Source organism: Bacteroides sp. 41_26, from assembly GCF_949740115.1.
GTDB classification, from domain to species: domain Bacteria; phylum Bacteroidota; class Bacteroidia; order Bacteroidales; family Bacteroidaceae; genus Bacteroides; species Bacteroides nordii.
On sequence record NZ_CATJGZ010000100.1, the window covers coordinates 1 to 43703 of the forward strand.

The window sequence follows — 43703 nt, forward strand, 5'->3', positions numbered from 1 at the left end:
AAAAAACGGTACCCCGATTCACATCGCAGCACCGTCACAACACAAACACAAAATAAAACACGACAAAACTACTATGCAATCTTACCTGTCTATGCCGGGGAGGCATGCGAATGCTGCGATATGGATATTCACATATGCATAAAGAGCTTCAGGCTGATTTGCATAATATAAACGCAAAGGGATTTTTTTTGTTCAATAGGAAGTATAAAAAAAGTGATTTTATAGGAGTAATTATTGTTGTACCTCATAAAAACGTTACTTTTGTTTCTTTAAAAGACAGAAATGCGTATGGAACCCAGAGAACTTATCAACTTTATGGCTGTTGCCGAGAGACTAAAGTGTAATACACGCCATTCGTGGACATCAACCTATCGCCATGAGAGCGTAGCTGAGCATAGCTGGCGACTTACTTTACTGGCATATTTTGTACAGGATGAATTTCCTGAGGCTGATATGAATAAAGTGATTCAGATGTGTATTCTTCATGATTTGGGCGAGGCTATTACAGGAGATATTCCTGCTTTCTATAAAACGCAAAAAGACGAAGAAGTTGAAGACCGTAAGATTGAGGAGTTGTTTGATACGCTACCTCCTTTTTATCGGGATAAACTATTACCGTTGTTTCGGGAGATGGGGGAACTTGCAACGCTGGAAGCAAAGATATATAAGGCCTTGGATAAAATGGAAGCTATCCTTCAACACAATGAAGCGGATATCTCTACCTGGATTCCTTTGGAATATACTGCCAATCTGGAGTATGGAGCAGAGAATGTAGCGTTTTCTCCTTATTTGAGACGGTTGAAGCAGGAACTCTATAATGATTCGGTTCGGAAGATTGAAAATGTACCTGAACAGGGGGAAGGTAACAATAGTAGATTGGTTGATTTGACACTGAAGGTCACTCCGAAGATGATAAAAGATGCACAGGGTAATGAGAACAAGGCTTTCACAGGACATTTAGGCACTCATTTTGATGTGATGAATAAAGAATTCCCTTTGAACTATACGGAACGAAAAGCTATCGTTTTTGATGTGAGTTCCATATCCGGCAGGGATATAGAGGTGCAGGATATTGATCTTTCTAAAGCGAGGCCCGATATGTTTGTTTCTTTTTATAGCGGATATATTGAAAGGGAAAGTTATGGTAGTAAAGCCTATTTCTCAGAACATCCGCAATTGTCGGATGAACTGATAGAGAGATTGTTGGACAGACATATTTCTATAATAGGAATTGATTTTGCCGGTGTGAGAAGAGGGAAAGAGCATACACCTAAAGACCAGTATTGTGCTGATAAAGGAGTTTTTATCATAGAAAATCTCTGCCGTTTGGGACAGTTATTGGTTGGCGATGAGAAGTCTGCTGAATTTATAGCCAATACATATCCTATGAATTTTGCAGAGATGAGCGGTTTGCCTTGTAGAGTTATAGCTAAAAGAAAGTGATTAAAATTTAGTCAGACGCTTGGGAGAACCGTGCCAGGAACATCCCAGGCAATATATTTCTGTCATATCAAATCCTTCTGTTGAAGCTTCTGCATCTTTGGGAAACACTGTTCCTTCTTGGGTAATATATACTAACAGGCGTTCGCCTTGTTCATTTTTAACATACATGCCAGCGATTTTACACTGGGGACAAAGTAATTTTCTCATTTTGTTATCTTATGGTTTACGCCTGCAAAGATAGGTTATTAATCTTTGCAGGATTGCTTCATTAATTTTCTTTAAGTAGGTTCCTGTCGTTGAGGTTAACTTTAACTCTTTCAAAAAGAATATCCGTTAGAAACTAACTGAAAACAACATTTCAGCCTGGAAGTTTCCATAATCAATCGGTTTAATTAATCGTACTCCGGTAGTAAGTGGATAGCTCATGCGTAATACATTCCAGTCGAATATAAGATCGGCACCGTAAGAGCTTTGTGTAGTCCATGCGCTCTTACGGCTGGCTTGATTGCGTGACAGATCGTAGAAGAGGTTAGCACGTAATCGGCGGATGTAAATCAATGGTCCGATACTTAGATCCGGTGACAGGAGAGGAAGAGCATAATCAGCTTTGAAAGCCCATTGTTGCTGGGTTTGATATTGAAAATTATATCCGCGTGGCTTTTCCAATAAGTGTTTGGGAAGATACAATGCTTTGTTGTCCAGGTCTTGATACTGATAGCCGAAGCGGAGCATTAAGCCATGGTTGCGTACAATGCCGGGCCAGTAAGTAGTAAGCCGGGCAGCATACAGACTTCCATAATTTTCTGTATTGAAGGGTGTCATCAGGTACTGTAACCGAAGCTGGTAACCGTTCCGGGGAAGAATATCCCGCTGGGCCTTTCGTCTGTAATTATAGAACAGGACTTCCGGCAGGATGTATTGAAAGTTACGAAACTTCTGCGTACTGTATTCCTGGTACTTATTATTGGTAAAATAGTAAGTGAATGCTGGTTGTATACCTCTGATCCGTTGATTTCGTGTCAGATTAAAGGGGAGATAGACACGAGCTTCAGCTTCCAGCAGATTGCGGTTGGTATAATATCCTTGGGTCACAGCCTGTCCCTTTTCATTCTTTTTCCAGGCCATATTAAAAGCCTTGTCGCCATAATCGGCAGCAAGGTCGATGACCGGGAACCATCCTTGATAGGTAAAAGATAATTTTCCGTGATGATACCCTTTGTGATAATACCAGCCTGCCTGCATGATGGCAGTATTCAGCGTATTCTGAGACATGATTGTAGCCCCGGGCTTAACAATTGTGCTGAGATCCGAAGCACTGGTATTCATAGCTTCTGCCACATCATAATAGAATGGGGCCCAGCTGTGGATTTTGAATGTATGTACTCCTTTCCGATAACGCTCCGGTTGGAAATCGACTGCCTCCAGACGCGCAGAGTCAAGGTTGAATTGTTCTTGTGCAGCCAATGTCTCTGTGAAAGGCATAGAGACGGGTTTCCCGAAATCGGTCCTTTCAAACAACAGGCTGTCTGCAGGTAATGAAGCAATCCGGTATCCATTTGCCTGATAGTCGGCAAAGAATAAGCGATTGTCCGATCTGGAAAATGAGGGATCGAATGCCCCGAATCGTGCATTAGTCAGGCGATATACCTGATTATTTGCCGGGTTTAAGCAATATATATTGTTAGTACCGTTGGCGCCCGATTCAAAATAGATTTTTCCGTCCTTCCAGATTGGTGAAGTGACATTGACAGAGGTGGTTTGTAGTAGTTCTTTCCATATACCGGAGGAAGGATCAAATTGAAATAGAGTGATTCCTGCATCCGTAACGGTTATTGCAGTAATCTTGTCATCCGCTCCGAATGTCAGTTCCTTGATGAACGCATTCTCCGGAACGTCAAAAGACCGGAGTTCTTTTCCATCTTCCAGGTCGACTAATACAAGCTGATTCTTTCCGGCAATTGTGCTTCGCGAAACTGCGGCTATCTGTCCGTTTTTATCAATAGAAGGAGCGAGGTAACGTTGGCGGGGAGCAACCGTTTTTATCCGGTCTTTATCCAGATCGTAGTATTTCAGTACGGAATAGTTTTCATGGGTCCAGCGGATACCCGGAACTATTTCTGTCCAGTAGATACGATTGTTGTGGAAATCTAACCGGCTGTTGATACTGCCTATATAGCTCAACCGTTTTTCTTTTCCATTGCTGATGGCTACTAAAGAATTAATATCTTTCAGTCCCGATTTGACAGCTATCACAACAGAGTCATTGATAGCCAAAGGATACCTGTAAGATGTGTAGGTTTTATTGTCGGGTGATAGATATGCCGGAACAATGACAGCCGTATCCTGTTTTTCCCATCCCTCCCTCAAAAAGTCGAATGTGTCGTGATAGAGTCGTTTGAAACTACTTCCCGTGTAGTGTTTAAATGATCCTTCAAAAAGTATATTACCGGTATACCGGGTTGTACTTTTATCCCAAATGTCACTTCCATAACGCTGACGGGCATAGGAAGTCATATCATATCCCAGTGCATAATATGTACCGGTATAGTTTTTGTATGAACCTAACAGCCATTTATCAAAAGAGTAGAATTTGTTTCCTCCCAGCATTTGTGCCCGGTAAGCCATATTGAATTCAGGCAATCGTCCTCTGCCTCCGTTGGACATGGCTGTTTCTGTACCTACGGCATCACCTTCGAGAAACCACACTGGTAGGAAGAATGCAGCAACTCCCGCAGCCTGTTCGCCTATCAGATAATAGAATGGCTTGAAAATGCCACGCATTACTTTTCCTGTCTGGAATACGTGCCGGGATTCGTGTAATACCAGATGTTTATCCCACCTTTGAATACCTAAATCAGAAGATGGAGTAGTGATGAGCTCCATACGGCGGGGAGCCCACGATACCATGCCGTTGGATATCATATTGGCAGGGTGCAGGATAACGGGAAACTTAGCCTTTATGGGTTTTCCGATTGTTTTTTGTATGTGCGGATAAGCATTTTCCAGGTAGAGGGCATAGCGGTAGGCCATGGAGTCTGTTCCTTGCGGATAAACCAGGTTATAATGAGGCAATCGGACTATATTCCATTTGAACCGGGCGGGGTCTGAACCATAGTCCATGAATTGGGCATGCAAACCGGATGAGGCCAGCAGGCAGACAAAGAGAAGAGGCAGGTATTTTAATTTTGACATTTAAAGTCTTTATTGGATTATCAGGACACAAAACTATAAAAAATAAGTTTTTTAGTTCTTTAGTTTATGAGTTTTTTAGTTGTATACTCTCATATTGTGACTCACAAACTCGCAAACTTACAAACTCTTATACATCACAAAATTAGTCATTTTAATATCGCCTATAGATACTATCTGCTCTTTTTCTGTTATATATCCTTGTTTTTCAAAAAAAAGGTGAGCGGTAATACTGACTTCTGAGTGGATAGACACTGCCTGATGGAGACGAGCATACTCTTCTGCTTGACGTAAAAGGAGAGAAGCTATGTCCTGATGCTGGAATTGCGGGTGAACAAACATACTGTGCAGATAGCCGTTGGCATTGATAGAGGTGAAACCAACTGTCTGGAAGTGTTTCGTCTCTTCGGCGAGTATGAAATACAAATCACTTTGAAGTAGTTCCCTCCAACGTTCCGGGGTTGCTCTTTCAAGCCATGCACGGATTTGTGGAGCGGTGTAGTGCAGCGAACAGGTGTTGAGAACACTTTGTTCAAACGTAGCATGCATGGCACAAATGTCTTCAGGCTCTGCTTTTCTTAACCGGATGTTTTTCAGTTGCATATGCAGAATTGGGAATGGTTTTCCCGTACTGTCCAGATCGTCCCGACTGATGATTTCAAACCCTCTGTTCTGATAGAATCGGAGTGCCTGCCCGTTCTGCTCGTTCACATCTACTTTATGTATCTGTTTTTGGCGTATTGCAAATTCTATTAATTGTTTGCCATATCCATGTCCCTGTTCATCAGGATCTACAAACAACATTTCGATGAGGCTGTCACTCAATCCCATGAAAGCGGTTATCTGTCCGGAATGATTACGGATCGTGTAGAGTTGTACCGCCGGAAAATATTCATGGCGTACTAAGGGCTTATAAAACCGTATATCTTCTTCGGATAGAAAGTGGTGAGAACTTCGGACTGCTCTTTCCCATATTTGGAGGAGGATATCGTATTCTTGTGTATTAGCTTGATTTACCATAATTGTCTTCGTTTATAAATACGTGGCGTAAATATAGAGGTTTCCTGCCAGATCAGAAAATGTTAGAAATCCGCTTTTCTTTCAATACGAATGATCTCTCCGGAAACCGGATGTACAAACTCCAGGTATTCGGCATGCAGATAAAGCCGGTCTGCTTGCTTTCCATAGAGCTCGTCTCCCGTAATAGGGCAGTTAAGACCAAGCGGGTGGGCGGCATGAACACGTAATTGATGCGTCCGTCCGGTGAGTGGATAGAAAGCTATACGTGTTTGAGATTCATTGCGTTCGAGAACCTGATATTTGGTGATGGCGGTTTTACCATACTCTTTATTTACTATCTGCCGGGGTCTGTCGAGAGGATCCGGACAGAGTGGAAGATTCAGAATGCCTTCATCCGGTGCGATGATTCCGTCCAGTAAAGCAATATAACGCTTCTTTACTGTACGATTTTTGAACTGTGCCTGCAGATTCTGATGTGTCTCTTTGGTTTTGGCAACAAGCAGCACTCCCGAAGTAGCCATATCCAGACGGTGTACAATCATTGGGCCTGTAGCATCAGGATATTGGGTTCTCAGGTGTTGATAGACAGAATTTATTTCTCCTTTTCCGGGCACGGAAAGCATGCCGGCGGGTTTGTTGACAACAAGCAACTGCTCATCTTCAAAAAGAACTTCGAGTGTTGTCTTCTTGTGAAGATCGTTCGATAATGGATTGGGCTCTACATTCAGCCCTTGTAACATATGCTTCAGAATAGGTTCACACTTTCCTTTGCAGGCTGGATAGTAGTAACCATGGTGGCGTATCTCTGCTTTTGGAGAGTTGCCCCACCAGAATTCGGCCATGGCAATGGGTTTGAGTTGGTGCAGATAGGCATATTGTAATAGTTTGGGAGCAGCACATTCGCCGGCACCGGCAGGAGGCGTCTTCTGTATGGTCTGTTTGAAGATAGTACATAGATCTTTTATTTCTCCGTTGGCATTCAGCATTTTGAATTGTTCAAAAAGCTTTTGTTGCAGGGCTGCCGACCGCATTTTGCGTTCGTTTTTGAGAGCTTCTATTTTTGCTGTATAATCATCTGTTTCCTTTTGCAGGGCAGTAATGCGAACTTTCCAATGCTTTTCCAGTCGTTTGAACTCTGCTTTCTGATGCTGGCTTTCGCGTATCATAGCTGCTTGTTCTGCCTCATCGGGATTGTTTATACGTCGAAGTTCACGTGCTTCTTTGGCTGCTTTCAAAGCTGCCTTAGCCTGAGTTATAGCTTGTCGGTTCAGAATGTTTTCTTCGCTCAGTTTCTGTTTGAGTGCCAGATAATAATTATCTTCCTGCAACTGTCTGATCTGAATGTTGATGGCAGAGATTTTTTCTTCTTCTATTCTGAAAAATCCGTCGGGTTGGAGTAAATCATATACAGGAGGTACGAAGTAGGAGTGTAGGTTTTTGCCGGCAAGGTTTCCGGAGAAAGCTGCCAGATAGCCTATCTCACCATCAGGGGTTTGTACCACTAATACTCCGAACATTTTTCCTTGCTGCAATTCCTGTTCCCATTGTTTCTGGGTTTTGATATAGTACTGTACTTCTTCTGTGGCTATCAGGCAGAGCGGATGTGGCGTATAATGAAACGGATATGTAAATTGCTCCGGCAGGGGCAAGTGGGTAACTTTGTGAATGAAAGGATGCAGCATATGGTTTCTTGTTTCCGGGTTGTTATAACGCTTTGCAAAATAAATTCTATTTAAGCAGTATTGCAAGTATCATCGAATAAAATACGGTAAACTTTGCATATTAGTTTGGATTGGTGTTTATTATTAATAAAATGTATATTGTATAGTGCTTTTGTTGGAAGAATATTGCATCGTTCATTTCTTTTTTGATAATTTTGTCGCTGCATAAGCTGACAAACTGATATATTAATTTTTTATGATACTTATTTCTTGCATTAAATCTTTTCCTGTGGTCGTAATCAAACGATGCCTTCTTCTTTTTTTATGCCTGCTATCTGTAAATTTAATAATTGCCCAGAACGATACAGCCTACAAGAAAGGTTATATTCTTGTTATCAATGCATACACAGAAGCAACCTCCTGGAGTAGTCGTATGATTTCGGCAACTACTCGGTTTGTGGCAGAAGATCCTCAGTTGGCTGTTTATACCGAGCATATGAATATGATGCTGATAGATGATGATGCGACCGATCTGGAAGAATTCAAATCGGCTCTTTTTGAAAGATACGGTGCTTATCCTCCACGTCTGCTACTGTTACTGGGGGATCCTGCTCTATTGTTAAAAGAAGATTTTAAAAGAGTATGGGGAGATATCCCGATGGTGCTTTGTGCCGAAAAAGATTATACAGGCCCCGACAAATATTATTTGCATAAGAAAGTAATTCCACAAGCAGAACGTATTCCCATTACTCAGTTGGCAGACCCGTATAATTTGGTTCTTTTGTATTCGGATTTGTATATAGAGAAAAATGTGGAGTTGATATCTCAAATGATTCCTGATATGAAAAAGTTTATTTTTATAGGAGATGAACGTTTTATTAATGTAATCAATGAGGTCGAAGTCAGAGAGGTTATAAAAGAGAAATATCCTTCTGTTGAATATGAATATTTATCTCCTCAGATACTACCTATAAATCTGTTGGTTGATTCGTTGTATCGTGTTAATGCAAAGACTACTGGAATATTATTTTCTTCATGGTATTATAAGCGTACATTTGCAGGTAATACTTCGCTTGTTACAAATGCTCATAAAGTGATCACTACAGTGGCTGCCCCTTTGTTTGTTCTTAATACAATTGGCGTTACTGCCGACGGTGGAATGGTTGGTGGCTATGTGCACGACTGGGAACGTTATGATAAAGAGCTTATACGTATTTTGTCAGAAGTGCTTGAAGGCAGACAACCGCGTAATATTCCTTTTTATCGTTCTGTGGATGGCGTGCCGGTTATTAATTACAAAGCCTTACTGCGAAAGGATATATCGCCTTCTTTGTGTCCTGAAAATACGCACTTTCTCAATAAACCTCTTACTTTTTGGGAACAATATCATTACTTCATTCTGGGGGCTTCATTTTGTATTCTTGTACTCATTTTATTTTTTACATTCCGTATTCGTACATTAAAAAGACTCAGAGAAATTCAGCAAAAAGAAATAGATACGATGGCCGATTATAAGAATCTGGTAAATAATATGCCTATACTCTATATGCAGGAGGAATTGGTGCTGAATAAGGCCGGAGTTCCGGTTGATATGATATACCGGAATGTAAATTCTCATTTTGAGAATAACTTCTTTCGTCGGGAAGATGCGGTCGGTAAGAAGGCAAGCGAATTGTTTCCCGAATCTCTTCCTGAGTTTTTACATTTTACTCAGAAGGCACTGACTGAGAACAGGGCAATCACATTCCCTTATTATTTTAAGAAGATTGATACATTTTATGATGTGGTGCTGAAAGGAACTCGTAATTCTGGGATAATCGATGTATTTTGTATGGATAGTACGGATTTGCATAAAGCACAGCAGAAGCTGAGCACTACAAACAATAAGTTGGCGATGGCACTTGATGTGGCGAATATTGTTCCCTGGAAGTGGGATTTGATAAGCAAAACTATTTTATGTGATATCAACAGGCCGATAGAATTGAGTACAGTGGAAAGTGATGTGCCCGAAGAGCAGTTGGCAGTACCCGATTCACAATACTTCTCGAAGATATACAAAAAGGACCGTAAGAGGGTAGAACAGGCATATCACGATCTGATAGAAGGTAAATCGGATAAAGTGAAAGAGGAGTATAGGGTGGTAAATGTAGAAAACCATGTGCACAAGATAGATTGGGTGGAAGCACAGGCAGCCGTGCAAGAACGTGATGAAGAAGGAAACCCGGTCACACTGATCGGTTCGTCACAGGTCATAACCAATCGTAAGAAGATGGAGTTGGAACTGACTACTGCAAAGAACCGTGCAGAAGAATCCAATCGCCTGAAATCTGCTTTCCTTGCCAATATGAGCCATGAAATCCGTACTCCGCTGAATGCAATTGTCGGCTTTTCGGGAATACTGGCCTCTACGGAAGAAGAACAGGAAAAGCAGGAGTATGTCAGCATTATTGAGAATAATAATGAGTTATTGCTACAGCTAATCAGTGATATTCTGGATTTGTCGAAGATAGAAGCAGGAACATTAGAGTTTCATTATTCTAATGTAGAACTGAATAGTGTGATGAAGGAGCTGGAGAGTGTATTGCAGTTGAGGTTAAAATCGGATACTGTTTGTCTGGAGTTTGTGCCGTCATTGGATATATGCCCTGTTCATATAGAGAAAAACAGGCTTTCACAATTGTTGATTAATCTGATAACAAATGCGATAAAATTCACATCGGAAGGGAGCGTTCGCTTTGGCTATGAATTGCAGGGAAAAGAGTTATACTTCTATGTGTCCGATACCGGATGCGGTATTCCGAGAGATAAGCAGGAGAGTATTTTCGGGCGTTTTGTGAAGCTGAATAATTTTGCACAGGGAACAGGACTGGGGTTGTCTATCTGTCAGACATTGGTAAATCATATGGGAGGTTGTATTGGCGTTGAATCTGAAGAAGGTAACGGGTCAACTTTTTGGTTTACATTGCCCTATAAGCCTGCGGGACAGGAGGAAATAAGCGAAAAGAAGGAATATCAGCCTATATCTGTGGAAAAGGATAAACTGACTATCCTGATTGCCGAAGATAATGATAGTAATTACAAGCTTTTTGAATCGATTCTGAAGAATGATTATCAGTTGATTCATGCCTGGGATGGACAAGAGGCGGTAGATATGTTTAGAAAAGAAGATCCGCAAATCATCCTGATGGATATCAATATGCCTGTGATGGATGGCTATGAAGCTGCACAGGAAATTCGTAAATATTCGGCCAAAGTACCTATCATCGCTATTACTGCATTTGCATATGCTTCGGATGAACAACGTGTGATGGAAAGTGGTTTCGACGGATATATGCCCAAACCGATTAATGCCCGCCAGTTACGGGCACAGATAAAAGACATAATGCAGAAAAGAATTGTACTATTGTAGCTGAAACTCTTTTCTGCCTAGGTTTAATATCGTTCAGTGGAGAATAAAAGTTGTGGAATGTTTTTATTCCGTATAAATCATCTTTTTGGTCATTCCTCCGTCGATAGTAATGTTTTCACCATTGATGAAGTCATTCTCTTCCTGGCTTAAGAACAGGCACATCCGGGCAATATCTTCTGGTTTTCCTACGCGTCCCGAAGGATGTTGTGCATGATCTTCCGGGCGAAGTTGTTCGTAATTATGATTCTGTATCCAACCCGGAGCAATGGAATTGACGGTTATATGCCATTCAGAGAGTGAGAGTGCCAGTGCGTGGGTAAGTGAATAGATGCCACCTTTGGATGCTGCATAAGCTTCACTGCCTGGTTCGCTCATTAAATAACGGGTGGAACAAATATTAATGATTCGTCCGAATGGATTCGAGGAGGTTTGAGCTTTACGGTGGATAGCCAGCAGGCGAGATGTGATAAATGCCGGACGCAGGTTGACAGAGAGTATCTTGTCGAAATCTTCTATGTTTGTTTCGGTAATGGGAGAAAATTCGCTGATACCTGCATTATTGATAATAATATCAATATCGCCCCAGAGCATAAAAATGCGTTGCATGCAATGTTCGAGTGCTTCTTTTTCACTTATATCCACCTGATAAAATGTCGCTCCGGTCTCTTTTGCAGTTTGTTGCCCTGCTGTCTCATTTTTATCGCAGAACGCCACCTGGTAGCTTTCTGCAGTACAAAATGCCATTACAATAACTTTACCAATCCCTGTGGCACCTCCGGTCACGAATACTCGTTTTTTCTTCTTCTCCATGACTGGCTTAACCTGTTTATTCCGGTTCATTGTACTTGTTGGCTTGCCATATTTCCGGGCTCTCTCCCAAGCTGCTTTTCTTGCTTCGTATTGTTCGTACTGCTTTTCTATATAATTATCTGCCATATCTGTTCTTTCTTCCAATGAGTAAATATAGTAAAGGGGCTTTTAAAGTGTTTCATTCTATTTCAATACGTTGAGAAACTAGTTTCAACCTATTGAGAATTTATTCTCAACATATTGAGAAACTTTTCTCAATATGTTGAAACAGTTGTTTCATATAGGTTGAGAATAAATTTCGTTTTACCATTCATATTGTTCTACGTATTCATCATATACAGGTTCATCCATTATCCCTTTTTTGCGGAATAACTGTCGGATGTATTTTTGTTCAGAGGGAGTGATAAGTTGTTCTTTACGTCTGAAGCGGTAATAAGCATTTCGTCCGAAGTGTTCAAGCATCTGTTGTTTGATGACGACTGCATCACTATGCGGAACTTTATCCAGTAAATGTATGATACCTGATGCATAACGCAATAACTGGTCCACCTTAAAAAAAGAACAGTTTTCTCCACCGTTAACAGTTGCGTATGCCGGATTCACTATGTTGATAGTATCCCGTTTAGATGGGATATGGAGCGCTACCTGATGGCGCAGACAGTCTGCTGCATGTGAGCATTGCTTATTGAGGCAATGAGTGAAGTTACCGGGTACTGAGTTATAATCAAAATTGGTTTTCATATATATTCTTGATAAGTAAATTTATTTGAGTGACTTTCTTAACAAAGGTACTCAAAAGTTCTATAACTACAAAGAACTGACAGAGAATCATTATGAATAAAACGATAGGACTGTGTTATGAAGAACAAAGAGGATACTTAAAAATAAATATCCTCTTTGTTCTTATTATAAAATCAATAATGCCGGAATAATCACTCGCCAAGTTCGGAAAGCAAATCGTATGAGGGAGCGAAAAAGAGTGTCCCTGTTACCGGTGTACTGAAATCCAGCAGGCGGTCGGTATTACCAACAGGACTGCCTATAAACATATTCTCCAGCATTTTCCGGGTAGTACTGAACGTACTGGCGTAACCAATAAAGTAGGTTCCGTATTCTCCTTTTGAGGTATTGGCAAATGGCATATTGGCTCGTACTATTTTCAAATCGTCTCCAATGTTAGTAACTGCATTGTGGGCATTCTCCGGTTTTTCCTCGTCCGACAATTCAACATCATTGAACTTGTGACGGCCGATAACCTTTTCCTGTGCTTCTACCGGGAGTGCATTCCAGGCAATCATGTCATGAATGTACTTTTGTACAAACACGTAACTACCTCCTGCAAAATCTGGATCTTCATTACCAATGGCTGCAAAATAGTAGGGATTTTCGTCTACGGCGGGAGATTCTGTACCATCTACAAAACCGATAATTGCTTTTCCGTCCATGTATCTGAACCCATGAGTTTCGTCAACAGATTCGACAACTCCTTTCAACTTTTCATCAATAATAGAGGCAAATTCAAAGCATAACCCCATTTGTCTGGCTCGGATGTGTAGTAAGATATCTCCTGGAGTAGATACTGCTGTATATTTATCCCCTTTTATTTCTTTGAAGGTACTTAATTCTTTAGGTTTGGCTTTTTCTGGAAATAATTGGCTCCATGCATCAGCTCCGAAACCTATCGTACAACTGAATTGCATATCAGGGAAACGATTACGCATGCTGCGTATCATTGCAGAAAAGTTGGCACATACATCTTTTACTTTTTCGATTGTATCTGCCGAGTGTTTTAGACTGTAGACAATGAATATAGCGTTCTCTCCCGGTCTTGCAGTTACATCTTGCGGGATATTTCCATCAAATGAATTTTGATATGTGTTCATACTTCTTTTTAATTAGTTATTATTATTGTAGTTGATTTTGATACAGTTGTTTTATTAATATAACTCCATAGTTACAAGTTTGTTCTACTTATTGGGTAACTTATAAATCTATAGAACTGTATTTATAATCTTAAAAAATACTATTTTGCTTCACTTATATTGGGTTTTGTAACATAGGTTACTACTTTTAAACTGTGTATCCTGTTATCTTTGCCCAAAAATAAATTAGTTATGGAACAGTTACATGCTCATGAAGTCCTCCATATGATGGAAGGCAACAGTTATTCGGAAATCACTTTAAAAGAAGCCATTATTAATAAGTTTGGCAAAGACCAACATTTTTACGCTTGTTCTGCTGACGATATGAATATTGACGAATTGATAGAATTTCTTAAAAGAAAAGGCAAATTTATGCCTTCTGAAGATGGTTTCACTGTCGATATAAGTAAGGTCTGCGATCATAAATAGTCTTTATTAAAGTAATATTCCAAATATACTTTATATACTTTCGCAATCTTTGAGTCACTGAACTCATGTAATGCAAATATCGGGAAAATTTTGAAATGTACATTGTTTTCCCGGTATTTCTGTATCTATAATTTCATCTTTCGTCTTTTTTTAGTAGTTTTGTCCAATCAAGTCAATAATATATTAATGATGAATGAATTGGACAACGGGCAGCAAGAACAATATTCTGAACCCGAAAAGAAAAAGAGCACGCAAAAAATCGTAAAAAGAACTTTAGTTACGGTAGGATTGGCATTGGTAGTATATATTGTATATTCTATAGTCCATCTATTTGTCTCGCCCGATCATAATATTCAGCAAATCTATCTTGTTCCGGAGGACGCTGCGTTTATCATTCAATCATCAGCTCCGGTAAACGACTGGGAAAAATTCAGCGGAAGCGAAACATGGAAATGTCTGAAGAAAGCAAAATCTTTTGAAGAGGTCACAAAGAGTGTCGAAATGCTTGATTCAATAGTTAAAAGTAACAAAGTATTGCTGTCACTTGTGGGTAAACGGGATATGCTTATTTCACTCCATAAAGTTCGTGCAACCGACTGGGATTTTCTGATCATATTGGATATGCAGAAAGCATCTAAGATGGATTTATTAAAGGATCAGATTGAAACGGTGCTGGCAATGACGGGTAATACGGTTACTAACCGGCAATATAGTGGCATTAACATTCTCGAAATGCGTGATCCGGATACACGTGATATTTTTTATTGTGCTTTTGTAGATAATCATTTTGTGGCTTCTTATACGTCCGGACTTGTTGAATCGGCCATTGACTCACGTAGTAAACCTAAAATAGGACTCGATCATGCTTTTATTGAAGCAGAAAAGCTGGTTTCCGGTAAAGGACTTATCCGAGTTTTTGTAAACTATGCACATCTGCCACAATTTATGAATATTTATCTGGGAGCCAAAAATGAGTATGTTGATATGTTCAGTAACTCTATGAATTTTGCAGGACTCTTTTTTAATACGGATAAAGACCGGATGGAGGTAAAAGGGTATACATTCCGGAAAGACACAGCCGATCCTTATGTAACTGCTTTACTGAATTCGGGAAAGCACAAAATGAAAGCGCATGAGATTCTGTCTGGGCGAACGGCTCTTTATACTAATATTGGTTTCAATAACCCTGTAACCTTTGTCAAGGAGTTAGAAAACGCCCTTTCTCTCCATGATAAGCAGCTGTATAGTTCTTATGAAAGCTCCCGTAAAAAGATCGAAGGATTATTTGGTATCTCTTTGGAAGAGAATTTTCTGAGTTGGATGTCCGGAGAGTTTGCCATTACCCAATCCGAGCCAGGCTTGCTGGGGCACGAACCGGAATTAATTTTGGCTATCAGGGCTAAAAACATGAAAGATGCCCGTAAGAACATGGAGTTTATTGAAAAGAAGATTAAGCGACGTACTCCGGTTAAGATTAAAACGGTTAATTATAAGGATTTTGAAATTAACTATGTGGAAATGAAAGGTTTCTTCCGATTGTTCTTTGGAGGATTATTTGATAAATTTGAAAAGCCATATTATACGTATGTAGATGATTATGTTGTTTTCAGTAACAAGGCTTCATCTTTGCTCTCCTTTGTAGAGGATTACGAACAAAAGAATCTACTGAAAAATAATCCGGGATTTAGAAATGCGTTTTCGTATTTGAGTTCAAATTCTACCATTTTCCTATATACGGATATGCATAAATTCTATTCTCAGTTGAAACCGATGATGAATGCTACTACGTGGAATGAGATACAGGCTAATAAAGATGTTTTGTTTTCGTTTCCTTGCTGGTCTATGCAGATTGTAGGGAATAGCCAATCGGCCTCTTTGCAATATGTGATGGATTATAAACCGTATCAACCCGAAGAAGTTGTTGCAGTTGTCACCGATGAAGAAGATGAAGAAATGAATGAAGATGCTGACACTGAGAAAGAACAGATGAGCGAACTAAAACGTTTTTATGTCGAGAAGTTTGAAGGAAATATCTTGCGGGAATTTTATCCCGACGGTGCATTGAAAAGTGAAGCGGAAGTCAAGGAAGGAAAACGGCATGGGCGTTACCGTGAATATTATGAAAATGGTAAGCTGAAATTCCGGGGGAAATATGCAAATAATCAACCCAAAGGTACATGGAAATATTATACCGAAGAAGGTGAGTTTGAACGTAAAGAGAAATATTGAATGATTTCACCACAAAGTAATACAGAGTTTTAAATTTTTATCGAAACGCAGATGAACGCAGATTTTCGCAAAGGGAAACAAACCAAAGATAAAGAACTACAGTCTTTTAATCTGCGTTCATTTGTGTTAATCCGCGTTTCATCAGATAAATAGTACTTTGTGAATTCTATGAAACTCTGTGGTGAGTTTAGTTCATTTTTGATCAGTTAGAGACGGCCTTAAATAACGTTAGATTATCTCTTTTCGCCGTCATATCCCCACTTAACATAAATGGCTCCCCAGGCAAAGCCTGCTCCGAATGCTGTAAAAATCAGATTATCACCTTTTTTGAGTTTATTTTCATAATCCCATATGCAAAGAGGAAGTGTAGCGGCACTTGTATTACCGTAGCGTTCTATATTTACCATAACTTTCTCTTCCGGCATATCCAGGCGTTGTGTAACAGCATTTATTATGCGCTGATTGGCTTGATGTGGGATCACCCAATCGATTTCACCTTTATTCAGGTTGTTTCTTGTAATAATAGCTTCACAGGCATCCGACATATTTGCTACGGCATATTTGAATACCGTACGTCCTTCCTGATAGATATAATGCATATGGTTATCCAGCGTATAGTAGGAGGAGGCACATACGGACCCACCTGCTTTAATATGTAGAAAAGGCAACCCTTTGCCATCTGTTCTCAAAACAGAATCTATAACACCCAGCTCCTCAGTGGTTGGCTCAAGCATAAAGGCGGCTGCACCGTCGGCAAAGATCGGGCAGGTTGCACGATCCGTATAATCTACTATCGACGACATTTTATCAGCTCCTACTATAATAACCTTTTTGTATATTCCTGAACGTATAAAATTCGCTCCGGTTTCCAATGCATAAAGGAATCCGCTGCAAACAGCCTGTACATCAAAGGCAAAAGCATTTTTTAATTCCAGTTTATCACATAATATGGAGGCGGTTGAAGGTAAACGATAATCAGGAGTGGTAGTGGCCACAATCACCAGATCAATATCATCCGGGTGAGATTGGGTACGTTGCATCAATTGTTTTGCAGCTTTGCGAGCCATATATGAAGTTCCAAGTCCTTCTTCTCTTAATATATGCCTTTCTTTTATACCAATACGTCCCATAATCCATTCGTCGGTAGTATCTACCATCTTAGAAATTTCATCATTAGTTAAGATATAATCAGGCACATATCCTCCGACTCCTGTGATTACTGCGTTTATTTTCTGCATCGGTTTTATTGTTTAGTAGGTTTTGAATAGTTTTGCTCATTTTGAGAACTAAAAATAAGGGCGTAAATATACAGAAAAGAGGAGGATTTCCAATAGTAGTCCAATAAACGCTTTGTTCTTTTATCATTGCGAAGGAAACTTTGGGCAAATTTTAACTAAATAGCTGAGGCTGCTTACTTTTGTTTCGTTGCATCCTATTTGTATCGCTATAATTGCCGGATATAGTTTCTTTCCGGTTCATCTTCCTTGGTTGTATGATGATGGATATAGAATCATATTCGGTGAGATTGTAATCTTTTACTAAATGTTATCTGATTGGAAATAGTGGTGGTATGATAGTTGAAAGTGAGTGATCTATTTGATGTTATTGACTGTGATATAAGGTCGGTGTTTTACTGTGAAATCACTATCTTTGCAATGGAATGGAACAATTAATTAATGAAAAGGATATTATGCTTACCTACACATACGTTGAACATGGAAAATTTGAATTGCGGGAGAAGCCAAAACCGGAAATAATAAATTCACGGGATGCAATCATACGAGTGACTCTTGGCAGTATTTGTACCAGTGACCTCCATATCAAACATGGTAGTGTGCCGCGTGCCATCCCCGGGACAACAATTGGGCACGAGATGGTGGGTGTCGTAGAAGAGGTGGGAACTGATGTCACTTTAGTCAAGCCCGGAGATAGAGTAACTGTGAATGTCGAGACTTTCTGCGGAGAATGCTTCTTTTGCAAGCGGGGATATGTTAACAATTGCACCGACTCCAATGGTGGTTGGGCTTTAGGTTGCCGCATTGACGGCGGTCAGGCAGAATATGTCAGAATTCCTTATGCAGACCAGGGGCTGAACCGTATTCCTGATACAGTCAGTGACGAGCAGGCCTTGTTTGTTGGCGATGTGCTTGCAACAGGTTTTTGGGCAACCCGTATTTCGGAGATTTCCGGGGATGATACTGTTCTTATCATTGGCGCCGGTCCTACCGGAATCTGTACGTTATTGTGTGTGATGTTGAAGAAGCCGCGGCGTATTATTGTCTGCGAAAAGTCTCCGGAAAGAATCCGGTTCGTACGTGAACATTACCCTGATGTATTGGTGGTGGAATCTGAAAACTGCAAGGACTTTGTGATTCAAAACAGTGACCATGGTGGGGCTGATGTTGTATTAGAGGTGGCTGGTAGTGAAGATACTTTCCGCTTGGCGTGGGAGTGTGCCCGTCCCAATGCCATTGTCACTATCGTAGCTCTTTATGATAAACCTCAACTTCTTCCTTTGCCCGATATATATGGCAAGAACTTGATTATTAAAACAGGTGGAGTGGATGGCTGCGACTGTGCCGAGATTCTTAATCTGATTGAGGAAGGTAAGATAGATACAACCCCTCTTATTACGCACAGATTTCCGTTGAAGGAGATTGAGGAAGCCTATCGTATATTTGAAAATAAGTTGGACGGAGTTATTAAGGTAGCCATTTATAAATGAATCGTTTTGTGAATGAAGCGATTGCATGTTTAATTCAAAATTATAAGCAATAGTATGCCTGTTATCGAAATATCATCTTTATCTCATCCGGGAGTTGAGGTATTCAGCACTCTTACTGAAACTCAGTTACGCAATCGTACCGAGCCTGATAAGGGGATTTTTATAGTTGAAAGTCCGAAGGTTATCAAGCGAGCTTTGGATACCGGCTATGAACCTTTAGCCATTTTGTGTGAACACAAACATATTGTCGGTGATGCTGCTGAAATTATTGAGCGTTGTGATAATGTGCCTGTCTATACCGGTAGCAGAGAATTGCTTGCTACGCTGACCGGTTATGTCCTGACACGTGGTGTTCTCTGTGCCATGCGCCGCCCTGCTCCACGTAGCATGGAAGAGGTATGCCGGGAAGCCCGGCGTATTGTTGTAATTGACAGTGTTGTTGATGCAGCTAACATTGGTGTTATCTTCCGTTCGGCGGCCGCTCTTGGAATTGATGCTGTATTATTAACGCGTAATTCCTGCGACCCGTTGAACCGCCGTGTGGTCAGGGTGTCTATGGGAGCCGTCTTCTTTGTACCATGGACTTGGATGGATGGTCCTCTCAGTGACTTGGGAAAATGGGGTTTCCGTACGGCTGCTATGGCGCTCACGGATAACTCTATCTCCATTGATAACCCTGCTTTGATGAGTGAATCCAAATTGGCTATCGTGATGGGTAACGAAGGGGAGGGGCTTTCGAGTGAAACGATTGCTGAGGCTGACTACGTAGTTCGTATCCCCATGGCGCGTGGTGTTGATTCGCTCAATGTAGCCGCTGCGGCTGCTGTAGCTTTCTGGCAGCTTCGTGCTCCACAATTTTGAGATTAGTACATTCCAAAGTTATCTCTGATTATTTGCTGATGATACAAATTATTACTATTGCAAATAGGATAGTAATCAAATAGCTATACTTTGCTGATTGCCTTTCTTATAAGAGGGGAATAGATTATTTTACGGTGAAATTAGTCACCTGAATATAGCTGTCGAATAACTCATTGGTAGTGATTATTGCTATATACTAATAGGTTACATTACAAAAATGTGACCACATATAAAGTGATCGTATTTTTATGACCACTGATCTAATTTCTATGCTGATATTTTGTTTGGATTTAATAGTATTTATCAATTCCTCCGAAGCCTGTGATTCTTTTATTATCTTTCGTCTTGTCGATGAAGTTGTGTAATCGCCTTTCAAATTCTTCCGGTCGTTTTCTTGCGGCTTCAATGTATGCAATACGGATACGTTTGTATGCATCGGAAAAGCGTTGATAATTTTGCCATAATCCTTTATCTTCTCTCAGCTTGTCCATTATATCATTGGGAAATATAAATGGTTCGGATAATGCCTTTCGTATCTTATCCTCAAATTTGGGATGTATCATCCTGTTTTCCATCAACCACCTGAGTCTCTCTTTGTTGGCTTGTGAGTATGTACTTTTAGGATTTCGAGGCGTGAAATGCTGAATTTTATGCTCTTTGTCAAGCGACTTTATTGTACTGTCAATCCACTCGAAACAAAGGGCTTCTTCAACAGCATCATTGTATGTAACACTTTTTTTGCCTGAAGATTTACTGGGAAATACAAACCATATTTCATTGGCAGTTTCAAAATTTTCAGCAAGCCATATTCGCCAATCTTCTCGATTCTCAAAATACTTTATTTTATTCTCTGCTGTCATAACAAGGAATATGTGATAATGTAGTCGGTTTCTTAGCTGTCATATAATCAATAGTAGTCTATATACTAATTGTTGGTAATCACTACCTATTTCCGACGCAGCATATTGTATCGCATTTTTTAGCCCCTATTTGTACAATCGTAGCAATTAATTTCAGAAGACTGATTTACTGCTCTTTACCGCACTTGGGTACAAATGGTTTGTAAGGGTAAATATAGTGAATTATTGGTTTGTTTTATTTAGCAATGCTACATATTCGTCGAAAGAACTGTAGTTTTTATGACCTTTTCCTTTTGTCTTTGCCAGAGTTGTTCCGTTTATTCTCTTCTGAATTAATAAAATTAGCTCATCAAATGACTCAATCGGCAGATTGTAAATTGTCCTAGTGGCTCCTATCTTGAAGTGTTTCTTGAGTGAAGCTGGAAATACTCCATATTTCATGTTTTCTTTTCCAACCTCCCATTCTTTATATTCATGATAACGATTAATTAGATGACTTACGTAGTTAGCCTTTGCCACATCGAAACCAATACAACCTTCAGGATACTTCTGTTTTACAGTTTTCTTTGGAGTAGATACCTTTACAATATTATTATTACCAATAATACTGTGTTTTACATCTCCGTTTACTTGAAGTGTATTTTTAGGTGTACTAAGCCCTCCTGTTATGAGTTCTATCTTTTTTTTGAATACCTCTGCTTGGGAAATATCGCTTTTAGTTATCTTAGAATGACATATAGGACAAAGTAAAATTAAATTGCCATTGTCGTTGTTAGATGGATTCTCATCAATGTGGTGAATCTCAAAATGTCCTACGTCAGTATTGTCACAAAAAGGGCATTTTGATCCTATTTCTTTTTGTAACTCAGCTCTGATTTTATTAATCTGAGGTATTCTAACCCTATTTTTTGGATTATTTGTCATATTGCTATTGTCTAATATTAATCTTCTTATAGATTTATCCTAATCATAGTTCTTGTTTCAAGTATATCATATCTTTCAGCAACACCCCATCTTCAAGTATCTGATAATCGTAGTTGTCTGTGAAGAAGTTTTCTATTCGATGTGAATATTCATAGCCACAACTTTTGTAGAAGCCAACTGTACTTGCTACATCACCTGTGCCAACTATCATTCGGGTGTACTTTCCAGCATAGTGTTTAACTAAATAATTTATCAGTCTCTCATCCTTATTTGTTAATAGCTTTAATAAAGGCTCTCCTAATGTTATTATGGGACATGAAGGATAGGCATTCAATTCTTCACGTAACAATTCCAGATTGGGTTGTATATGATTATATAACACATTCATTGTAGATGCAGGAGGGTTTGTATAGAAATACTTAAAAAGATTTGTTGCATAAACATTGGATAGAGATAACCCAAGTCCATTACAAATGCGACTTATGTATGAGGCAAGAGCATTCTTTTTATCAAGATTTAGAGTTGTCTCTATTTTTTTTCTACTATTGATATTTTTCACCGTTGGATCCTGCCCTATGATAATCAATCGAATATCATCGCTGCCGATATAAGGCTGAATGATGTTGGAATTCAATAATACATCTATTCGGTTTTCAGCATAATCTGTCAACTCGGATATAATCAGGCTTACTCGATCCGTAATATTATCTTGATTCATATCGACGATTTTATATATTAACCAATAACTTCCCAACGCCCCGATTTATTAGAGCCGACACGCATAATTAAACCTTTCTCTTTTAATGTTGCCATAATACGCTCACCCTGTCGTAAGGATACCGAGAGCGATTCGGCAACCTCTTTTGCAGTTATCCGATTATTAATTCGGATAAGTTCTAATGTACGTTGTTCGTTTATACCGACATTTATACCGACATTTATACCGACATCAACGCGAGGTTCTAAACCTTCATCTTCTATGGAAGCTTGATAATTATGGATTACCTGTTCTAAGTTACGGATATGCTCATCAAACATAAAGTTGCGAAATAGCTCTATATCCTCGTTTTCACGAGTAGCGATAAGAGTCTCTATGTATTTGGCTTTACGGTCTTTGTTGATATTGGAAGGGATAATCCCGTATTCAAACTGCAACTGATTCATCAGCAATCGACACATTCTACCGTTTCCATCAGCCCAAGGGTGGATAGTTACTAAATGGAAGTGAGCATCGAAGCTTAGTTTGTAGCATTCAATAACATTTGCCTTTGAAAGAGTTTTTCGCCTTTGATTGATACTTTCGCAAAGTTCTGCCAGTTTTGCCGGTACCTTAGAATAATTCATATAAGAACGTCCTCCGGTGCCAGCTGTGACATTCAGTAAACGTAGATCTCCATTCGCAGACGAAAATTCACCCAATGGAGTATTGTATATTGTGCCTGTATTCTTCAGAACGATAGAAGATAGCTTTTTCAGCATATTAACAGAAATATCGCTATGGCTCTTTGCAAAGACGATCGATTGTTCGTATGCCGCTTTCAAGTCTAAGTTCATGAGCTGCTCAGTCATCGAGCGACCTTTGGCACTGATGCCTTCATCAAACAGCAGTTGATTCTCAATTTCAGTGACAGTTGAACCCTCAATGGCTGTTGAATGAGTAATAAGAGAGTATAGATAGAACTTGTTATAATCTATCTGCTGGTCTATACCCAGTTCTTTAAACTGAGCCAACAAGGATAATATTTTCTGTTCTCTAGTCATGAATCATTATCGTTTTGTTATATTGTGTATGAACTGCATATAGTCTCTTTTATAAACTATAATAGTACACTTTTATCTTCTGCGCCATTAATTTACGTCGCTCATTCAAAAAAGCGTCATAGTTTGATTTCTCCATCTCCACTATATCTTCCGGGATACAATTTTCTCGCAAATTCTTACGAAGCACATCTAAGTCCACAATATTGCCATAAATTAGTTGTTTGGTTTCACATTGTTCGAATGCTTTGCGGAAATAAATACTGGGTGCATCATCGGATACCGCTTTATTAACTTGTGTATCAAGGTAGGTGTAGTTTGCTATTTGATTGTATTTCGATTTATCCGTCCAGCCATTTCTAATCAGATACTTTTTGGGGAATATGTGATGAACATCCCCAATAACGGTAATCAAGTCACTAACCTTACCTCCATTTGTAAATAGAGCATTGTCTCCATTATAAATTTGTGCAGCTAGATACGTATTAAAATATGGGCTGTTGATAGCAGATGTTTCTAGGTTTTGGACTAATCCTACATTCCAAAATGTTTCAGATAAGTTAGCGGCTTCAACTTCCTCGAAGTATGCTACAAACCCTCTTTCTTTAATTCTACGGATATCTGTATCCATAACACTCTCAGGAGAGGTGATATATCTGCTGGTTAAAGTTGTCATGACATACCATTTAGCAACGTAGTGCTTAATTTTTGCATTGTCAATATTAGGATCAGCATGGAGTAAGAGATAAAGTGTATAGGCGAAATCAAGTGTCATTTGTGAGTTTATCAATTTATTACTGATAAATCCGGCTGACTTAATTGTTAATACAAAGTTCGAAAAGGCATACTCGTTCATGAAATCCATAACCCCTTCTGTGAGTTTTTGGAATGAAGCTTCTGCAATTTCTTCTTTGTATTCACGTGTCTCGAAATAGCGTCCTCCTAACAAACTTACCAAGTCCTTCATTTTGGCACGATTGAACTTATACATGAAAGCTATTCGAAGGATGTCATTATAATCAGGATCAAATATATCTTCACGATCATCTTTCAGCCACTTTAATTTGTTAGCAAATGGAGTCGCCATAAATTCTGTATCTTTACACATATCACCATACCAATCAGGCTGAATAGCTAGATGAGAGAAATAGTCGATAGCTTTTCTTAGTACGTTGCCACCATAGTTCGTATTGGCTGCAATCTTTGACATGGCAAAGTCTGCTTGGTTCAGTTTTGCCCCTTGGCTGTTGATGCGAATGAAGATCTCTGTAACTTCGTCAATGGTGAGCTCTCTGTTTAATGTAATTACACCTATTTGACGGTTCTTGATATCCATTAATTGCATGAGAATTTTATTCAGTTCGCTTCCTCTAATCTCAGTATTTGCAGTACAATATTGATTTACGAACTGCCATAGATCAAAAGTCGGTTTAAAAACTTCTGCAATATCTGCAATCCAGCGTTTATCTCTCAAAATGGCATTATCTTGTACTTTGAATATTTCTTCCTCGTTTTCAGGATTAGCCAGAGGATTAAATGCTATTTTTATTCTTTTCCTCTCGAAGTTGGCATTGATAACTTCCATTCCCATAATGGCAGTCATCAGTGCAGTTACCCGTTGCTGTCCATCTATCATTATCTTTTTTCCCTCAGAAAGAGTGCCGTCCTTCAATTTCATATTGGGACTTTGAGAGATAATAAGATATCCGGTTGGATAGCCTGTATATAATGAGTCTATCAAATCGCGTACCTGTCGAGGTTTCCAGACAAAAGGGCGTTGAATTTCAGGGATAGCAATTTCACCGGACTTAATGAAGTTCAGGATTTGCTCTAATGCTATATTGGATGCGTTATATTTTTCAGCCATAACCACTTAGTATTTTCTATTTTTAGAATTAGGTGTTTTATTTATTTGAGTTGGATTTGATATCAACTTCCAAAACCTTCCCCAGCAAATACTCCACCTGTCTGGAATCCGGATTATATTGAGTATCTATAACTTCGACCAACATTCTGTCTCCTCCGCCGGCTGTATTTCCAACAAATAGACGCAATGCATCAAACTTGCGTAAATATCTAGTGCCTGTATCTTGTTCTACCCATGTGTATTTGCCTATTTGGCTTTGTTTCATATCTCTGTATTCAACCGTTTTTTCTCCTTTTAGGATCAAGTCAAAATAAATCTGTTTGATTCGCAGTGTTAGGATAGACCAGCCAGTTGTATCTACTTTTTCACTTGCTGTTCTTTTTTCTTTTTCAACTTTTTCGAGTACTTGCATGGTTGGATTATATCTATAGTCAACAACGGAACCATCAATAATCATTTCTACCACTCGTTCAATAATCCCTAATGGCACAACGAACCATTCTTGAGGTATAGTTTCGTTCCCCGATATATCTCTAACCTTAATTTTGAATTGTACGGATTTAAAAAACTGATGGATAATGTTTTCGAATACGTTTGTCTTCATATTAAAGGTTTTCCATACCGAAACTATTTTCACTTTATCCATTAGATAAGTTGGCTCATATTCACAATTCTTTATCCGTTCTTCAACTGTTGTTGTTGAGAAACCGATTTTATATAAGTCTTTTTTTCCTTGTATTTGTGAATCAGTAGATAAGGAAGATAGTACATATATATATCCATCCGGAATATCAGAACTTTCTATATTATTGAAACGTACTTCTAAAGCAGCTTCATCAGTATCTGTACTCTCTGTAATAATGAATCCATCTATTTGTATGCTCTTCCCTAAGGTTCTGAATTTTATATCAGATTCAGTTCCGTTTTCATATATAAGGCGCGTCCGTCCATCAAGGTGTCCGCCTGTTCTGTTCTCTTTTCTCATTTTTATCAGCTGATCCAGATAAACCACTACCCCGTTTAATACATAATAATGTCCGGCTTGAATAGCAGATTCGCCTGTATATCTTTTCAGCATTCGTTTGCCTTCACGTAGATCTTTATGGATTTGCTTAAATCCAGATTCATAATCAGCAAAATTTTCACAAATAACCCGCTGAGCTACATAATCAGCTTCTTTACGCTCTTTCTTTGCCTTTAGGACTTCCGGAAAAGTAAAAAGGGCTTTCTCCTCATCTGTTATCTTTAATATGGGGTCTTTAAATAGCTCCTCCAATTCTTTATTGATGTCATCTATTTCCATAAGCTACTCTATATTTAACAAGTTGAATTCATCATATTCCTTTAATGAAGACACTGAAGGATGATTCTGTATGGCCTCCAGACTTCGACAAAGTTTCTTTTCTTCAAAACCTCCTTCAGGCAAGGGCCAATGCCCTGTTCGCTTTATATACTCATTAATGCACAAGAGTTTCTCAGCCAAACGGTCATCTGCTGTCAGTGGCTTAGGAGCAGGTCTGACATCTGCCAAGAGAGGATCATTAAATAATTCTTCAAGCTCTTTGGGATATTCCATGGGACACTCTTTTATTTATAAATTAATTACTCTTTGGATCGTATTCCAATCCCATTTCTTTTCTGATTTTCTGATTCTTAATCTTTAGATAGGCTTGTGCCAGCCTTTGTACTTTCAGATTAGGATGATTGATATCAGGAAGTTGCCCATTGTTGGCAACTACATATTGCTTCAATGGACCTTTGAAAAGAAGGATAGCCTCTTCAATGCTCATGTCGTATTTTTGTTCAGCAATCGTATTTTGAATCACTTTCAGCATTCTGGCATTCACCTGTTTCGAAAGAATTTCATAGGCTCTTTGGAAAGGATTGATTGTATCAATAATATTGATAGACAATTTATCAATGTTGATAAACTTATTGGTCAGTCGTAACAGGCGTTGTCCGTCTGGTTGTACCTCTACGTTGTTCCCTTTTACGATGGTGTCTAAGATAGTGCGTTGACGAACTTCTTCTACTTCATCAGCTGTTAAATCCGGATATTTCTCCTTGATAATTTTAGGAATAAGTACTTTGTTGATAGTTTCTGCGTAGGTATCAGATGCCATTGCTTTTACAATCATATCATCTTGTAGGATAGTTGCTTTCAAGTCGTCTAATTGTTCGGCGACTATCGTTTTTGTTTTTTCTGAGGATAACGGTTTCAATCCTTCTACAATAAGTGTACGTTTATCACCCTCGCCGCCTTCTGCCCCTTCTTTTGCCTCTTTGGCTGTCCTAAACTTCCAAGATGGTGCCATTACTTGTTCCATCAGAAGTGAAGCCGTTATTGCTTTTAGTAAATCATTGACAGCTACGGTTACATCTTCTTGTTTAGCATTGGGCATTGCAATCAGATTTGTAAATTGAGCAGTCTCTTTTCCTTCACAGTCGCGGGTACATCGACCTATAATCTGCACAATTTCTGTCAATGACCCTCGAACTCCAATCGTGAGGCAATGTTCACACCATTTCCAGTCGAATCCTTCCTTTGCTGTTCCAAGTGCTATGATAATATCTACATCTTCTTTCTTTTTTATGTTACGGAGATAACGTTGAAGTGTTTCACGTTCAGAGGTAGTTTCCTCTACGAGGTTTGCTATTTTTAATTCTCTGCCATCTGGAGTAACAACATATTTAATCGTGGTATTATAGTCTGTATATCTAACAGTACCAATCTTTTGTATGATTTCATCTACTTCTGTATGCTTGCCTAGTCCAGTAGCTGCACGCGAATTGACTGAAGGAATGTGAATAATAGTTTTCTTGGTAGTATCTAGCACTTCTGATATGGCATCTAAATAGTTGCCTTGATAGAATTTATATCCAATAGCCAGATTCTTTAGATATTGATAGCCATTCAGTTGCTGATAGTAGTTGTAGGTTACCGGGTGAAATCTCGCTTCATCTTCTGCACGTAGCACTGGAACTCCATCTCCGCGAAAATACGAACCAGTCATGGCTAGTATGTGAGCATTGGTATTGACTATGAGTCGGCGTACGATGTCTCCCAATCCGCTGTCAGCGTCTGCTGAAGTATGATGGAATTCATCGATACCAATTAATGTATCATTGAAACATTCGTCGTCCAAATCCTTGAAAGCATAGCGTAGTGTAGAGTGTGTACACACAAGTGTTTTGGCCGCTTTGTCTTGGAGAAACTCTTTGAACCGTCCCACTTTATTGCTTTCATCGTCTCCGCCACATAAATTATAATAAGGTGCGACAGTCCAATCGGCAAAGAAGCCAAACTCTTTTAAATTTGTATTTTTAAAGGAGCCGCCAATGGTTTTTTCAGGTACTGATACAATGGCCTTTTGAATGCCTTGATATTGCATTTTATAGAGTGCAACAAACATCATAGCTCGACTTTTACCGGATGCGGGTGGTGCTTTGACAAGTAAGTATTGCTTGTCTTTGCATTCATATACTTTATCTTGCATCTCACGCATACCCAGTTTATTGGTATTGGTGGATTGTCCGGTTTGTTCGTATGTAATGTCTACTATATTTTCGGCTTTCATAATCTATTTTTCTTTTTTAGTCATTTTCTCATATAACTTGAACAGGCACTCCAATCGTTCTTCATCATTCTCGAATGGTTTGTCTTGATAGCAACTCTCTACAATCAAGTCTAACGCATGATGTGCTTGGCGAAGATTGTCCGGCATTTTATCCGGATCATAAAGATCTGCTAACGTTTTATCAGGATAGTCTTCACGGCATAAAAGGACTTCCTCTGCGGCAGATTCGATTTGCTTTTCTTTCTCTTTGGATATTTTGGGGAAAGGGAAGGTGTTGTAGCAAAGTTGAGCAGAATAGCGGTAATCTGTTTTTAGTCTTCCTCCAACGGTTTTAACCCAAGCCATGTGCATTTTGCTGGTGAGAATGCCAAAAAGCCATAATGTAGCACCATAAACAACATTTGCAGAATTTGAGACAACAACATTGGAATTCAATATCCCCATCGGAATATATGCTCTATTTTCTGATGATGTGGCTGGAATTATAATTGACTTTTCTTTCCTGTACGAGGAAAAAAAGAAACTATAAGGTCTTTCTGAAGTTATTCGGGTTGCATTTTCTGTACTTTTTAGTCTAAAACTCCTTATATGTTCAAAACGGTTGTGTAATTCAGGGATTTTATCAGCTTCTTTGAATTCTTCATTTGAAATCATCAAGCAATATCTTAATTCTCCACGAATAAATTCTTTTGAACCAGTGAATTGATAAATATATTTACTGACAGTATTCCCGTATTTTTTGATCAATTCATTTTTTTCATCAACATTCAATATTAGTTTTCCGTCATCAGTTGCTTTGTTTCCAGATACGGATTGTATTGATATTGATGGATTTGAGCTTCTTTTTACAACAATAGTATTATTCCCTTCCAACAAATAGCAATTAATATTCTTCACAAATCTACATTGTTCATTGTTGAATAGGAGTTTCTTTGAGGTTGATATAGATGTAACTCCCACAATAATAACTATGACTTGAGCTTTTCCTTTAGCATTATTATCCCATTTAAATGAAGTATAAGCAAAGTTGATTTCTAAGTTTAAGCCCAAAATAGGCTTCCATAACATAGCAACTTGTTCACCCTGACATATGCTGTTTGTACTTACAAAAGCATATTTAGCAGTTGTCTTATGTATATATACAGCACCTAAATAGAACCAGCAAGCAATGTAGTCTAGGTCTTTGTAACTATTCAAATTTCCAAGGACATACTCTTTATCCCCTTTTTGCTCTGAGCTCTGCATACTACTACCTAAATAAGGTGGGTTTCCAAAGACAAATACCTCTTCATCCCCTGTATGTGGGCAAACCTCATTCCAATCCACCCGGCAAGCATTCCCTTGAACAATATTCCCATTTGTGCGCAAAGGAAGTGCTGGAATCTGCACATTTGTAAATTCACGTGTAAACATACAGTTCATTTGGTGCTCTGCCAGCCAAAGAGAAAGCATGGCCACTTCGTGAGCAAAATCGTCAATCTCTATTCCATAAAATTGATTTAACTGGATGTTGACAAAGGGAATTTCGTATTGTCCTTTTAGGGATGATATTTGTTTCCAGATTAAGATTTCAAGTTTACGTAACTCTTTATAAGCGATGATTAAGAAATTACCACTTCCGCAGGCAGGGTCAAAGAATTTCATCTTAGAGATGCGAACTAGTAGTTGGCGCAAACCTTTTACACTGTCTTTAACCTTTGTAAACTCCTCGTAAAGATCGTCAAGAAACAACGGCTGGATAACTTTCATGATGTTGGGGACACTTGTATAGTGCATTCCCAACGAACCTCGTTGACTGGGGGAGACTACAGCCTGAATCATAGAACCGAAAATATCCGGATTAATATCTTTCCAGTTCAGTCCACCGCATTCAAGGATCAGCTTTCGGGCTCTATATCCCATCTTGGGAATAGATATTTGTTTATGAAATAATCCTCCATTGACATAAGGAAATTGGGTGATAACAGAAGGAACCCCTACTCTCAAATCCTTATCCATTATATTGAAACAAGCACTCAAATATTCAGAAAGATCGGAGCCGTCTTCTTGGGTATAGCGACTGATGGAAGCAGTAAACAGATTCTCTTCGAATATTCCGGTATCTTCAGCAAAGAAGCAGAAAAGCAAGCGAGTCATAAAGATATTCAGATCGTGTAAATCGTCGCCTGATGAGAATTCATTGTATCGGCGAATTTCATCATGAAGCTTGGCCATCTTCTCGGCAGCTTTTACATCGGCCGGATTCTCGTCAACACCTCGGTAACGTTCTACTCCTGCCAATGGATAAAAGAATTGAAAGTCCAGCCATAGAGCTTTTAGTTTATTGTCGTACGACTCTTTTTCCTTAGGATCATAAGCCTGAATAGAGCTTCCATCGGAGGTAATCAATAAGCGTGGTTTTGCACGTAGCACAACCGGATCATTTTTCATGATCTCCAGTTCGGAAATAAGAGCTTCTGTCGCCACTTGACGGTATGCAAGCAAACCTTTAATCAATACACCATTGAAACCGGAAATAATACCTTTACCATCTTTGTATCTTTTGATATATGCATCTGTAGTGCCAAAGGCTTTTAATAAGATATAAGGTATTTCTTCAATAGGAAAAGATTCTTTGAATGATGTGAGCCTTTTTTCTATATCTTGATAACTGATTGTCGTTGCCATATTATATTATTCGTTAGATGACTTATCATGTTCTGCTAACAAGTCTTTGGGATTTACGTTTAATAGTTCTGCTATCTGAAACAATACCTCCAAGCTAGGTTGACGGCGATTACAGACATAAGCATTCGTTTGACTAAAACTTTTGCCAATCTTTTCCGCAAGCCATGTTTGCTTGATGCCCTTTTCTTCGAGGACTTCTTTTATTCGATTCATATCAATTAAATATTGATGTTTTCTTTTATTTGGCTATAAAGATATGAAATATCCCGCTATATAATAGCGAAAAGATGAAGACTTTTTATTTTCTCCATCTTTTCAACTTATTGACTAACTACTTCTTTTGTTTAATTTTATCTGCTTCCTGTCGCAGTTGTTCGGCTTGTGTCTCCTTGAGCCGGGCTTGTTCAAGTTCTCGGGCTCGCTGTTCTACACGTTGTTCATGCTCTTCAACCATCCGACGTATGGAGTGTTGCTTCTGTTTCTCACGCTTGTACTCAAAGATGGTTTCGAGTTTCAGCAGGTTTTCGCTGGTGATTTCACCAAATATTTTGATGTAGCGGAACTTAATATCATTATCACTCAAACGGCTGTTTGCTGAGAACTGATAGAGGTTGTAGCATACCGAGCTGAGCAATGCAACAGTGAGCGAGACCAATGCAATGACCACCTTTGAAGATTTCAACTCTATGGAATGAAGGCTTCGAAATTCTTTGAAAGCCCGTTCTTTCATCCCTTGACAGGCTACTACTTCTATGCCTTGCGCAGTGGTGAAAAGTTCCGGGAGTTGAAATAGAATGGATTGCTGTTGAACCGTAAGAGCCGTTTCGTTCATTAGGTTTTGTACTCTGGTAGCAGTTTGTTTGAAATATTCAGTTAGCAGAATCGCTCGTTGAACGGTTTCCGTGTCTACCTGATCTTTGCCGCATTCTCCGTAGAGCCAACGGATTATCTGTATCACCAAGCAAAAGCGAATGATATAGATTTCCAGTTTACAATATATTCCTAAAAGCATTTCATTGCTGAGATTATCGCATAGGTCTGTGTGGTTATGCTGCCATTTATACAATAGTCTGCGAGCCTCTTCGCTAAAGGTTACGATTAAAGGTTGAATCTCATTGTTCTCATTAAATGAGCACTCAATGTTGATAAGACCATTTAGTAGTGTATGCCATTGGGATTCCAAATCGGGAGAAATATCTTTCTCGTTCCATCGGGCTTTTTGCTGAATGGCGGGCATGATGAATAGGATACGGTAATCCGTTGCTTGAACGGTCGCCATGAGCTAAATCGCTGAGAATCTTTTTCTGGATGGTGCCGATCACCGGAATGAATGGGCGGGTGATGAAAATGGAGCTTTTAGCATTCTTTCTATCGGAAATAACAGTCTTAGCACTGAATATCGACAGCCAGAACTGTTCTTTCGAACCATTATTATAAGGGTTGAAGTTTTTAAACCATGCCGAAAGTTCGTCCGACCAGAGGCAAAGCCCACGTTTATTCTGTGCATGGATATAACTCAACCCTTCGGGTGTAATGTCCGAAACCAGAAAGCGTTTACGGATTGGTTCTTGTGGAGATTCCTCAGCGCCGGCATCCTGACGTTCTTTTTTACTCATAGATATATCTTGCTCATACTTAGCATACAGTTTCCCAAATTCCAGATTTTGCTGATAGTCGAAGTTAATAAAGGGCTTCATGGCAAAGCTGAGGGGGATGGCTTTTGTTTGCACCTGGCCGGCCGATCAATGCTACAAACAGAATGGTACTTTCTACCCAACCTTGTTTCATTTGGATAAGGTGGGTATTGCCTATTCCTGCTGCAATGGCGGTCAGGATAGAAGCGGCCGTATAATCAATAGGATAACTTTGACACTCATATACCTCATGTATAATTTGTTGAATCTTGGATGGAAATATCTCAACCGGAAATTCTGTGCCTGCAAAAGACATATTCATTCTTCCGGATTAGCAGTAGCTTTCTTCGAGAAATAGTAATCAATGTGTTTTTTGCTCCAATAGGTTTGCCACGATTAAAGGTTCGAGCAATGTTGTGCTTCTTGGCAACAACAAAGATCCATGAATCGACTACATTGTATTTCTCTTTGACTTCGGCTGTAGTGTAGAACTCGGTGATAGGAGCACGTTCCTTTGATTGGATACGAAATTCTGTCGGACGGTTGAATAGCTCGTCAATATCGTTTTTTCGCAGTAAATATTTACATCCCAATCGAGTAGCTTTCAACTCACCATTTTTTAGATAGCTGTATAAAGTAGGACGGGTGACTCCTAAATAAACGGCAGCTTCTGTGATTGTGATAAACGGTTTGTCCTTTATCTTTTCAATGGGCTTTTCGAGTATGATTTTCTCTGTAAACTGATTGTTTGCCTTGATTACTTCATCTCGCTTTTTCTTTTTGTACAATGCATTTACACACCTGTGCGAACAGCATGTAGTCGTAGTCTTATGGGCGATAAATTCTGCACTGCACCAGTTACAAATCTTTTTGATGTCAATGTTACTACTCATTTTTAATTCGTATTAGTTCTCTGTTATTTCCGTAAAATCCCGTAAAACCGTGTAAAATGGCGTAAAGTTTCTCTATCACCTTTCCAATCAGTTTTCGGTTGCAAACCTCCGAGACCCAAATACGGTACAAAAATGAGCTGAAAAACAAGTAGCAACGATCACTATCGCAGATACGAGCAAAAAGAAAGGCGTTGAATTTCAACGCCTTATTAGTCAATAGTAATCTATGCTAATCGTTGGTAATCACCAATTACTTCCCGATGCAAAAATGCTGAAATATATTTTGAAGTACCATATCGTTTGTTACCTCTCCTGCTATATCCGACAGGTGGAAGATACATTCTCGTATATCCTGTGCTAAAAAATCTCCGGAAATATTCGCATCCAATCCGTTTTGTACTCGGTGTATGGCATCCAGTGCACGGGATAGAGCCTCATAATGGCGAACATTTGTGACGATTACATCATTTTGTGTGATCGTTGGGAGGTGGGCGGCTTCGATCAGTGTTTGTTGTAATTCGTCAGTACCTGATCGTTGTCTTGCAGAAATAAAGATTGAACTCACGTCTTCTTTGGAGAAACTTGATAGAAGAGAAATTATATCTTTCTTTTGTTCTTCTCTGATCAGGTCAGATTTATTAAATACTACGATCAGATGTTTATTTTGGCAACGTGGGAGAATTTTACCTGAAAGCTCTTCCATTTGTGATTTCGCGTCTGTTGCATCAATCATCCAAAGCACAATTTCGGCCTGATCCAGTTTCTGGAAGGTACGTTCAATACCCAAACTCTCGATAGTATCATTAGTCTCACGAATTCCGGCAGTATCTATAAAGCGGAAAGTGATGCCACCTATGTTTACAGTATCTTCAATGACATCACGGGTTGTGCCGTGAATATCACTGACGATGGCTTTATCTTCATTCAACAGAACATTCAATAGGGTCGATTTTCCTGCATTGGTTTCACCTATAATAGCTACCGGAACACCATTTTTTATAGCATTTCCTACACTGAACGAATGAACCAGGCGAGTGATAACCTGTTCTATCCCATCTGCTAAATGGCGTAATGCGGAACGGTCTGCAAACTCCACATCTTCTTCACTGAAATCCAGCTCGAGTTCGATCATAGATGTGAAGTCGAGAAGTTTTCCACGGAGGTCAGCTAATTCTTTACTAAAGCCGCCACGCATCTGGCTCATGGCTAAACGGTGGGTAGCAGCAGAGGTTGAAGCAATCAGGTCTGCCACAGCTTCTGCCTGGCTGAGGTCCATCTTGCCGTTCAAAAAAGCTCTTTGTGTATATTCTCCGGGTTGAGCCATACGACAGCCGTTTTTGATAAGCAGTTGCATCACCTGCTGAAGAATATAGGTAGAGCCATGACACGTAATTTCAGTACTGTCCTCCCCAGTATAGGAGTGGGGGGCACGAAACAAGCTGACAAGTACTTCATCCACAATCTCTTTCTCATTGTATATATGTCCGAAAGTTAATGTATATGGCTTTTTATCAGATAGTTGCTTCCCTACTTTAGCTGGAGTGAAAATACGTTCAGTAATAGTTATGGCATCGGGACCAGAGACGCGGATACTTCCGATAGCTCCTCCTTGGGCGGTGGCTATAGCACAAATGGTGTCTTGATTCATTATTTTTTCATTTTGAAAGGCAAAGATAGGATTTTCTGTAGAAAAAAGGAATAACTTTTAATGCAAGTTATTCTTTATTATTCTTATCTTTGCTATCCATACAACAAAACAAAATGTACTTTTATGATAGCTGAAGCTGATTCTTTTTTCAAAGAAGAATATATTGAAAAACTAAGAGACAAATTTCAAAAAATGACCTCTGTTTTGTCTGCACACCAAATTGCACTGTGGGAATATGATATTGCAACAGGTGAATGTAGTTTTACAGATGACTACTTTCGTATATTAGGATTAAAAGAGGCAGGTATCATTTTTAAAGATATTGATGATTTCTATCGGTATGCCTATCCGGAGGACATTGTTCCTTACCGGAATGCTTTCTCCCGCATGCTCGATTCTGAAACAAAAACGTCCCAGATACGGGTACGTTGTATCGGTAATAAAGGGCAAGTTATTTGGCTGGAAGACCACTTCCTTTCTTATCAGAAAGATAAAGATGGATATCCGGAAAAGATAATAGCCTATACTATCAATGTTACTTCGCAATGTGAAAAAGAGCAGCACATAAGACGTCTGGAAGCAAGAAACCGGAAAGTGATTGAAGCTTTGCCGGAGTTTATATTTATTTTTGATGATAACTTTTTCATCACTGATGTGCTGATGGCATCCGATACTGTGTTACTTCATCCGGTAGAGGTGTTGAAAGGAGCTGACGGACGTTCTATTTACAATCCGGAAGTAAGTGACTTATTTATTCGTAATATACACGAGTGCCTGAAAGAAGGGCGGTTAAAAGAGATTGAGTATCCGCTGGATGCTGAAGATGGCAGGCATTATTTCCAAGCTCGTATCGCCCCATTTGAAGATAATAAAGTCTTGGCTTTAATTCATGATATCGGAGAGCGGGTGCAACATGCCCAGGAACTGATTGAAGCCAAAAGAAAAGCGGAAGAGGCAGATCGTATGAAATCTGTTTTCTTGGCTAATATGAGTCATGAGATCCGTACTCCCTTGAATGCTATTGTTGGCTTTGCCGAAATTATAGCTTTGACAGAAGCTCAGGAGGAAAAAGAAGAATACATTGGTATCATTCGGAAAAATAGCAATGTGTTGCTCCAATTGATCAATGATATCCTCGATTTATCACGTATTGAGTCCGGCAAATCAGAGATACATTTTCAACTGGTGGAGATGACTTCACTGATTGATGAAGTTGAGAAAGTACACCGGTTAAAAATCAGCGATGAAATTGAGTTAAGAGTTACACGTCCGCAAGAGAAAATATGGATTACAACCGATCGTAACCGGGTTACTCAGATATTATTTAATTTTCTGTCGAATGCCATTAAGAACACCAGGCAGGGATGTATTACAATCGGAATGTGTGTGGAGAAAGATTGGCTGAAACTGTTTGTCAGTGATACCGGATGTGGAATTCCCAAAGAGAAACTTCCCCTGATATTTACCCGTTTTGAGAAACTGAATGATTTTGTACAAGGTACTGGGTTGGGGTTATCCATCTGTCAGAGTCTTGTAGAGCGTCTTGGCGGGAAAATAAATGTAGAATCCGAAGTAGGCGAGGGGAGTACCTTTGCTATGTATTTACCTTACCAGCAGGTAGACTTAACCATTACTGAATCTGATTATCAGGAGGGACGGAAGCGGATATTGGTAGCAGAAGATGTAGAAACCAACTTTATGCAGATCAATGCTTTGCTAAAGAAAGATTATACTCTTTCGTGGGTGACAAATGGTGAAGAGGCTGTGAACCGTTTCTTGCATGAGAAACCAGATCTGATACTGATGGATATTCGTATGCCGGTGATGAATGGTATTAAAGCCACAGAGAAAATCCGTGCGGTATCTGCTGATATTCCGATCATAGCCGTGACGGCAAATGCTTTCTATATAGAACAGAAGCAGGCGCTTGCTGCGGGGTGCAATGAGGTTGTCTCCAAACCTTATTCAATAGAACAGCTGAAAAGTACGATCGAAAAGTACCTCTGATTACTTTTTTATATTACAACAATTTGAAATGTAACGTGTTATACTATTGATAAAATAATAAATTGAACACTCAAATAATTTGTAATATGAAGAAGATAGTATTGATAGGGGCCAGTGGTTTTGTAGGTTCGGCTATCCTTAATGAAGCTTTGAATCGTGATTTTCATGTGACGGCCGTAGTTCGTAATCCGGACAAGATAAAAATCGAGAATGAACATTTAGTAGTCAAGAAAGCAGATGTTTCTTCTCTCGATGAGGTTTATGAAGTCTGTAAGGGAGCCGATGCTGTGATCAGTGCCTTTAATCCCGGATGGGATAATCCCAATATATATGATGAAACAATTAAAGTTTATCTGACAATAATTGATGGAGTAAAAAAATCAGGCGTGAACCGTTTTCTGATGGTAGGTGGTGCTGGTTCGTTGTTTATTGCTCCGGGTCTCCGTCTGGTCGATTCTGGTGAAGTTCCTGAGAAGTTATTGCCGGGAGTCAAAGCTTTGAGCGATTTTTATCTTAATTTCCTGAAAAAAGAAAAAGAAATAGATTGGGTATTCTTCTCACCGGCTGCTGATATGGCGCCAGGCGTACGTACAGGCAGATATCGTTTAGGCAAAGATGATATGGTTGTAGATGTAGTGGGTAATAGTCATATTTCGGTGCAGGATTATGCAGCAGCTATGATTGACGAGTTAGAGAAACCGGCACATCATCAGGAACGTTTTACCATAGGGTATTGACCGGACGATGGCTTTCCAGAAAGTTTAGATAGAGTCTGGCACATGCCCGGGCATCAGAGAGGGCTTCGTGATGGGTGAGATCAATGTTTTGCCGTTGACAGCAAGCACTCAGATTGGCAGGTTTATAGCCTAAAGAGCGATAGATACGCAGAGTACATTCCCAACGTTCGGGCAGTAATAACTCATCATAATCAAGCTGGTACATACGCATGGTACGTTTCAACACATTGCGGTCAAATTGTTCATTGTGAGCAACAACTGTTTTACCTTGTAACCGTTTCCGTACTTCAGGATAAATGGCATGAAACCCCGGTAATGATTCGGTCATATCCGGAGTGATGCCATGTACAAGGATATTTGATCGCCAATATACGTTTTCGGGCGGTTGGATCAGACTATAATACTCATCTGTAATCACTCCGTCTGTAACGGTGACAATGCCTACCGAACAGGCACTTTCCATATAGCCTGTAGCTGTCTCAAAGTCGATGGCGGCAAATGATAAATTCATTAGATTCTGTCAAGAACGGTTTTTATCAGTGTATCAATGGTGTTTTTATATCCCGTATTCGCTTCTTTAATAAGGCGGTTGGCAATTACCATGCAAACGGTCATCGCTCTGTGTCCCATTAATCTGGATAATCCGGCAAGCGCAGAGCTTTCCATTTCGAAATTGGTTATTTTGAAACCATTGTATTCAAACTTTTCAATTTTATCATTTTGATTAGGATCAGCCAAAGGAACCCGCAGTTCACGTCCCTGAGGGCCGAAGAAGCCACCGGCAGCGATTGTAACACCACGTACCATGTCTTCTTTAGCAATACGGTCAATCAGTTCCGCATTTGCATCAATCACATAAGGGGCAGGTGCACACATATTGCCCGACCATCCCATATGGTTCAGGAAGGCGCGTTCAAAAGCGAGATCACAGACTGCATTTCTACCGTCGTAGAAGTTGAGCAGGCCATCAAAACCAATTGATTTTTGTGAACAAACAAAGGTGCCAACCGGAGTATTGGGTTGCAAGCCCCCACAAGTACCGATACGTACCAGTTCCAGTGAGCGGAGATGTTCTTTTTCTTCACGGGTCTGAAAGTCGATGTTTGCCAATGCGTCCAGTTCATTCATTACAATATCAATATTGTCGCAACCAATACCGGTGGAAACAACGGTAATACGTTTACCTTTATAAGTTCCGGTGATGGTTTTAAACTCGCGGCTTTCCACTTCAAATTCTTTTTTGTCGAAGTGAGAAGCTACGAGTGCTACTCGCCCGGGATCTCCAACAAGTATTACTTTGTCTGCCAGTTGTTCGGGTTTTACATGAAGATGGAATACTGAACCGTCTTCGTTGATTATCAACTCTGAGGAAGGAAAATACTTTTTCATGCTGTTCAAAGATTTAGTTATAAACAAGTTCTTAATAAAATAACACAGAGTTCCACAAAGTGTTTATTAAAAGTGAAACTCTATGGAACTCCGTGTACATTATTGTGAGCAGGCTAATCGCTCAGTGGTTTATTACTGTTTCCACCCATTGGTTTTGCTATGTTGTCCCGCATGGATGTATCAGCCTGGATATTTTTCATTTTATAGTAATCCATAATACCGAGGTTTCCGCTACGGAAAGCCTCTGCCATTGCCTTCGGAACTTCCGCTTCGGCCTGAATCACATTGGCACGTGCCTCTTCTGCTTTTGCTTTCATTTCCTGTTCGGTAGCTACGGCCATCGCACGGCGTTCTTCTGCTTTTGCCTGCGCAATGTTTTTATCTGCATTTGCCTGATCTATCTGTAGAGCTGCACCGATGTTTTTACCTATATCAATATCGGCAATATCAATTGACAGGATTTCAAAAGCTGTTCCTGCATCCAGACCTTTACGAAGTACTAATTTGGAGATAGAATCCGGATTTTCGAGTACCGACTTGTGGTTTTCCGAAGAACCGATAGACGAAACGATACCTTCACCTACGCGGGCCAGGATTGTATCTTCACCTGCACCACCCACAAGCTGCTTAATGCTGGCACGTACGGTTACACGTGCTTTGGCTATGAGCTGGATACCGTCTTTTGCTACAGCCGTAACAGGAGGTGTATCGATTACTTTCGGATTAACAGACATTTGAACAGCCTCAAACACATCACGTCCGGCAAGGTCGATAGCCGTGGCCATCTGGAAGGTGAGTTCGATGTTTGCTTTAGAAGCGGAAACCAACGCATGAACTACTCTCTCTACATGTCCTCCGGCCAGATAATGGGCTTCAAGTTCGTCACGGGTAATATTACTCAGGCCGGCTTTGTGGGCTTCAATCATGCCCGGTACAATAATATACGGCGGAACATTACGGATGCGCATCAAGAAAAGTTGTACCAGCGAGATGTTTACTCCCGAAACCTTGGCTGACAGCCAAAGGAAGAATGGTACGTAATGAAAGAAAAGAACCAGGAGAATAATACCTCCCGCTATCAGTAAGATAGTCAGATACATTGGTTCGACGTTCATAATGAGTTTTGAATTAAGTGAATATTATGATTTCTGTTTTTCTACAAAAATAGTTCCGTCTGTGATTCGGTTAACTACTATCGGTGTCTTTTCATCCAGTAGCCCGTCCATCGATTTTACTTCTATGATGTTACCGTCGATATCTGCATAACCAATTTGTGCCAGTCGGGTAGTGGTAATTCCTGTGTCACCTACTTTTACTTTATTGGCGGCACTTCGGTCTACTTTGGATGTGATGTCTTTTTTTAAAGCCAGTTTGTCCAGCGTTTTTGATCGCATAAACCATACGAGAGAACCGATGCATGCGATTCCTGATACCACCAAAGTGATAAAACCTGCACCCGTACCCATATAGGCGAAAGCATAATAATTGGCATAAATGATGCAACCCAGTGCTCCGAAGCCTGCCACGCTAATTCCCGGGATAACAAACAGTTCTACCAGAAAAAGTATTACTGCGGCAATAATGAGTACAACGATTATCAGTACATCCATAGTTTTGTTATTTTAGATTTTGTTTTTCTGTATTGCGTATGTCGATAGCCTCCTTGTCCAGTTCGCGGATCATTTGTTCTACCCGTTTTTCAAGATCAAGGATAGATGGAGCCATTTTTGTTTTTTCTTCTTTATTGGCACGTGCATACCACTGACGCTGACTGTCCAGTTTGCTTTCCTGCTGGCGATAGTCTTTTTCCTTCTGCTGGTATTTCTTAAACTGTTCTTTTGCCTGTGGAGATTTGAAATCGTCCAGGTGATAATACGTTGTGTTATCATCAATGATGAATTCAAAGTCGGCCACAAATTGTTCTTGTGGCTTATGATTAATGGCAGCTTCCAGTCTTTTTCTGGCATTGCTTACCTCTTGTTTGTCTTTCCAGGTTGTTTTTAATGATTTAAGTTGGGCCAGAGCTATGATTTGTTTCGGGTCCATTGCTTCATAATTGTACACCTGTTTTGATTCGTTCGGGATGAATACATACACACACACCTTACCATCCGGCTGATAACGGTCTGAGGCAAACCATCCCAGGTTGTTGTATTCGTCGATGACGTACATATAGTCATTATAAGGCGAATTGAAAGGCATGCCTACATTTTCGGGGCTAAGATAGGTATCCGTATTTGTGTTATAGCGCGTCACGAAAATGTCATATCCACCCATAGATCCTTCTCCGTCCGAAGCATAGTAGATCGTTACTCCGTCTGTCAGTACGTATGGATAGTTTGTATTGCCTGAAGCATTAATACTTCCCGGCAACTCCATACCTTTACTCCATTCGTTCAGTAATTTATTCTTTGATAGAATATTGAGCAGTCCTTTTTTATCTTTTTCGCCGTAGTATATTTTATTTGCGAGTTCTGTTTCGTAAACAGTCCCCGGATGTTCTCCCTCTGTTTTGAAAAAGCTGTTGTATGAAAACAGTTTACCCGATTCTTCGCTGATTTTATATGCATCAAGAAAGTTCGCTTTATCTACAACAAAGCTGTCAATCACGCATACTTCTTCCACACCTTTCAGCATGCGAAGGTTGGATTTTGCTTTTTCCAATAATTTTTCAGCTTCTTCAGTCGGTCTTTTTTTCTTAGTAAGATCTTCTATGTAAGCTTCATAGTTTTTAATAGCTTCATCAAAGCGATACAGGTCATTGTAATTCTCGGCCAAATAAAGCTGGCCGGTAGGAACGCGTTTTTTTACTGCCAGTTCCAGATATTTCAACGCCTTGTCCGGTTCTCCGGTTTTCAGACAACAGACACCGTACCATAGGTTATAATTACCATTGGCAGCTTGAGATTTGACGTATTTTTCAAAGACAGGTTTGGCTTGATCGTATTGTCCTTTATTAAACATTGTCTTTGCCTGCTCCAGCGTCTGTGCAGATATACCTGTGAGAATCAGACAGAAAAGAAAGAATAAAATATGCTTTTTCTTCATATAGGGTCTTGGCTTGTTATTCAGAAGTTCAAAAATACAAATTAATCGCGAATATTCCTTTTTTAAGTTATTCTATTATGTTAATTCTTCTTTAAATCATTCTTTTCACTTACTTTTGCAGCCAATTTTTGAAGATATGACAAAGTTTACAGAAGAAGAGCAAATTTTGCGCCGCATTGAGCGCCGGTTTAATAAAGGTGTAGTGCAATATAACCTGATAGAGGAGGGCGATAAAATTCTTATCGGTTTGTCGGGAGGAAAAGATTCGCTGGCCTTGATCGAACTGTTGGGAAGGCGGGCACGTATCTTCAAACCCCGCTTTTCGGTGGTAGCGGTGCACGTCGTGATGAAGAATATTCCTTACCAGAGTAATCTGGAATATTTGCGGGCACATGCCGAAACATTTGGAGTACCTTTGGTGGTATATGAAACTTCGTTCGATCCTTCTACCGATACCCGTAAATCTCCTTGTTTCCTTTGTTCCTGGAACAGGCGAAAAGCCCTTTTTACGGTTGCCAAAGAGCAGGGATGCAATAAGATAGCTTTAGGGCACCACATGGATGATATTCTGGAAACATTGTTGATGAACCTTACTTATCAGGGAGCTTTTAGTACGATGCCTCCACGATTGGTGATGAAGAAGTTTGATATGACAATTATACGCCCGATGTGCCTGGTACATGAGGCTGATTTAATAGAACTGGCTGCTTTACACGCCTACCAGAAGCAAGTGAAAAATTGCCCTTATGAATCTCAGTCAAGCCGTAGCGATATGAAAGGAATACTGCATCAGCTTGAAGCTATGAATCCAGAAGCACGGTATAGCTTATGGGGGAGTATGACGAATGTACAGGAAGATTTGTTGCCCGACAAAATAGAATAACTGATTAAAACAGAAATAGTTACTATGTTTGTAAACACTGAAAACCAACGCTCGTCGGGACGGGTGGTCCCGCCCCTTGCCGCTGGGCGTTCCCCGACCGAAGATTTGTTTT

33 protein-coding genes and 3 pseudogenes are annotated in these 43703 nt (G+C 39.7%); 9 read left to right on the top strand and 27 right to left on the bottom strand.

Annotation, left to right across the window (positions count from 1 at the left end; all coding sequences use genetic code 11):
* The first annotated feature begins 288 nt into the window (after positions 1–288).
* Positions 289–1443 carry an HD domain-containing protein gene (locus tag QX565_RS15405; RefSeq protein ID WP_289293380.1) on the top strand — a complete coding sequence of 385 codons (1155 nt, stop codon included), beginning with the start codon at positions 289–291 and terminating at the stop codon, positions 1441–1443.
* On the opposite strand, the gene QX565_RS15410 is transcribed toward QX565_RS15405, so the two are convergent.
* The 4 genes from QX565_RS15410 to QX565_RS15425 form a co-directional block, all read right to left on the bottom strand.
* A complete protein-coding gene (locus tag QX565_RS15410; RefSeq protein WP_289293382.1) occupies positions 1444–1650 on the bottom strand; it encodes a hypothetical protein in 207 nt (68 codons plus the stop codon).
* A 126-nt stretch (positions 1651–1776) separates the two neighbouring features.
* Complete coding sequence (locus tag QX565_RS15415; protein WP_289293384.1) at positions 1777–4635, bottom strand: hypothetical protein; 2859 nt, start codon at positions 4633–4635, stop codon at positions 1777–1779.
* Positions 4636–4752: 117 nt separating this feature from the next.
* Positions 4753–5652 carry a GNAT family N-acetyltransferase gene (locus QX565_RS15420; RefSeq protein ID WP_289293386.1) on the bottom strand — a complete coding sequence of 300 codons (900 nt, stop codon included), beginning with the start codon at positions 5650–5652 and terminating at the stop codon, positions 4753–4755.
* Positions 5653–5714: 62 nt separating this feature from the next.
* Positions 5715–7334 (bottom strand): RluA family pseudouridine synthase, encoded by a 1620-nt coding sequence (locus tag QX565_RS15425; RefSeq protein WP_289293388.1) that lies wholly within the window; start codon positions 7332–7334, stop codon positions 5715–5717.
* Positions 7335–7569: 235 nt separating this feature from the next.
* On the opposite strand from QX565_RS15425, the gene QX565_RS15430 reads away from it, so the two are divergent.
* Positions 7570–10722: an ATP-binding protein gene (locus tag QX565_RS15430; protein WP_221648636.1), complete on the top strand. Its 3153-nt coding sequence runs from the start codon at positions 7570–7572 to the stop codon at positions 10720–10722.
* Positions 10723–10785: 63 nt separating this feature from the next.
* Here the strand turns inward: QX565_RS15430 and QX565_RS15435 are convergent, their stop codons facing one another.
* From QX565_RS15435 to QX565_RS15445, 3 genes are all read right to left on the bottom strand, one after another.
* Positions 10786–11658: an SDR family NAD(P)-dependent oxidoreductase gene (locus QX565_RS15435; RefSeq protein WP_289293389.1), complete on the bottom strand. Its 873-nt coding sequence runs from the start codon at positions 11656–11658 to the stop codon at positions 10786–10788.
* 177 nt (positions 11659–11835) lie between these two features.
* Positions 11836–12273 carry a DUF6078 family protein gene (locus QX565_RS15440; RefSeq protein WP_289293390.1) on the bottom strand — a complete coding sequence of 146 codons (438 nt, stop codon included), beginning with the start codon at positions 12271–12273 and terminating at the stop codon, positions 11836–11838.
* 191 nt (positions 12274–12464) lie between these two features.
* Complete coding sequence (locus QX565_RS15445; RefSeq protein ID WP_221648633.1) at positions 12465–13415, bottom strand: Dyp-type peroxidase; 951 nt, start codon at positions 13413–13415, stop codon at positions 12465–12467.
* Positions 13416–13646: 231 nt separating this feature from the next.
* On the opposite strand from QX565_RS15445, the gene QX565_RS15450 reads away from it, so the two are divergent.
* Together QX565_RS15450 and QX565_RS15455 are read left to right on the top strand one after the other, a co-directional pair.
* Positions 13647–13883, top strand: coding sequence for a YecH family metal-binding protein (locus QX565_RS15450; RefSeq protein WP_221648632.1), 237 nt, complete (start codon positions 13647–13649; stop codon positions 13881–13883).
* Between the two features lie 189 nt (positions 13884–14072).
* Entirely contained in the window at positions 14073–16112 is a 2040-nt protein-coding gene (locus QX565_RS15455; RefSeq protein ID WP_289293412.1) for a toxin-antitoxin system YwqK family antitoxin, read from the top strand.
* Positions 16113–16345: 233 nt separating this feature from the next.
* On the opposite strand, the gene QX565_RS15460 is transcribed toward QX565_RS15455, so the two are convergent.
* Positions 16346–17350 carry a beta-ketoacyl-ACP synthase III gene (locus QX565_RS15460; protein ID WP_289293391.1) on the bottom strand — a complete coding sequence of 335 codons (1005 nt, stop codon included), beginning with the start codon at positions 17348–17350 and terminating at the stop codon, positions 16346–16348.
* Between the two features lie 452 nt (positions 17351–17802).
* Between QX565_RS15460 and QX565_RS15465 the strand changes: the two genes are divergently transcribed.
* Together QX565_RS15465 and QX565_RS15470 are read left to right on the top strand one after the other, a co-directional pair.
* Positions 17803–18837 carry an alcohol dehydrogenase gene (locus QX565_RS15465; RefSeq protein ID WP_354003824.1) on the top strand — a complete coding sequence of 345 codons (1035 nt, stop codon included), beginning with the start codon at positions 17803–17805 and terminating at the stop codon, positions 18835–18837.
* Between the two features lie 54 nt (positions 18838–18891).
* Positions 18892–19698, top strand: a complete 807-nt coding sequence (locus tag QX565_RS15470) for a TrmH family RNA methyltransferase (protein ID WP_289293394.1) — start codon at positions 18892–18894, stop codon at positions 19696–19698.
* A 290-nt stretch (positions 19699–19988) separates the two neighbouring features.
* On the opposite strand, the gene QX565_RS15475 is transcribed toward QX565_RS15470, so the two are convergent.
* From QX565_RS15475 to mnmE, 14 genes and pseudogenes are all read right to left on the bottom strand, one after another.
* A complete protein-coding gene (locus QX565_RS15475; RefSeq protein WP_221648629.1) occupies positions 19989–20558 on the bottom strand; it encodes a YdeI/OmpD-associated family protein in 570 nt (189 codons plus the stop codon).
* Positions 20559–20780: 222 nt separating this feature from the next.
* Complete coding sequence (locus QX565_RS15480; protein WP_289293397.1) at positions 20781–21482, bottom strand: HNH endonuclease signature motif containing protein; 702 nt, start codon at positions 21480–21482, stop codon at positions 20781–20783.
* A gap of 43 nt (positions 21483–21525) precedes the next feature.
* Positions 21526–21744: pseudogene (locus QX565_RS20605) on the bottom strand (GNAT family N-acetyltransferase); the annotation flags it as partial.
* Positions 21745–21750: 6 nt separating this feature from the next.
* Positions 21751–22200, bottom strand: a pseudogene (locus tag QX565_RS15485) (uracil-DNA glycosylase family protein); the annotation flags it as partial.
* A gap of 17 nt (positions 22201–22217) precedes the next feature.
* The gene (locus tag QX565_RS15490; RefSeq protein ID WP_289293400.1) at positions 22218–23243 is read right to left on the bottom strand and encodes a Fic family protein; all 1026 of its coding nucleotides are present in this window, start codon (positions 23241–23243) and stop codon (positions 22218–22220) included.
* A 49-nt stretch (positions 23244–23292) separates the two neighbouring features.
* The gene (locus QX565_RS15495) at positions 23293–25107 is read right to left on the bottom strand and encodes a GmrSD restriction endonuclease domain-containing protein (protein WP_289293401.1); all 1815 of its coding nucleotides are present in this window, start codon (positions 25105–25107) and stop codon (positions 23293–23295) included.
* Positions 25108–25144: 37 nt separating this feature from the next.
* Positions 25145–26410, bottom strand: a complete 1266-nt coding sequence (locus QX565_RS15500) for a GIY-YIG nuclease family protein (RefSeq protein ID WP_289293402.1) — start codon at positions 26408–26410, stop codon at positions 25145–25147.
* A gap of 3 nt (positions 26411–26413) precedes the next feature.
* A complete protein-coding gene (locus QX565_RS15505) occupies positions 26414–26683 on the bottom strand; it encodes a hypothetical protein (RefSeq protein ID WP_289293404.1) in 270 nt (89 codons plus the stop codon).
* A gap of 22 nt (positions 26684–26705) precedes the next feature.
* Entirely contained in the window at positions 26706–28685 is a 1980-nt protein-coding gene (locus QX565_RS15510; protein WP_289293406.1) for a DEAD/DEAH box helicase, read from the bottom strand.
* A 3-nt stretch (positions 28686–28688) separates the two neighbouring features.
* Positions 28689–31352: a class I SAM-dependent DNA methyltransferase gene (locus QX565_RS15515; protein ID WP_289293407.1), complete on the bottom strand. Its 2664-nt coding sequence runs from the start codon at positions 31350–31352 to the stop codon at positions 28689–28691.
* A 6-nt stretch (positions 31353–31358) separates the two neighbouring features.
* Positions 31359–31565: a helix-turn-helix domain-containing protein gene (locus QX565_RS15520; RefSeq protein WP_414429673.1), complete on the bottom strand. Its 207-nt coding sequence runs from the start codon at positions 31563–31565 to the stop codon at positions 31359–31361.
* A gap of 490 nt (positions 31566–32055) precedes the next feature.
* Positions 32056–33308: pseudogene (locus tag QX565_RS15525) on the bottom strand (DUF3987 domain-containing protein); the annotation flags it as partial.
* A complete protein-coding gene (locus QX565_RS15530; protein WP_289293408.1) occupies positions 33271–33879 on the bottom strand; it encodes a helix-turn-helix domain-containing protein in 609 nt (202 codons plus the stop codon). The gene QX565_RS15530 and the pseudogene QX565_RS15525, both read right to left, overlap by 38 nt.
* A 250-nt stretch (positions 33880–34129) precedes the next feature.
* Positions 34130–35527: a tRNA uridine-5-carboxymethylaminomethyl(34) synthesis GTPase MnmE gene (mnmE, locus tag QX565_RS15535; protein WP_221648621.1), complete on the bottom strand. Its 1398-nt coding sequence runs from the start codon at positions 35525–35527 to the stop codon at positions 34130–34132.
* A gap of 123 nt (positions 35528–35650) precedes the next feature.
* On the opposite strand from mnmE, the gene QX565_RS15540 reads away from it, so the two are divergent.
* The gene (locus QX565_RS15540; protein ID WP_289293410.1) at positions 35651–37534 is read left to right on the top strand and encodes a PAS domain-containing hybrid sensor histidine kinase/response regulator; all 1884 of its coding nucleotides are present in this window, start codon (positions 35651–35653) and stop codon (positions 37532–37534) included.
* 86 nt (positions 37535–37620) lie between these two features.
* A complete protein-coding gene (locus QX565_RS15545) occupies positions 37621–38271 on the top strand; it encodes an NAD(P)-dependent oxidoreductase (protein ID WP_221648619.1) in 651 nt (216 codons plus the stop codon).
* Here QX565_RS15545 and QX565_RS15550 read toward each other — a convergent pair.
* The 5 genes from QX565_RS15550 to QX565_RS15570 form a co-directional block, all read right to left on the bottom strand.
* The gene (locus tag QX565_RS15550) at positions 38255–38782 is read right to left on the bottom strand and encodes a 3'-5' exonuclease (RefSeq protein WP_221648618.1); all 528 of its coding nucleotides are present in this window, start codon (positions 38780–38782) and stop codon (positions 38255–38257) included. The two genes, QX565_RS15545 and QX565_RS15550, sit on opposite strands and share 17 nt — an antisense overlap.
* Positions 38782–39660: a nucleoside phosphorylase gene (locus QX565_RS15555; protein ID WP_221648617.1), complete on the bottom strand. Its 879-nt coding sequence runs from the start codon at positions 39658–39660 to the stop codon at positions 38782–38784. Before QX565_RS15555 ends, QX565_RS15550 begins: the two co-directional genes overlap by 1 nt.
* 113 nt (positions 39661–39773) lie before the next feature.
* Positions 39774–40775, bottom strand: a complete 1002-nt coding sequence (gene floA, locus QX565_RS15560) for a flotillin-like protein FloA (RefSeq protein ID WP_007484590.1) — start codon at positions 40773–40775, stop codon at positions 39774–39776.
* A 24-nt stretch (positions 40776–40799) separates the two neighbouring features.
* The gene (locus QX565_RS15565; RefSeq protein ID WP_002562060.1) at positions 40800–41270 is read right to left on the bottom strand and encodes an NfeD family protein; all 471 of its coding nucleotides are present in this window, start codon (positions 41268–41270) and stop codon (positions 40800–40802) included.
* Positions 41271–41277: 7 nt separating this feature from the next.
* Complete coding sequence (locus tag QX565_RS15570; protein ID WP_221648616.1) at positions 41278–42708, bottom strand: tetratricopeptide repeat protein; 1431 nt, start codon at positions 42706–42708, stop codon at positions 41278–41280.
* 136 nt (positions 42709–42844) lie between these two features.
* Between QX565_RS15570 and QX565_RS15575 the strand changes: the two genes are divergently transcribed.
* Positions 42845–43591, top strand: a complete 747-nt coding sequence (locus QX565_RS15575) for a PP-loop family protein (RefSeq protein WP_221648615.1) — start codon at positions 42845–42847, stop codon at positions 43589–43591.
* Positions 43592–43703 lie beyond the last annotated feature (112 nt).

Coding starts and splice junctions, on each gene's coding strand:
- QX565_RS15405 (WP_289293380.1), top strand. CDS start 289: ATGGAACCCAGAGAACTTATCAACTTTATGGCTGTTGCCGAGAGACTA.
- QX565_RS15410 (WP_289293382.1), bottom strand. CDS start 1,650: ATGAGAAAATTACTTTGTCCCCAGTGTAAAATCGCTGGCATGTATGTT.
- QX565_RS15415 (WP_289293384.1), bottom strand. CDS start 4,635: ATGTCAAAATTAAAATACCTGCCTCTTCTCTTTGTCTGCCTGCTGGCC.
- QX565_RS15420 (WP_289293386.1), bottom strand. CDS start 5,652: ATGGTAAATCAAGCTAATACACAAGAATACGATATCCTCCTCCAAATA.
- QX565_RS15425 (WP_289293388.1), bottom strand. CDS start 7,334: ATGCTGCATCCTTTCATTCACAAAGTTACCCACTTGCCCCTGCCGGAG.
- QX565_RS15430 (WP_221648636.1), top strand. CDS start 7,570: ATGATACTTATTTCTTGCATTAAATCTTTTCCTGTGGTCGTAATCAAA.
- QX565_RS15435 (WP_289293389.1), bottom strand. CDS start 11,658: ATGGCAGATAATTATATAGAAAAGCAGTACGAACAATACGAAGCAAGA.
- QX565_RS15440 (WP_289293390.1), bottom strand. CDS start 12,273: ATGAAAACCAATTTTGATTATAACTCAGTACCCGGTAACTTCACTCAT.
- QX565_RS15445 (WP_221648633.1), bottom strand. CDS start 13,415: ATGAACACATATCAAAATTCATTTGATGGAAATATCCCGCAAGATGTA.
- QX565_RS15450 (WP_221648632.1), top strand. CDS start 13,647: ATGGAACAGTTACATGCTCATGAAGTCCTCCATATGATGGAAGGCAAC.
- QX565_RS15455 (WP_289293412.1), top strand. CDS start 14,073: ATGAATGAATTGGACAACGGGCAGCAAGAACAATATTCTGAACCCGAA.
- QX565_RS15460 (WP_289293391.1), bottom strand. CDS start 17,350: ATGCAGAAAATAAACGCAGTAATCACAGGAGTCGGAGGATATGTGCCT.
- QX565_RS15465 (WP_354003824.1), top strand. CDS start 17,803: ATGCTTACCTACACATACGTTGAACATGGAAAATTTGAATTGCGGGAG.
- QX565_RS15470 (WP_289293394.1), top strand. CDS start 18,892: ATGCCTGTTATCGAAATATCATCTTTATCTCATCCGGGAGTTGAGGTA.
- QX565_RS15475 (WP_221648629.1), bottom strand. CDS start 20,558: ATGACAGCAGAGAATAAAATAAAGTATTTTGAGAATCGAGAAGATTGG.
- QX565_RS15480 (WP_289293397.1), bottom strand. CDS start 21,482: ATGACAAATAATCCAAAAAATAGGGTTAGAATACCTCAGATTAATAAA.
- QX565_RS15490 (WP_289293400.1), bottom strand. CDS start 23,243: ATGACTAGAGAACAGAAAATATTATCCTTGTTGGCTCAGTTTAAAGAA.
- QX565_RS15495 (WP_289293401.1), bottom strand. CDS start 25,107: ATGGCTGAAAAATATAACGCATCCAATATAGCATTAGAGCAAATCCTG.
- QX565_RS15500 (WP_289293402.1), bottom strand. CDS start 26,410: ATGGAAATAGATGACATCAATAAAGAATTGGAGGAGCTATTTAAAGAC.
- QX565_RS15505 (WP_289293404.1), bottom strand. CDS start 26,683: ATGGAATATCCCAAAGAGCTTGAAGAATTATTTAATGATCCTCTCTTG.
- QX565_RS15510 (WP_289293406.1), bottom strand. CDS start 28,685: ATGAAAGCCGAAAATATAGTAGACATTACATACGAACAAACCGGACAA.
- QX565_RS15515 (WP_289293407.1), bottom strand. CDS start 31,352: ATGGCAACGACAATCAGTTATCAAGATATAGAAAAAAGGCTCACATCA.
- QX565_RS15520 (WP_414429673.1), bottom strand. CDS start 31,565: ATGAATCGAATAAAAGAAGTCCTCGAAGAAAAGGGCATCAAGCAAACA.
- QX565_RS15530 (WP_289293408.1), bottom strand. CDS start 33,879: ATGAGTAGTAACATTGACATCAAAAAGATTTGTAACTGGTGCAGTGCA.
- mnmE (WP_221648621.1), bottom strand. CDS start 35,527: ATGAATCAAGACACCATTTGTGCTATAGCCACCGCCCAAGGAGGAGCT.
- QX565_RS15540 (WP_289293410.1), top strand. CDS start 35,651: ATGATAGCTGAAGCTGATTCTTTTTTCAAAGAAGAATATATTGAAAAA.
- QX565_RS15545 (WP_221648619.1), top strand. CDS start 37,621: ATGAAGAAGATAGTATTGATAGGGGCCAGTGGTTTTGTAGGTTCGGCT.
- QX565_RS15550 (WP_221648618.1), bottom strand. CDS start 38,782: ATGAATTTATCATTTGCCGCCATCGACTTTGAGACAGCTACAGGCTAT.
- QX565_RS15555 (WP_221648617.1), bottom strand. CDS start 39,660: ATGAAAAAGTATTTTCCTTCCTCAGAGTTGATAATCAACGAAGACGGT.
- floA (WP_007484590.1), bottom strand. CDS start 40,775: ATGAACGTCGAACCAATGTATCTGACTATCTTACTGATAGCGGGAGGT.
- QX565_RS15565 (WP_002562060.1), bottom strand. CDS start 41,270: ATGGATGTACTGATAATCGTTGTACTCATTATTGCCGCAGTAATACTT.
- QX565_RS15570 (WP_221648616.1), bottom strand. CDS start 42,708: ATGAAGAAAAAGCATATTTTATTCTTTCTTTTCTGTCTGATTCTCACA.
- QX565_RS15575 (WP_221648615.1), top strand. CDS start 42,845: ATGACAAAGTTTACAGAAGAAGAGCAAATTTTGCGCCGCATTGAGCGC.